This is a genomic window from Hominimerdicola alba (genome assembly GCF_900112155.1).
Lineage (GTDB): Bacteria > Bacillota > Clostridia > Oscillospirales > Ruminococcaceae > Hominimerdicola > Hominimerdicola alba_D.
Genome location: NZ_FOKQ01000002.1, coordinates 115,343 through 172,829 on the forward strand (window position 1 = coordinate 115,343; position 57,487 = coordinate 172,829).

The window sequence follows — 57,487 nt, forward strand, 5'->3', positions numbered from 1 at the left end:
ACAAAAACGTACAACTTTTCCGCTATTTTCGCTGTTAGTAGAAAGGCAATGGCTCATTGGGGCTTTGATATAAAGGACCCGGTGCGCACGATGGCAGGCTGCGCCCGTCTGTGACTACGGCACATAGGGCACGTGTCATACTGTACCGACCGCACAGCATCTTGACAACCGAATAACTGTCAGACTTTTTGGTATCTGCAAACCTTTCCATACAAAACACTGCTGAGGTTTTGCGTATACACTTGTAAGCAGTATTATATTATAGTATACGACATCATAAACCGAACCCCGGATCGGACCAAAATCGATTTTCGCGTTTTATTTTCCCTATCTCTTTACTTTTGGGGAGATATGTGCTATAATAATAAAGTATGTACGATGAGCTTGTATGTTTGGCTCATCAAAAGCTGAAACAGAAAGGAAAACATATGCTCAAGATAATCGGTGTGCGCTTCAAAAGCGTTGGCAAGATATATTATTTCGACCCGGGCGATACCGAACTTAAAAACGGTGATAAGGTCATTGTTGAAACTTCCCGCGGCGTTGAATGCGGCGAGGTCGTTATGACCGACAGAGAAATAGATGAAACAAGCTTCAAGAACCCAATAAAGCCAATAATCAAAAAGGCTGACGAACGCGATCTCAAAACGATAGAACGCAATAAGCAGAGAGAGCAGGAAGCCTTTGAGATATGCAAGCAGAAGATCGAAGCCCATAAGCTGAATATGGATCTCATCGATGTTGAATGTACTTTCAGCAACAATAAGATGCTCTTCTATTTTACCGCTGAAAACAGAGTTGACTTCAGAGAGTTGGTAAAAGATCTGGCAAGCGTTTTCAGAACAAGGATAGAGCTCAGACAGATAGGCGTGCGTGACGAAGCTAAAATGCTTGGCGGTCTGGGCATCTGCGGACAGCCATTCTGCTGTTCCAGATTCTTAGGTGATTTCCAGCCCGTTTCCATTAAAATGGCAAAGGAGCAGGGACTCAGCCTTAACCCCACCAAGATCAGCGGCTGCTGCGGCAGACTTATGTGCTGCCTTAAATACGAGCAGGACAGCTACGAAGATCTGCTGAAACACACCCCAAAGGTTGGCGCGATAGTCAAGACCACCGATGGCAAGGGCGTAGTCCAGGAAGTCAATCTGCTGACAGGCAAGCTGAGAGTAAAGATAGACCGTTCCGATAACGTCATCACCGTCAAAAAAGATGATGTTGAAGTCCTCAAGGACGGCAATATCAAGATCGATAAGAACGAGCTCAAGGCTCTTAAAGGACTGGAGGGTAAGTAAATGCCGTCATCACCCGTGCATCTGCTGCTGGCATACAGAATGGCAGACAGTCTGAATGTAAAAAACAAGGCAGAGTTCCTGCTGGGCGCCATCGCCCCCGACTGCGTGAACTACGGTCAGGAGCAGGCAAGCGAGGAAGTCAGGTATACGGCTCATATCCGCGACAAGGATTACGATGTATGGAAAGCCAAGCTGAAAGCTTTTGCGGCGGATAATGCCGAAAAGTTCGCTGATAATAAGGACTTCCTCAGAGGATACCTTTTCCACTGCTGGTCTGATATAGCCTGGGACGAAGCTGTTCAGCCCAAGATATTCGAGTTTCTCGGCACACTGGGCTACGGCTATGACGATATGACAAAGCAGAAATGGCAGGAACTTTACCGCTTCAACAGCCTCGCGGTAAAAAGCGGAGAATATGCTGAGTGTACAAAGCTTGTTAAGCAGGGCAGACCTGTGGATATAGCAGGCTGTTCCGCAGAACTTATCGCAAAGTACGCAGCGTATGTGGCCGATGACTACCGCGATAAGATACACGATGAAAAACCCCTTTTCCTCAGCGATTCCCATATAGCCGCAACAGTTCAGCAGATGAACGAAGCAGGCTACAGCGAAGAACTTGCTAAGATCTGAAAGAAAAACAAAAGTAACAAAAGATACTGAGTAAAACTCAGAAAAAATTTGAAAACGGAGATGTTTGAAATGTTAATGTCATTACAGGAGACCGCAACCACAACACAGAACGTGTTCACACCTTTCCCTTTGCCCATGCATCTGGGATTCTGCATCGCAGCTACCATAGTATATGGTATATACTTTGTTAAACAGAAGACTATACAGCATTTTCTTCTGCTGCTTGCCTGCGACCTTACTTTTATCACCCAGATAAATACTTCAAAGCCTGCCCTGACTTTTCTGTTTATTGCAGAAGTAGTACTGCTGCTGGGCGCTGCTGTTTTCTCAATAAAGTACAGCAGAGATCAGAAAGCTGCCGAAAAGGAGAAGAAAAAAGCTCCCAAGCAGAACGGTGACGCAGTTGATAACGCTTTTGAGGACTGATATATGAAAATAGTTATCCTTGACAGCGAAACAGTTTCCCGCGGCGGAGATGTTAGCCTTGAAGGCATAACAAGCCTTGGCGAAAGCGAAGTTTACGGCTTTACCCCCAACGATGAAGTAGCTGATAAAATAGGCGATGCCGATGCGGTGATATGCAATAAGTGCCTTATCACAGAGGAAGTCTTCAGCAAATGCCCCAACCTTAAATATGTGGGACTTTTTGCAACGGGCTATAATAATGTTGACCTCAAAGCCGCCGATAAGCATGGCGCTTCCGTGTGCAACGTGCCCGCATATTCTACCGACTCGGTGGCACAGCATACCTTTGCACTGATACTCAACCACTTCAATAAGATAAGGGCATATGCCGATACCGTGGATAACGGCGACTGGGTGAACTACAAGCTGTTCACCTACTTCTATATACCTACCTACGAGCTGAAAGGCATGAGGATAGGCATTATCGGCTACGGCAGCATAGGCAGGCGCGTGGCTGAGATAGCAAGAGTTTTCGGAATGGAAGTGGTGACCTATACACGCTCTCCCGAAAAAGTGGGCGATGGCGCAAAGGCTGTCAGCCTTGATGAGCTGCTGAGGACAAGCGATGTGGTTACTATGCACTGTCCGCTGAACGAGCAGACCAAGGAAATGATAAATAAAGAAGCTCTTGAAAAAATGAAGCCCACCGCGTATTTCGTGAATACAGCCAGAGGCGGAGTAGTCAACGAGTATGACCTTGCAGATGCGCTGAACAACGAAGTCATCGCAGGTGCAGGAATAGATGCCCTGACCTTTGAACCGATGCGTGAGGACTGCCCTTTGAGAAACGCGAAGAACGCAACAATAACTCCCCATATCGCATGGGCACCCAAACAGACAAGGATACGTCTGCTTGAAGTAGTATCCGCAAACCTGAAAGCGTGGATAAACGGCAAACCACAGAATGTGGTAAACGGTAAATAAAAATATTCCCCCGAAGCGATAGTGGTGCGCTTCGGGGTGTTTTGTTTAAGCAATCCAGAGTAAACTGCTAAGGAAACATAGCGCGAGTGCAGAGTCCTCGCATCAAGGTACAAAGCCAAAATGCACAGCTAACAATAAGATCATAGCAAACTTCTGGAAAGGCGCGACAAATGTATCCGACACCAACAAAACAAGATCTACACCAAACATCAATAAAAAAACCACAGCAGTTCCGTTTTCAGAACGGAATTGCTGCGGCGTGATTTTTATGCTGTTTGTTTTTTCTCTTCAGGTTTTTTCAGCTTTGATATAATTATCTTTGGCAGATTTTTTATGCGGTTCCATATGATCGCTATAGGAATGACCATTAAGCAAGTTACCAGCCATATCAAAATAAAATTTCTGCCCCCTGTCATTTCAAAAACAATGTCATTTGCAATGAAGAAAAACGGAAATGGGTCATAGTGTATCACCATGATATCCATAGAATCCTTGCCAAGTTCCCTGAGAGGTCTTATGCCTTGGGGCAAAGCTGAACATATCAGGATAAGTGATGCTGAACCTGTTACTCCTGTCAGCAGGAAAAGCGGCAGACTTTCAAATTTGAGAGTGTGCATATTTACATCAGGTGTGTACAAATTACAGCACGCTATAAGTGTTACTCCAAGTATCAAACCACATACAAGGTTGCGACTCTTGTTTTTGGGGTCAATAAATCTGAAAAACAGGAATCCGAAAGCGATAAAAAATACAGCAGGAATTACACGTATAAATGGTATCGTGAGAAATCTCACAGTTTTTTCTTCCATCAAGTCCTCTGTTTTGAGATCTGAGAATATCTTGACTGTCAGCAGTGAAGCATAAAGCGCTCCCAGTAATATCGCCCGCGTATCGAGTTTCAGCTTGTATTTCAGAAAATGGAACAGAAGCCTTGCGAAGAAAAGTGTGGAAAGAAACCACAGAGGTGCGCTTCCCATTGTTGTCCATACGGCAGTTATCATATCGCTGAGGTATTCATCGGTATATCCATAACGATAATTTCCGATCAGAATATATATGACCGAGTATATATAGTATGGTATCATCAGCCGCACGAACAATCTGCCTGCTTTTAAAGCGGGAGCAGTATCCTTTTTCAGAAAACTGTCCTTATAGCCCAGCAAAAAACCGGTTATTACAAAGAACAGCGGCATATGGAATGAGTAGATCAGCTGGACAAAGTAGTGCGCCAGGTGATTGCTTTTGGGGACCACAAGATTTACGTGACCAAGCATTACCAGTAATATGCCGAAGCCCTTTGCATAGTCCACATAATCAAGAGGTACTGACCTGATTATATTGCGGACTTTCTTTTTTTCAGCCATTGTTTATTTTACAGCCTCCTGAAGAGCCTGAACCTTGTCTGTACGCTCCCAAGCTACGCCTAGGTCTTCTCTGCCCATATGGCCGTATGCAGCCAGCTGCTTATACTGTGGCTTTCTGAGATCGAGCATATCGATGATAGCTGCAGGGCGGAGATCGAATATATCGTTGACTGCTGCGCTGAGTCTTTCATCGGAGACCTTGCCTGTGCCGAAGGTATCAACGAGTATTGAAACGGGATTTGCAACGCCGATAGCGTATGCAAGCTCAACTTCGCATCTGTTTGCGAGACCTGCAGCTACGATGTTCTTAGCCACATATCTTGCAGCGTAAGCTGCGGAACGGTCAACCTTCGTGGGGTCCTTGCCGGAGAAGCATCCGCCGCCGTGACGAGCGTATCCGCCGTATGTATCAACGATGATCTTTCTGCCTGTAAGACCGCTGTCGCCCTGAGGTCCGCCGATAACGAATCTGCCTGTGGGGTTAACGAAGTATGTGGTCTTGTCGTCCAGAAGTCCTGCGGGGATAACGTGCTTGATGACCTTCTCGATGATGTCAGCTCTTATCTGCTCCATAGATACCTTGGCATCGTGCTGAGAGGATACTACAACTGCATCTATCCTTGCAGGCTTGCCGTCAACGTACTCAACAGTTACCTGAGTTTTTCCATCGGGTCTGAGGTAAGGCAGAGCGCCGTTCTTGCGGACTTCTGTAAGCCTGAGAGCCAGCTTGTGAGCCAGTGATACAGGCAGGGGCATGAGTTCGGGAGTTTCATCGCAGGCATAGCCGAACATGATACCCTGATCGCCTGCACCTGTATCGAATGCATTTTCCTCTCTGCCCTCGAGTGCGTTGTCAACGCCCATAGCGATATCGGGGGACTGCTTGTCGATAGTTGTCATAACTGCGCAGGTATGACCGTCGAAGCCGTACTTTGCTCTGTCATAGCCGATGCCTACAACTGTATCGCGTACTATCTGGGGGATATCCACCTGTGCCTTGGTGGTGATCTCGCCCATGCACATTACCATACCTGTGGTGGTAACGGTCTCGCAGGCAACTCTGGAATAGGGATCCTGTTCCAGCATAGCATCGAGTATTGCATCTGAGATCTGGTCGCAGATCTTATCGGGGTGACCTTCAGTCACCGATTCGGAAGTGAAAAGAAATCTTGACATTATAGTTCCTGCCTTTCTTAAAAGAAACTTTGTCGGTATGCCGACATATACTGTTGTTAACCGTTAAATCAACAGCCAATAAAAAGCCTCTCAATTCCGAAGAAAAGAGAGGAGAGATCTTTTTTATAAAAAATTCCTCATCTTTCGGAAATAACCGCAGGATTTGGCACCTTGATGAGCTGCATAAATATACAGCATACAGGTTGCCGGGCTTCACAGGACCTGATTCCTCCACCACTCTTGATAAGGCTATTAAATTTAACGTCAATAATTATACTACATAATTTCGCGCTTGTCAACAGTTTTAACGTTTTTTTTACAAGATATTCCAAACTAACTTTTTATAGAGAGGTATAGTCTGGGTCTATTTGGTGTGAAAGACTATAAACGGAGTGGAATTTTAAATATTTTTAAACAAATGATAGAATGTTTGAGAAAGTGCTTGACAAATCAGGATTGTCGTGGTATAATAATTTTCGTTGACTGGTCAAGTCAATGACCCAAATGCGGGTGTAGTTCAATGGTAGAACTCCAGCCTTCCAAGCTGGCCACGTGGGTTCGATTCCCATCACCCGCTTTTACTGTTGAATGCAGTATATGCGTCATTAGCTCAGCTGGATAGAGCAACCGCCTTCTAAGCGGTAGGTCACTGGTTCGAATCCAGTATGGCGTGTTATGGTGGGTATAGCGTAGTTGGTTAACGCGTCAGATTGTGGTCCTGAAGATCGAGAGTTCGAATCTCTCTACCCACCCTACAGCTTCTCGAAATATCGAGGGGCTGTATTTTTTTATGTCGTTTACTATACTTTCGTGCTGTTGGTATTACAGATCGTGATCCGGAGGTGTATTATGGATAGTATTAGGTTTTCTGTTGTTATCCCTGCTCATAACGAGGAAAAGTATATTGGCAAATGTATTCGGGTGTTTTTTTGATGTTTACAGCTATCCCTTTAGCTCACCGCTTCATACGCCAACTATAGATATTGCCTGTCAAAAGGGCGTATAGTATGGCGTGTCAGCGGGTGTTTTTTTGATGTTTGATAAGCTTGCTGCATAAATTGCGGAGAACTTTGATATGTACATACCTTATATATAATAAACAGACAGGCTGTACGTACATCATCAGCGATATCTCATAGATATTGTATGTATATTGTCTGTTGATAAGAAGTACACATGAATAAAATAACGAACATTCTCCTAAAGAAAAGCGCATAAACTGCGCAATAAATGGTGATATAATGCCAACTTTTTGAATTGACACTAAGTTGTATTTGTGTTATAATGTGTGCAACGATGAAGATCGCAGTTTATATGCGCTCGGCTGTCGGCGGAAACGTCGGGGCACACACAGCGGCAGCGCACCAAAACGGAGGTAATTATCATGAGCAACAAGCTTGCAAACACACCTGAAGTAAAGATAGGTCTGGTAGCAGTTTCAAGAGACTGTTTCCCCATGAGCCTGTCAGAAAACAGAAGAGATGCCGTAGCTAAGGCTTATACCGACAAGTACGGCGCAGAAGGACTTTTTGTATGTCCTACAATCATCGAGAACGAATGCCACATGAGACAGGCTCTCAACGAAGTTAACGCTGCAGGCTGCAACGCTATCGTTGTATATCTCGGCAACTTCGGTCCCGAGACCCCCGAGACCCTGCTCGCTAAGTATTTCGACGGCCCTGCAATGTTCGTTGCAGCTGCCGAGGACGACTGCGGCGACGCTCTTGTCAACAACAGAGGCGATGCTTACTGCGGTATGCTGAATGCCAGCTACAACCTCAAGCTGAGAGGCGTTAAGGCTTACATACCTGAGTATCCCGTTGGCACCGCTCCCGAGGTCGCTGATATGATCAAGGAGTTCATTCCTATTGCAAAGACTGTCATCGGTCTGAGAAACCTGAAGATCATATCCTTCGGTCCTCGTCCTCAGGACTTCCTGGCTTGTAATGCACCTATTGCAAGACTGTACGACCTGGGCGTTGAGATCGAAGAGAACTCCGAGCTCGACCTGTTCGCAGCTTACAACGAGCACAAGGACGATCCCCGTATTCCCGAAGTTATCGCTGATATGGAGAAGGAACTGGGCGAAGGCAACAAGATGGCAGGCATCCTGCCCAGACTGGCTCAGTACGAGCTGACTCTCCTTGACTGGGCTGAGGCTCACAAGGGCGACAGAAAGTATGTTGCATTTGCTAACAAGTGCTGGCCTTCATTCCAAACACAGTTCAGATTTGTTCCCTGCTATGTAAACGGCAGACTGGGCGCAAGGGGCATCCCTGTATCCTGCGAAGTTGATATCTACGGTGTTCTGTCCGAGTACATCGGTCAGTGCGTTTCCGACGAAGTTGTTACTCTGCTCGATATCAACAACACAGTTCCCGGAAACATCTACAGAGAAGATATCGAAGGCAAGTTCGATTATACTCAGAGAGATACATTCATGGGCTTCCACTGCGGCAACGGTTCCTGCTGCATAGTTGAAAATCCGACAATGAAGTATCAGCTCATCATGAACCGCGGTCTTGAGGGCGGCGGAGAGCCTGATATCTCCAGAGGTACTCTTGAGGGTGACATCAAGCCCGGCGAGATCACATTCTTCAGACTTCAGTCTACTGCTGATGCTACTCTGCGTTCTTATGCAGCTGAGGGTGAGATCCTCCCTGTAGCTACTCGTTCCTTCGGTACAATCGGTATCTTCGGCATCAAGGAGATGGCAAGATTCTACAGATATGTACTGCTTGAGAAGGGCTATCCTCATCACGGCGCAGTTGTATTCGGCCACCACGGCAAGGCACTGTTCGATGTGCTGAAGTTCCTGGGTGTTGAAGACAGAGAGTACAACAGACCCGCTTGCACAAGATATTTTGGCGAGAACCCCTACAAATAATAAATTGCTTTAAAAGAAAAAGACTGCTGCTTATGCGGCAGTCTTTTTTGTTTGGTCTTACATTATCCCTTTAGCCAGCCACTTTATAAGCCGGTATAATAATGGATATTATTGGGGAAGAATACTGACAACTATTGGTTTGGTCTTGGGGCATAAAAAAATCCCCGAAGCACAAAACTTCGGGGAAAACGTCGCTGAGAGGATTCGAACCTCCGGCCTGCCGCTTAGGAGGCGGCCGCTCTATCCAGCTGAGCTACAGCGACTTATCAACTTAATTATTATATCATATCTCAGAGAAAAAAGCAAGACCTTTTTGAAATTTTTTTGAGGGGGGATTTTTAGTGATATTCCCTTGTTCTGTTTGCATTATTAATATGAGATGAGAGTCTTTGATCCTATAGGTATAGTTGACGCTTGTTTGCTCATTAAACGTTCTGATACTATTTTACCTAACCATCCCCAAATTACACACCTGTCCCAAAAACTGAACATCAGTCGCTGCAGATATGTGTCGAATAACTGAAAAAAGCCCGAGAATACTTGAATAATCAAAAAAAGTGTGCTATAATGATAACCTGATAGTTTGTAACTTGATAAATATATCAATGGAAATATAACAAAACCAAAAAGGATGTCATATATTGGATAATATTACAAAAAACCGCGAACAGTATAAGCGGCTTCTGAATTTTATCGCCGCACTGGTGATCATCCTGTTCTTCGTAATGGGATTCTCATTCGTGTGGTATAACTATTATAACAGTAAGATGCACGACCCCTTCTGGCATTACGGAAACTTCCTGATGATAGGCATTTACTGTGTGATGTACGCAACTTTCACAAGCCTGTTCAACGGCTTCAGGCTGGGTTATTCAAAGTTTCTGGGACTTTTCGGTTCTCAGGTGCTGGGCATAGTCAGTACCAACGCCATGGAGATAGTCCTCATAGCCCTCATAGGCCGTAACCGAATGGATCTTTCGACCATGTTCGTGCTGGCAGCAGTCGAACTTGTTTTCGCATATCCCTGGAGCTACGTCTTCACCATGATATATACGAAAATGTACCCCCCGCGGCGGCTGATAATAGTCTACGGCAACTCGAATGCCAAGTATCTTGTGAATAAAATGGCACAGCGAACGGATAAGTATAATATCTGCGCAGCCGTAAGCTGTGAAGAAAGTCTCGATGAGATAGAACGGCGCATACTCCGCTACGAGGGCGCTATCATCACCGATATCCCCGGCGACCTGAGAAATAAACTGGTAAAGTTCTGCTTTGAACATTCCATCAGAACTTACATCAACCCAAAACTTTCGGATATCATTATCCGCGGCGCGGACGATTTCCACCTCTTCGATACCCCGCTGCTCCTCTCCCGCAACGACGGTCTGAAATTCGAGCAGCGTATGCTGAAGAGATTCTTCGATATCTCACTGGCAGGCGTGATGTTCCTGATACTTCTGCCTTTCATGCTGATAACCGCACTGGTGATAAAACTCTACGACGGCGGCCCCGTCCTGTATTCACAGGTCAGACTTACCACTAACGGACGTAAGTTCAAAGTGCTGAAATTCCGCAGCATGATAACCAATGCCGAAAAAGGCGGAGCACAGCTCGCATCCGAAAACGATGACCGCATAACCCCCGTGGGCAAGGTCATCAGAAAAATACGTTTCGACGAACTTCCTCAGCTTATAAATATCCTCAAAGGCGATATGTCCTTTGTAGGTCCCCGCCCTGAGCGACCCGAGCTTGCAGAGCGCTATGAGCTGACAATGCCCGAGTTCAAATACAGGCTGAAAGTCAAGGCAGGTCTCACAGGATATGCCCAGATAATGGGCAAGTACAACACCACCCCCTACGATAAGCTGAAGCTCGACCTCATGTATATCGAGCACCAGTCCATCAGGGAAGACCTGAGGATAATCCTCAGCACCGTGCGAACAGTTTTCGTCCCTGATGCTACCGAGGGCGTTGACGATGATAAGCCTATCGAGACAAAGCGTGACCTCATCGAGCACGATTTCAGTAAAGACCTCGGCATGACCGAAGAAGAGGTAGTCGAATACGAAGAGGAGAACGGGCTGCCCAAAAGATAAAACTATCAACGGCGGAACGCTTATGCGCTCTGCCGTTTTTGGAGGTAAAATATGAAAGAACAGTATGCACGAAGCGAACTGCTTCTTGGCAGTGAAGCTATGGAAATACTCAGTAACAGCCGCGTGGCAGTTTTCGGAGTGGGCGGAGTAGGCGGATTCGCTGTGGAAGCATTGGCCAGAAGCGGTGTTGGCACCATCGACCTCATCGACAGCGATACAGTCAACACCACCAACCTCAACCGCCAGATAATCGCGCTGCACAGTACCGTTGGCAGATTCAAGACCGAGATAGCCGCCGAAAGGATACACGATATCGACCCAGATATCACCGTGAACGTCCATAACTGCTTTTTCATGCCTGAGACCGCCGATGATTTCGACTTCACACAGTACACCTACGTCATAGATGCCATAGATACCGTCACAGGCAAGATCGAGATAATAATGAAAGCCAAAGCCGCTGGTGTCCCCGTGATATCCGCCATGGGCGCAGGCAATAAGCTTGACCCCACTGCATTCCGTGTAACTGATATCTATAAGACCAAAGGCTGTCCGCTGGCAAGGGTGATGCGCCGCGAACTCAAAAAGCGTAACGTGGCACACCTGAAAGTTGTCTACTCCGAGGAAGAACCAATAACTCCCCGCGCTTCAACAGAAGAACCACAGGCAAGCAGACGTTCCGTACCGGGCTCGGTAGCTTTTGTGCCATCTGTGGCAGGGCTTATCCTGGCAGGGGAAGTTATAAAGGATATTATTTCGGATAAATGAAATTATACTGAGACTTGACGCAGCAGCCCAAAATTTGTAGGATGACGGGCACGTCTATATTTTACTGACGCAGAAAGAGCGTGGACATTTGAATGTCCACGCTCGTGTTTTTTTGTTAGCCGTGACTGCATCGAACGCGTGTCTCACTTTGATGCCAAGGTTCTGCCTTAACGATCAGTTTTGTTGACGGTGTCTATCACAGGTTTGCATTTTCAGTGTCAGCTTATCTCTTCATAAAGCCGTATATACTCCTTTGCAGAGCGCTCCCAGCTGAAATCCTGCTTGAATGCGGTGGATACCAGTCGCTCCCAGCGCATTTTGTCGTCGTAGTATGCTCTTGCACGTACTGTTGCATCAAGCATATCCTGAGCGTTATAGGTCTTGAAGGTGAAACCGTTGCCGTTTTCGCCGCCTGCATCGCGGATGGTATCGCGGAGACCGCCTGTTTCGCGTACTATTGGTATTGTGCCGTATCTGAGGGCTATCATCTGGGCAAGTCCGCAGGGCTCGCTCTGGGAGGGCATCAGGAACATATCCGCGCCTGCATATACTTTTCTTGAAAGCTCGGGTACAAATCCAAGACGCAGACCTACTCTGTCGGGATAGCGGTAGTGCATCTCGGTGAAGAAGTCCTCGTATATCTTTTCGCCCGAACCAAGTATTGCGAACTTATAGCCGAGGCGTATCATATCCTCAAATACGTATTTTATGAGGTCGAGACCCTTATGGGATACGAACCTTGTTACGATGCCGATGATAGGCTCTTTGCCAGATGCTATGCCTAGCTCGTCACACAGGGCTTTTTTGCAGACCAGTTTGCCCAGTCTGTCATTAAGGCTGTAATTGCGGGCGAGGTTCTTATCGGTGGCGGGGTCATAGATGGTCTGGGATATGCCGTTTAAGATACCGCTGAGTTTATACTGATGGTGTACAAGTTCTCTGTCGAGGGAGTGGGAATACCAGGGGTCGAGTATCTCCCATGCGTAGCTGGGGGAAACTGTGGTCACGCGGTCGCTGACTTCGATGGCGGCTTTCATGAAGTTCACGTCGCCGTCATAGCTGAGCATATCGGTATGATAGAGAGGTATGCCCATGAGGTCGTTTATAAGTTCAAGACCGTACTGACCCTGATACTGGATATTGTGTATGGTGAAAACTGTCTTGATATCCTCATAGCCCTGCTGGTAGCGGTAGAAGACATCGTAGTAAACGGGTACAAGTGCGGTCTGCCAGTCATTGGCATTGATGACTTCGGGTTTGAAGTCGATGAATTTCAGAAGTTCGAGGACGGCGCGGGAGAAGAAAATATATCTTTCAGCGTCGTCGTAGAAGCCGTAGAGACCGTTTCTGGCGAAGTAGTACTCATTATCCAGAAGATAATAGGTAACGCCGTTTTCAACACCTGTGAAAACTCCGCAGTACTGGTTGCGCCATGCCACGGGTACGGTAAAGTTGGTAACGTAGTTCAGTCTGTCTTTGAGTTCCTGACGGATACTGCCGTAAAGGGGCAGCACCACGCGGCAGTCATTTCCGAGAGCGTTTAGGGCTGCGGGCAGGGAACCTGCTACATCTGCGAGACCGCCCGATGCGGAATAGGGAAGTCCCTCGCTGGCTGTATAGAGTATCTTCATAGTATCACCCTCCTTTTGTGTAAGTGATAGGTAAGTCATAGTTTTGGGGTCTGCTTGGGGAGATCATGTTTTGTGCTATATGTGTTTAAAACTTATTTGAGAAAGCATCGAACATTTCTGAAAACTCGGCTTTCTTTTCCTGCGGCATATCATTATAAGAATCAACGATAAGCTTTTTGAAAGCAGGGGGAAATGAGTTTGTCGGATAGCTGTCCATACTTAAAAGTATGGCTTCTGTCAGGCTGTATCCCATTGGTGTTTTCCTTTGGGTCATCAGCGTGACAGTTTTGGTATCATTGAAGTCATAACAAGCCGACCATACACACGCCTGAAGAAAATGGTCGCCTTTATTATTTATAAGGATATCCATGCCCATATCAAAAGCTTTTGCGGGTGAACGCTTCATAAGTTCATCCAGCGCATAAGGCACGCCTTCAATATATGCCATGTCTTCTATGAATTCAACTAGCTCATCATCGGATGAACGTTTCATAAGTTCTTCAAATGCTTCGCCTGTTTTATCGAGATCTTCTGTTTCTTCGATGATACCATATAGCTGAGCATTTGTATGATTTTTTAGTTCCATATCTTCACACATTTTAAATATAGTATGCCGCGAAACAACGCAGGCACTCCCGCAAACTTATATTTATTAGCGAAAACGCACGGCACCGACCGACGGCGCCGTGCGGCACTTTCTTTTTTATGGTTACTGTTTTCTGATGCGCTATTTAAAATAGCTGGTCAGCTGATATCAATTATACTTTTGCGCCCTTGGATACGTACATCTGGTATTCGGCGGAGCTGGTGAGAACGTGCTTGGGGGCTACGGTAACGTCCTTATCGGTGATGACGTAGTTCATCTGTGCGCCGTCGCCTACTACTGTGCCCTGTCCCAGTATGCAGTTCTTGATCTTTGCGCCCTTGCCGACTTTTACACCTCTGAACAGCACGCAGTTTTCAACTTCGCCCTCGATTATACAGCCATCGGCAACGAGAGAATTCTTCACGATGCAGTTGAGGTCGTACTTAGCGGGAGCGTTATCGCTGACCTTGGTATAGATGGATCTCTTGGGAACGAAGAGCTTTCTTGCGTTCTCGGGATCGAGGATATCCATATTTGCCTTGAAGTATGTATCGGTGGAATTCAGCTTGCTGAAATAGTACTTATACTCATAAGCCATGATTTTCAGCTCATTGCATCTTTCCTGGAGTATATCTTTCTCGAAGGAGACCTTGCCCCTTGCGATGGAATCTCTTATCATATCAACTATGAATTCCATGTTCATTACGAACATATTCAGGCTGCAGGTGCAGGTGCCGCTGAGTTCGGGCTGTATCAGCACGCTGGTGACCCTGCCTTCCTCATTTGTGTTCAGCACGGTGCCTGTCTTCAGGTCTTCGGAGGTATACTGACCTGTGTGGGATACTACGGTGATATCAGCGCCTGTTTCGATATGCTTTGCCACTATGGGCTTATAGTCGATATTGGTGATAACGTCGCAGTCGGTCAGTACCACATACTTAGCGGCAGAATGTGTGATGAAGTTCATCGCGCCGTAGATGGCTTCTATCCTGCCTCTGTAGAGTGTGCTTTCAACATTGCCGAAAGGAGGGAGTATATAAAGTCCGCCTTTCTTTCTTGCCAGATCCCATTCTCTTGCACTTCCCAGGTGATCCAGAAGAGACTGATAATTGCTCTTTGTGATAACGCCTACCTCGCAAATGCCGCTGTTTACCATATTCGAGAGTGGGAAATCTATCAGGCGGTATCTTCCGCCGAACATTACAGAACCCATAGTTCTGTTCTTTGTCATATCGCCGAGAGTCGTGTCGTGCATATTTGCGAATACAAGACCCAGTACATTACCCATATTAACTTCCATTTTACTCGGTCTCCCTTCTTACATATTTTCGTAGATTATCGCCTTTGGCACAACGTTGCTTCCGTCGGAGATGGTCAGGTTATGACCTACAACGGCTACGCCCCAGCTGTCCTTATCCTCGATGGTCTCGGGTCTGGCGCCTATCTGGCAGTTTTCACCGATAACGGAGTTTTCGCCTACGATGGCATACTCGACCTTAGCGCCTTTCTTTACAACAGCGCCGGGCATGAGTATGGAGTCATATATAACAGCGCCTTCTTCAACTATAACGCCGTCGGAGATCATGGAGAATTCTACCGAACCGTCTATAACACAGCCCTCTGTTACCATGCAGTTCTGTATCTGGGCGTTCTTGCCGATACTCTGGGGAGGGAACACGGGGTTTCTGGAATAGATCTTCCAGTTGGGGTCATAGAGGTCGATGGGGATATTTGGATTGATAAGATCCATATTTGCTTCCCAGAGGGACTCGATGGTTCCGACGTCCTTCCAGTAGCCGTCGAAGCGGTAAGCTACCAGCTTTTCGCCTGCTTCTCTCATATCGGGTATGATATTCTTGCCGAAGTCCTTGGAAGCTGTTTCGTCCTCTTCGTTGGCGATGAGGTAAGCTCTCAGCTTCTCCCATGTGAAGATGTATATACCCATGGAAGCCAGTGTGGATCTGGGCACCTTGGGCTTTTCTTCAAAGTCGATGATATTATCGTCATCATCGGTTATCATGATGCCGAATCTTGAAGCCTCATGCTTGGGTACATCAAGCACAGCTATGGTAGCTGCGGCATTCTTGGACTTGTGGAACTGGAGCATCTTGTTATAGTCCATCTTATAGATGTGGTCGCCTGAGAGTACTACTACGTACTCGGGGTCGTATCTGTCGATGAAGCCGATATTCTGGTAGATAGCGTTTGCTGTACCCGAATACCAGTCAGCGCCTGTTGCCTTCTGGTAAGGAGGCAGTACGTGTACGCCGCCGTGAACGCGGTCAAGGTCCCATGGCTGACCATTGCCTATGTACTCGTTAAGTACCAGAGGCTGGTACTGTGTGAGGACACCAACTGTGTCTATACCTGAATTTATGCAGTTAGACAGAGGAAAGTCGATGATACGGTATTTTGCGCCGAAAGGCACTGCGGGCTTTGCAACGTCCTGGGTCAGGGCGTAGAGTCTGCTGCCCTGGCCGCCTGCCAGAAGCATAGCCACACATTCTTTTTTGTTGAACATAAATTTTCACCCACCATATATATTTTTTTCTATTGATATCTGCCCGCTGTGATGATGGCGGGACAGCTGTATGCTTATTTATTCTTTTTATGTTTCTTTGTCCGATTTTTTCTTATCGGAGCGGTGCTCTGCCTTTTTGGCAGAAGAGTTTTTCTTTTCGCCGTCTTTCTTTACTTCAAAGTACAGGCAGGCGAAAGGCGGTATATCTATACATACCGACTGTTCAAAACCGTGCATGGGAACGTCCTCGGACTTTACCGTGCCATTGGTCATAGGTGCGCCGTCGGGGGAAGCGGAGTTGAATACCTCGGTATACTTGCCCTTGTAAGGCACGCCGAAGCAGTAGCTCTTTCTCTCAACGGGGACGAAGTTGCAGAGCACGATGACTTCGTTTGCGTCCGCGTCGAAGCGGCGGAAGATTATGATGCTCTGGCGGAAATCGTCATTGGCTATCCAGCTGAATCCCGACCAGTCGAAGTCCTTCTGCCAGAACTGGGGATGGTCAAGGTAGAAGCGGTTCAGGCGCTTGGAGAATGCATGGTAATTGCGGTGATTCTCGTATTCGTCAACTAAGAACCATTCAAGACCGTTCTCGTAGTCCCACTCACGGAACTGGGCGAACTCTGTGCCCATGAACATCAGCTTCTTGCCGGGGTGAGCCATCATATATGCGTTGAACAGCTTGCACTGCTCGAACTTTTTATCAACATCGCCGCCGTACATCTTATTTACCAGCGACGCTTTGCCGTGTACTACTTCGTCATGGGATATGGGCAGCACGAAATTCTCCGAGAAAGCATAGAAGAAGGAGAATGTCAGCATATCGTGATGGAATGCTCTGTCTATGGGGTCATAGCTCATATATTTGAGCATATCGTTCATCCAGCCCATGTTCCACTTGAAGTTGAAGCCAAGACCGCCGTCGGTGACGGGTTTTGTTACCATTGGCCATGCGGTGGATTCCTCAGCTATCATCAGTGCTGTGGGGCATCTGGAGAATACGGCTGTGTTCAGGTCGCGGAGGAACTGCACAGCTTCGAGATTCTCATGGCCGCCGTAGATATTGGGTGTCCATTCGCCGTCACGTCTGTCATAATCGAGGTAGAGCATGGAAGCTACTGCGTCAACGCGGAGACCATCGATATGGTACTGTTCTATCCAGTAGAGGGCATTGGAGATGAGGAAACTTTTTACCTCGCCCCTGCCGTAATCGAATACCCTTGTGCCCCATGCGAGATGGTCGCGCTTTCTGGGGTCGGCATACTCATAGCTTGCGTCGCCGTCGAATTCAAACAGACCTGCTTCGTCCCTTGGGAAATGTGCGGGCACCCAGTCGAGGATGACGGAGATGCCTGCCTGATGGAAGAGGTCGATCATCGCCATGAATTCATGGGGTGTGCCGAAACGGGAGGTGGGAGCGTAGTAGCCTATGCCCTGATAACCCCAGGAACCGTCAAAGGGGAATTCAGCCAGTGGCATGAATTCGATATGAGTATAGCCCATATCCTTGAGGTAGGGGATTATGGTATTTGCGAATTTGGTGTAGGAATAGTATACGCCGTCATCGCAGGATTTCCAGGAGTTCAGGTGAACTTCGTAGATATTCATGGGACAGTTGTAAACGTCCTTTGTCTGACGTTCTTTCTGCCACTTTTCATCTTTCCACTTATAGCCGTCGATATCGAATATCTTAGAGCCTGTCTGGGGCTTAAGCTCCATATGAGTGCCGTAGGGGTCAGCCTTACAGCGGCGTTTGCCGTCACAGCCGACTATTGAGAATTTATATGTATCAAAGGTCTTCAGACCGGGAACAAAAGCTTCCCAGACTTCGGACTTTTCAAGCTGCTTCATGGGTGTTGCATCGTCATTCCAGTCATTGAAATCGCCGACCAGAGAAACGGAGCGTGCCTTTGCAGCCCATACTCTGAAATAATAACCGTCATTTCCGTCTTTTGTGCCTTTATGGCAACCGAGGAAGCGGTAGGTCTCGTAGTTGGTGCCGTTATGGAAAAGGTATAGAGGTATATCATATTCCTGAGGTATTTTATCCATGAAAACTCTTTCCTCCTTTTTAACAAGGCATAGCTATGCCTTTTTATATATCTATTTTAACTCTTATTTAACAGTTTTGCAAGGGGTTTTGTGGATTTTTTCAAGTTCCTACATATTTTAAGTAGATGGTTTGTGCATATAGCATATCGCGTTAATAAAAAATGTCGGATTTATACACTAAAAGATACAAATGTATACATAATTAATCTTTACGAATACCTATCCTCACCGCGATTATTGTCAGGTCATCGGCTTTTGTGCCATGTCGGCGGCCGAGGACGATACTGCCCAGACGGTTGACAAGTTCGGTGATATCACAGTCGGTTACTTCTGCGGCTGTCTGTGCTATCAGCTGTGCGGAGTCTTCGTCCGCGCCGTCTGAATTCATTATGATGATATCGCCGTCGAAAAGTTTTATCTCACTTTTATCCGGGGGACAATCAGACAATATGCCTGCGGGGAATGAAGTATCTCCCAGGGGCACAACTGCGCCGTCACGACAGAGCCTGCTGTTTACTGCGCCTGCTTTAAGCAGGGAAGCCCGCCCTCCGCAGAGGTCGAGATGCAGGATATCCATGGTGGCGAAGCTTTCCTCCCAGCCCTTTACACGGAGCATCGAGGATACGAGCCTGTGTACGGTGGTAAGGGAAAGTCCCGATGTGAGAAGCTTGCGGCTCAGGCTGACGGTGAATGAAGAATCAAGTCTTGCGCGTTTGCCTGTGCCCATGCCGTCGGACAGGAGTATATATTTCTCACTGCCGCCCACATCGAATATATCGCAGGTATCTCCCGAATACTCGCCGCTGGCAGATGCCGAGAAAACTGCGGCTTCTGCTGTGAAGAGGGGGAGTTCGGAGAAAGATATCCTTGTTATGCCGTTTTCACCCGTGATATCGGGGAGAGCCATATCGCAGTCGAGGATAGATGATACCGCGGCTGTGAGCCTTGCAACATCTCCCGAAAAACCGCCTTTGATAAAGGCATCGGCTCTTCGGCAGAGGTCTTCGTCGATATAGACGCACACCTTTGCGCCCTTATATCCCATGACTGCCAGCTGTTCCCGCACGCTTTCGGAGAGCCCTGTATCTATGGACTGCACCCGTGACGAGCGGTAGGACAGGTCGGAGAGGATATCCTCCATTGAAAGGAGCTGGTCCGTAAGCATGGTACGGAGCTCTCGGATGCGGATATTCTCGGCTTTGTCCCGCAGGATATGTCTTTCAAGGTCGTTGAAAGCTTCGGCAAGAAGCCTGGGTCTGTCACAGCAGCAGACTTTCTGCCTTACCTGTTCATCGGTGACGGTATCTCCGCAGTCCAGTATACTTTGCAGAGAATCGAAGGCACTTTCGGTGTGTTCGTTTTTCTCAAAGCAAAGTCGGTAAGATGGGCAGTCGGCACACACGCAGCGCTTGACCTCTGACGAGGCGGTGCGGGAAGCGGTGTTTCTGTCCATAGTCACTGTGACCATATCAAGGCGGCGCCTTATCTCACCAAGAGTTCTGCCTGCCATTGAAAGTCTGGCGGCGGTGGTATGGCCGATTAGCTCGGGAGTGCTCCGGAAGCCCGATATGCGTTTGCCGAAACGTTTTATTTTATCTGCGGGTATGATAAGGAACAGGATAGATCCTGTTACGATATCTGCGAACATATGGTATGTATCGCCATTGACCCCTACTGCCACAAGGCTTATCAGGGAAGTCACGAGAAAGCTCATGACGGCTGCAAGCCTGCCGAAGCGGACAAAAACTCCGCATATCAGACCAGCTGTCGCCAGAAGCAGAGTGTTCCGTGCTAAACTAGGGTCGCTGACAAGAACTCCGCAGGCTGTAAGTGCGCCTATAACTGCGCCGCCAAAACTGCGGTATCTTCTTGATGCCTGAAGGAGTATGAATGCGCCAAGTGTTCTGCCTGGGTTGAGAGTGAATATATTCACCGAGGCGAATATGCTGACCACAATTATGAAGAACATTCCCGCGAACATACCGTTCATGCCTGTCAGGTCGAATACTCCGCTGTGTTTAGCGTGATCCCGCACCGACATTGTGATGAATACGGTACAGCCTGCCAGCAGGGAATTTATCATGCGCATGGACGCAAGGTAGAAATCGCTCGGCATGGCGGCGGTAACTACGCAGGAGAACAGCATGAGAACTCCAGACACCACAAGGGAGCGGTAAACGGGTTCTTCCCGCCTTTCTCCAAAGGGGTCGATAAAGTGTATGGCTGTTATCACAAGCACGGAGCATATCTGCACTATGCCTGCTTCAATACCGCGGTTCAACAGGAAAGCCAGCAGCGTCCCGAGGAAAACGGAGGGTGAATAATCACCTGCCAGAGATGCTGCCGCGCCGCACATGAAGGATGGGAAGCCCAGCGTGACAGAAAGACCTGTCAGCAGACCGCCCGCAAAGGCAACTATGCGGCTTGTCCATTTGCGTGCTTTCGCCGTCCTTTTTGACAACTGCTTTTTATCAGCAGGAACAACGGTGGTGGTTTTTAGATTAATAAGCATATTTCTCACGTCCCAAAAATAGAATATCTGAAAATATTCTATCATCGGTTACGCGGGAAAAATGTCGCATTTACGTGAGTTTTTTCAGTTCCTCGTTGAAACGCACCAGCTCTTCCATGGATAGCTGTTCGGGACGGACATTTGCCCCGAGACCGCTGTTTTCCACGGCGGCGGTGACTGTCTGCTTATCTGTGCCCAGACCTGCGGAAACGGAGTTCACCAAGGTCTTTCTGCGCTGGGAGAATGCCGCTCTCACCATTTTGAAGAAAAAGGCTTCGTCGGTAACTCCCTCGGGGGTGGTATCGTTGATATCGAATCTTACAACGCAGCTGTCAACGTTGGGAGCGGGCATGAAGCTGCCGCGGGAGACGTTGAAGAGTATCTTCGGCTTTGAGAAGTAGTTGATGGCTACGGTTACTGCTCCCATATCCCTTGTGCCCACAGGTGCGCAGAGGCGGGTGCCTGCTTCTTTCTGCACCATTACGGTGACGGAACGTATACGCAGACGCTGTTCGAGGAGCATCATGAGTATGGGTGAGGTTATATAGTATGGAAGATTCGCACATACAGCGACTTCCAGCCCGTCGAATTCTTCTTCGATGAGTTTGTGCAGATCGACTTTCATGACATCTGCATTGATTACCTTGACGTTGTCGTGTTCCGCAAGGGTCTCTTCAAGCACGGGGATAAGGCGCTCATCTATCTCGATGGCGACTACCTTATCGGCACGCTTTGCAAGTTCGTTGGTAAGCACGCCTACGCCTGTGCCTATCTCTATCACCCCGAAGCCAGGCTTGGCATTGCCCATCTCGGCTATGCGGGGGCACACCGAGGGGTTTACCAGAAAGTTCTGTCCGAGGGCTTTTGAAAATGTAAAGCCGTGGCGCTGCATGACGTCTTTTATAACGCCTATATTCGATAGATTATCCATTATTTTCTCCCCGTTTATCTTACAGTCCGCTTTCCGTTTTTCGGCGGCGGCTGATAATGTATTTCTTGCGTTTTATTTTCAGAATCCGACAGTAAACAAAGTAATTTGTTATTTAAGTTAATTTTCAGCTATAAAACGATAATATAATTTTAACATATAAGCGTCATTAAGTCAATAGGTATTAGCATTATTTATCGAATATGGGGCATACTTATGAACAGATGAATTAGGTCGGTTTTAAAGGGGATATTAAAACGACCGAAGGAGGATGGGTATGTATAATTTCGGACTTTATGCAGATGAGGAGATATCGGCGAGGATATGTGAAAGTGCGGGACAGTGCGGATTTTCGGGGGCTGACGGCGATGGGGTACGTGCGGCGCAGAGGTTCTGCAAGGGACGGACAGGGGCTGATGCGGCGCGGGAAATGTCCGCGGGAAGCCTTGCAAACAGGGCTGCTGAGGTCTTTTATTAAAGGTGTGTTTTGTTATTTTACACAAGAAATCTTTTTATAACCTTAACAAATTCTATATGGAAAACTGTTGAAATTATCCCGAGAATATTGTACAATATTTATATGATATCGGGGGGACGACCCTCCCTAAAAGCCGCATGGCGCAGGACAGGAGTATCGTATGATGTATTCGGGGATATGTAAAGATTCAAAAGCTTTATATTCCATGGGCGGAGCGACCGATGGCTGCCGCTTTATATCATCACACTCTAAGTACACCCATGCGCACTGTAAATGTAACAAGTATGACCAAATTTGAAACTGCAACGCAATAGCTGCAGTTTTTTTTGTTGAAGAAGGAGTTTGATGCTGATATGAAGAAAGTAGCAGTTATCATGGGTTCGGACAGCGATTTTCCTGTGGTATCAAAGGCTTGTGCCGAGCTGAAGGCTTACGGTGTGCCTTATGAATGTCATGTGATGAGCGCCCACAGAACACCTGCCCTTGCTGCTGATTTTGCGGACAAGGCTAAGGGTAACGGATTCGGTGTTATCATCTGTGCTGCGGGAATGGCTGCACATCTGGCGGGAGTTATCGCAGGACACACTACACTGCCTGTTATCGGTATCCCCTGCAAATCCAGCAATCTTGACGGTCTGGATGCTCTGCTGGCTACGGTACAGATGCCCAGCGGCATACCTGTTGCGACCGTTGCTATCGACGGTGCAAAGAATGCGGCTCTGCTGGCTATACAGATGCTGGCTCTCTCAGATGAAGGCCTGGCTGCAAAGCTGGAAGCTGCAAAGGCTGAGATGATCGAGGGCGTTAAGGCTAAGGACGCTGCTCTGCAGGAAAAGCTGGCTTCACTGTGAGCAGATACAAGTTCCTGCTGTTCGATCTGGACGGCACGTTGATGGATACTGCGCCGGGCATATACAGCTCGGTGAGATACACCATGGAAAAGATGGGGCTGGAAGAACCTCCGAATATGAGGAGATTTTTAGGCCCTCCGCTGTTTAGGTCCATGAAGGAATTCTGCGGGCTGGACGATGAGCGTGCATGGGAAGCGGTGAGGATATACCGCGAGAAGTATCCTGTGGACGGGCTTTTCGATTCGGAAAAGTTTGACGGCGTTGAGGATATACTTATAGACCTTGGGGACGCAGGATACGTCCTGGGAGTTGCTACCAGCAAGCCCGAGCCTTTTGCGAAGAGTCTTCTGGAGCATTTCGATATGGCGAAGTATTTCACATTTATCGGAGGTTCGGGGGTGGACGGCGCAAGGGACACCAAGCGCGAGGTCATCGAGTACACGCTGGAGAATCTTGGTGTTACGGAGAGGGACAGCGTGCTTATGATAGGCGACAGGCTCCATGATATCCTTGGGGCTAAGGAATGCGGGCTTGACAGTATGTATGTGCTGTGGGGCTACGGCAGCAGGGAAGAAGCGGAAGAATGCGGTGCTCCAACGATAGTGGACACACCTGCGGACTGCCGCGATCATATAATTTCACAAAAATGATGAATAACGGATATTGCGGAAAAAAAGCGGATATCCGATAAAAATTAAGGTATCGGGAGATTTGATTTATGGGCGGATTTTTTGGCGCAGTGTCAGCTAACGACTGTATACAGGACGTTTTCTTTGGCACTGACTATCATTCACATCTGGGCACAAGAAGAGGCGGTATGACCGCTTATGCGCCTGAGATAGGTTTTCAGAGAAACATTCACAGCATCGAGAACTCACCTTTCAGAACAAAGTTCGAGAAAGACGTTGAGGCTATGCGCGGCAAGGTATGTATAGGCTGCATAAGCGACACAGACCCTCAGCCGATCATGGTAAGATCGACCATGGGTCATTATGCAATATGCTCCATAGGTGTTATACATAACGCAGAGGAGCTTTCAAACGAGCTGCTGATAAACGGCTGTGCAAACTTCGAGACCATGAGCAGCGGTGCTATCAATTCGGCAGGACTTATCGGTGCTCTGATAGCTCAGAAAGACAGCTTCGTTGACGGTATACGCTACGCTCAGGAGAAGATACAGGGCACAATGTCTCTGGTCATCATGACTGAGGATTCCATAATATGCGCAAGGGACAAGGCAGGCAAGCTGCCTATCATCATCGGTGAGAGGTCTGACGGATACTGCTTCTCCTTTGAAGATTTCGCTTATCAGAAACTGGGCTACAAGACCTGCCACGAGCTGAAAGCAGGCGAGATACTGAAGCTGACAAAGGACGGCTACGAGATACTCTCCGAGGGTACTGACGAAATGAGCATCTGTACTTTCCTGTGGACATACTACGGTTATCCAAATGCCAACTACGAGGGCGTAAACGTTGAGGGCATGAGGATTCGCAACGGTATGATAATGGCGGAGAACGACATCAAGAACGGCAGACTGCCTGATGTTGACTACGTTTGCGGCGTGCCTGATTCGGGTACTCCCCACGCTATCGGTTATGCCAACAGGAGCGGTATCCCCTTTGCAAGACCCTTCATCAAGTACACTCCCACATGGCCCAGAAGCTTTATGCCTACAAATCAGTCCATGAGAAACAAGGTAGCTAAGATGAAACTGATACCTGTTCACGAGTTCATCGAGGGCAAGAAGCTGCTGTTCGTTGATGACAGTATCGTAAGAGGCACACAGATGAGGGAGACAGTTGAGTTCCTTTATGAGAACGGCGCTAAGGAAGTACACATGAGATCAGCCTGTCCCCCTATAATGTACGGCTGCAAGTACCTGAACTTCTCAAGAAGCACCTCTGAACTGGAGCTCATCGCAAGGCAGATAATCGACGAGAACGAGGGTATCGAGGGTGTTAAGTACATCAGCGAATACAGCGATACCAATACCGAGAGAGGCAAGTATCTCAGAGATGAGATATGCCGCAGACTGAAGCTCACTTCGCTGGAATTCCAGTCGGTAGAGGGCACAGTAAGGGCTGTGGGCAGACCCGAGTGCGGTCTTTGCACATATTGCTGGAACGGCAAGGAATAACATTGGAAACAAGTTAAGTATAGACGTATATGACCGAAAGGAAGCATTTATGAACAAGAACAGTTATTCAAACAGCTACAAGGATGCAGGCGTTGACGTTACTGCAGGTTACAAGGCAGTAGAACTTATGAAGCAGTACGTTGGCAGAACAGTTACCAAGGGCGTTCTCGATGGTATCGGCGGTTTCGGCGGACTTTTCGAGCTGGATATCACAGGCATTAAGAAGCCTGTTCTGGTATCGGGTACTGACGGCGTTGGCACCAAGATCAAGATAGCTTTCCTGCTGGACAAGCATGACACCGTGGGCATCGACTGCGTTGCAATGTGTGTTAACGACATCATCTGCTGCGGCGCTAAGCCCCAGTTTTTTCTGGATTATATCGCCTGCGGAAGAAATATCCCCGAGAAGATAGCAAGCATAGTATCCGGTGTTGCTGAGGGCTGCGTTCAGGCAGGCTGCGCACTGGTAGGCGGCGAGACTGCGGAGCACCCCGGTCTTATGCCTGAGGAAGAGTACGATCTGGCAGGATTCTCTGTTGGTGTTGTTGACAAGGACAAGATACTTGACCCCACCACACAGAAGCCCGGCGATGTTATGATCGCTATAAAGTCCAGCGGTGTACACTCCAACGGTTTCTCGCTGGTCAGAAAGGTATTCGATGTAAATGAAGAGAATCTGGCTAAGCACTATGATGAGCTGGGTACTACTCTGGGTGAAGCACTGCTGACACCTACACGCATCTATGTTAAGGCTATCATGAGCCTGCTGGACGCTGTAAAGGTAAAGAGCATCTCTCACATCACAGGCGGCGGATTCTACGAGAATATCCCGAGAGCACTGCCTAAGGGCATTTCCGCTCAGATAAAGAGAAGCGATGTTCAGGTGCTGCCTATATTCGACCTTATCGCAAAGACAGGCAATATCCCCGAGAGAGATATGTTCAACACCTTCAACATGGGCGTTGGCATGACTGTTGTTGTTGACAAGGCTGACGCTGATGCGGCTATCGCTGCAATAAAGGCTGCTGGCGAGGACGCTTATGTTCTCGGCGAACTGGTCGAGAGCGACATGGGCGTTATCATCTGCTGATATAGCAAACGACATTGAGATTACTTGTCGGACTTTTACTATAATAGTCTTTCGGCCACTCGGTACAGTTGTGCCGGGTGGCTTTTTTAAACAGGACAGAAACTCGGAGGTGTAATGACATGATAGAACTGAAAAGACAGGACAGCGAGGATTGGCCTTTTGTATTTGATTCTGAACTTTGGGGCGAAAAACTTCATGTAGAAGTGAACATGGAGGACATCGAGGTGACTGATGACACCGCATCGGAGATACTTCCCGAGGTGGAAAAAGCAGTCGCATTTGTCAACAGCCACAAAGCTGAGATAATCGCTGCACTGATAGATGACGGTGCGCTGGATCTTGCTGATGACTGGGCGGCTTCGGCGGAAGAAGACCCCGATGAGGAAAACTGCTACATAATGGAAGATGGCCGGAAAGTCAGGACACCCATAACCGAGGAAGTTTTCACGGATATGCTGCATATCAACGAGGCTGCGCTGGAGTTCTATGATGATACCGAAGAGATAGGCAATATACAGCTTTATCTGACCTGCGACCCCGATATTTTTGCAGGTCATGCCTTTGATGTTCAGATAGATCGCGAGGGCAACATAGAGGTGTGCGGTCTTTGCGGCTAGTAGTAAAAACACTATGAAAACGGTTATTTTCGGGAAGAAGAACAGCGACACTGGCATGCTTCTCCACGGCGGCGGACTCTCATGGTGGGGGTATCGCCGGGCTGCGGAGATACTTGCGGAGCGTTATCAGGTGGTTTTGCCCATACTGGACGGTCACACAGGGAGCGACAGGAATTTTACGTCCATCGAAGACAATGCGGCTGAGATAATACGTTTCATAGACAATGAACTCGGTGGCAGAGTGAAGCTTCTGGGCGGGCTTTCGCTGGGCGGACAGGTCGCTCTGGAAATGCTGGCACAGAGGGGCGATATCTGCGAAAATGCAGTCATCGAGAGTGCGCTTGTGATACCATCGCAGGTGACAGCGGCGCTTTTGCCCTCATCACTGAAAATGAGTTACGGTCTTATCAAGAAAGAGTGGTTCGCACGTAAACAGTTCGCTTCGCTGAGGATACCCGATGAGCTTTTTGAAGATTATTTCCGCGACACCAAGGAGATAAGCCTTGAAAACATGACGGCTTTTCTGGTGGCTAATCAGAAGTATCAGCTGAAAAGTTCGGTGAAAGACACTTCTGCACGGGTGTATGTATTCGCGGGCGGCAAGGAGATAGGCTCGGTGAAGCGCTCGGCAGAATTGATACACAGCTCTGTGAAAGACAGTGCTATCAAGATACTTGACGGGCTGTATCACGGAGAATTCTCCATGAGATACGCGGAGAGGTATGCCGATAAAATAATGGATATCTGCGGAGGAAAATGACGGTGGAAAATCTTGACAGTCAGGTTACTGAATTTTTGATAAGGGCGAAAAAAGCCACATATGCTGGCAAGGGTGCGGAAAGCACAAGCAGCCGCCCGAAGTCCCATGACTTGCAGTACAGCGAGGGCGGACTTACCTATATAGATACTTATCTCGGCGGCGAAAGATTCGCAGGCGAGGAAGCTTTGTGGCATGACGGTGAGCCTTTCTGGACGATGAATTACGTCGGCAGGGTAACAGGCGAAAATTTCAGCGGAGATTTTCTGAAAGAAGCACTGTTGAAAGTCCCTGCTGATAACCCATTCAGAGGACCCGAGCATTATGAAGACGGCGGATATGTATACGAATGTGAGGTCAGCGGTGACACAAACTGGTTTAGCGGACGGGAGATCATCTCCCTGAATGGTGAGCAGATATATGAATGTCTGTTCCACGGCGGAAGTATAAAATAAGGAGGATATTATGCCGTTTACAAAGATAAAGAAAAGGCTGGAGAGCGAGTTCCTTGCGCCCTCTTTGCAGGGGCGTGTGACTTACTTTGCCACATCTTACAGCAAATGCCCCGACCATGAGGGCAGGGCGGCTATACGTGTTGACGGTGTTGAGGTCTTCAAGAGCAATTATTTTGAGCGAATGATGATACATTCGCAGAAATACCATGAACTTGAAGAAAGCGGTAAAGGGCTCCACGAAAGCTGGATGCAAGCTTTTGACGAAGCCGAAAAGGCTGGTGGATTTGACCATCATGTGTTTTACCGCGCCTTTGATATGTTCGCTTCACAGCCTATCGAGGAGAGTCTGAAAAGCGAGTATCCTCTGGTGAGGATATTTGCGATACTTGACAGGCGTACAGGCAAGCGCAGGCTTTCTGCCATGGTTGAGGAAATGGAGTCTGCACCGCCGTATATAAAAGTATTCTACAAGCTGAGATGTGAAGCGGAGGGCATATCGTGAGTGGATTCGACAACAGGAAGTCGTTCAAGACATTCTGGCACAGGCACGGGCATCAGGTCATAGGTCTGGTGGTGCTTGCGGTTGTGATAATTATCGGGGTCATCGGTTACAGGGAGACCCACCCGAAAGCGCCGTCATATAACGAGATACTCGGCATAGATGATATGCATCTCAGCTACAAGGTCGATACCAAGGGCTTTGACGGCGAGATGTTCATATACAGCGTGTATTTCAAAAAGGACGTGACCCAATCTGACACAGACGAGCTTGACCGCCGTATCAGCAAACTTACCGAAGACTACACCGAAGATAATTACTATGGATATATCACGCTTCTCGAACCGGATGGCAAAAAAGCCGAGATAATGCTGGATCTTGGCAACGCTGATGATGATCGAATGATAAAAGAAATACTCGAAGCGCTGGACGGCATGAAAGGCATAAAGAAAGTCATTATCAACGAGGAAGCAGAATACTGATCGTGAAAGGAAGTATCATTATGAAAAATATAGTTGTACTGGTCTCGGGCGGCGGGACAAATTTGCAGGCGCTGATTGACGCTCAGGAAAGAGGAGAGATAAAGGGCGGCAGGATAAGCTGTGTAATATCCTCCAAGGAGGGCGCTTACGCTCTTGAAAGAGCGGCTAAGGCGGGTATACCCTCTGTAGTGCTGCCCAGGAAAGAGTATGCTGACAAGAAAGCATACAGCCAGGCTATACTTGAAGAACTCAACAGACAGAAAGCCGACCTCGTGGTGCTGGCAGGATTCATGATAATACTGGACGAGGTAGTCACAAAGGCATATCCTTACAGGATAATCAATGTTCACCCTGCGCTGATACCCTCATTCTGCGGTGAGGGATTCTACGGGCTGAAAGTTCATGAAAAGGCTCTGGAATATGGTGTCAAGGTCAGCGGTGCGACAATACATTTCGTAAATGAAGAAGCCGATGCGGGCGCTATCATATTGCAGGGTGCTGTGGATATCGCCAACGATGAGACCCCCGAAAGCTTGCAGAAGAAGATAATGGAAAACGTGGAGTGGAAGCTTCTGCCCAAGGCAGTTTCGCTGTTCTGCGAGGACAGGATAACTATCCGCGACGGCAAGGCTTACGTGGACTAAGTGAACTATCTGAAAAAAATAGTGATAATTCTTTGCTATGACTTGCAATTGTCGGGAATTTCTGCTATAATATATAGTTGAGGTGGTGGGCGCACATCACCTTAGATTAAAATTGGGAAAAACTGAAAAAAGAATATGAAGAAAAACCATTGAATCAAAGATCAATGGTCAACCATAAACCTTATCAAGGAGGTCAAAAAATATGAAAACACTTGACATTTATGAGGAACTGAAAGGCAACGCTTACCCCGGAAGAGGTATAGTTATCGGTAAGAGCGCTGACGGCAAGCACGCTGTTACTGCTTACTTCATCATGGGCAGAAGCGTGAACTCCAGAAACAGAGTTTTCACTGAGACCGAGGACGGCATCAAGACCGAGGCTGCTGATCCTTCAAAGCTTTCAGATCCCCATCTGATAATATATTCCCCTGTTAGGGTACTGGGCAACAAGACCATCGTTACCAACGGCGACCAGACCGATACTATATACGAGCTGATGGACAAGCAGCAGACTTTCGAGCAGAGCCTGCGCACCCGTGAGTATGAGGACGATGCTCCCAACTACACACCCAGGATCTCGGGTATCATGCACGTTGGCGACGGTCAGTACAACTATGCTATGAGCATACTGAAATCCGCTGACGGCAACCCCGACAGCGTTGAGAGATTCACTTTCACATACTCAACTCCCATAGCAGGTTTCGGTCATTTCATCCACACCTACATGGGTGACGGCAATCCTCTGCCCAGCTTTGAGGGTGAGCCCAAGAAGGTTACTATACCCAACGATATCGACGAGTTCACAAACGGTCTCTGGAACGCGCTGAACGAGGACAACAAGGTATCGCTGTTTGTAAGGTTTATCGATATTGAGACAGGCAAGGCTGTTTCAAAGATCGTAAACAAGTATTCAAAGTAATGGCACGCCGGCTGATAAGATATTTCTCTATAGCCCCCGGAAGCGAGTACACACTTGGTATGACTGAGGACGGCCGTTATGTTTTTGCAGGCAATATCGGCGGTACTCAGATGACCGAGCTTTATGACATAGGACGGGAGCGTTATGAGAAATTTACCGACCCCGCCAATAAAGGCAAGATACATGACATGATACAGGAAGTGCACACTGAATGTCAACGTATAGCTTTTCAGGGTTCCCGTGCAGAGCCTATGCCTGTGATGATACCCGAGCACAGAACTCTTGAAGAGCATATGGAGTATTTCCGTTTTATCAGTGAAAACCACATAACAGGCGGAAGAGTTGAGGACGAGAGACTCATACTTGTCACCGATGACTGCGAGCGCTGTTTCGATCTGGACTGATCCGTACTATGGAACTCAGAGCAATGAAATGCCCGAACTGTTCGGGCGATATAAAATATACTCCCGGCAAAGCCAAGGCGGTCTGCCCCTACTGCGATTCGCAGATACAGATAAGCATGACCGCCGAGGAGCGGGAGTTTGAGAGGGATACTTCTAGGCTTGCCCACAACAGAGACAAGTACTTCAAGGATCTGAAAATATGGCGGGTGATATTTTATATCTCACTGCCGCTGGCTGTTTTATCGGGGGTGCTGCTGAGTTTATCCGACAGCGCTTTTTTAGGGCTGCCTGCGATATTCTTTATATTTGCGGCATCGCCTGTGCTTCGTCTTGCGGCGCCCGATATCCCGAAAGATCTGGAAGGGGAGCTTTCCAAGAAAGAGAGACCCCTTAAAAAAGGTGCGCTTTACGGTATATTCATCGGACTTGTACTGCTGGGCGGTGTTGTGACGGGCTTGATAAAAGATGACAGCAAGCCAGAGGAAGGTACAGCTTCAAGTTCGGCGGTATCTCAGGCTGACAGCTAGAAGAAACGATTTTCCACCAAAGGAGAACACTATGGAAATAACGGTTATGAAATGTCCGAACTGTTCGGGCGATATAAACTATGATCCACATCAAAGGGTGGTAAAATGTCCTTACTGTGATTCGACCCTGAATATGGACACAGAAGGCCGTATAGCTGAGGAAGAGCTTCGCAGGGAACGTATGCATAATGCTGATATGCAGGCTGAAAGAGAGAAGTATCTCAAAGATGTCAAAAAGTGGCATCTCAAGAAAAAGATATACTACGGTGTCATCGCTGTGGCAACGTGCGCGGCATATCTTGCGGATAAGTTCATAAAGGACGGTGTCGGCACGGCTATCGTCGCTATTCTGCTTATTGTAATGATAGGTTTCCCGATATGGCTTAACAGCGTCGTCCCGAATGCACCCGCTGCAGTTGAAAGCGGCTTCAAGCTCAAAAGGGGCGTTGGCAACACGGTGAAACTCTATATCATGTCGATCCTTTCTTCAATGGGCGGACTTCTTATCGCAGTTATCGTCGAGGATATAATAAATTAAGAAACTCACCCGCAGGGGATGCAGTATATCAGGCTGAGGAAACAGAAAGCGCAGATGAGTAATCTACTATGCAGATAACAGTTATAAAATGTCCGAACTGTTCGGGCGATATAACCTATGCCCCGGGTCAGCAGGTGACAAGATGTCCCTACTGTGATTCGATGCTGAACATAAAGCCAGGACCTGATGCGGTCGCTCTTGAAAGAACCAAAAATGAATTCAAGAATATCGCGCATATCAGGGATGACTACGGCAAACGCGTTCGACGCTGGAAAATCAGCACTTATATCTACTATGGGCTGGAGTTACTGCTGTCATTCATATCTTTAATGTTGGCAGACCGCTGCAAAAATCACTCAGACGGGTATAATCTTGGCAAGATGATCTTGCTGATGATATTTATATCCTTTTTTGCAGTACCGCCGATCTTATCAAAAATGGTACCGACTCCCCCAAAAGAAGTCGCAGAGACGCTGAGGCTAAGATCAGGTCTGCTTGTTGCTGTCAAAATAGCAATTACCGCATTTCTGTTTGCTTTGGCAGGTGGTTTAATAGTTGCTTTCATCTACGGATAGATGGGAGCATATCGTGCAGGAATGGGATAAAAAACCGTGATAACAGTATCTTTCGATAAGGCTGAAGGAACAGAAAGTGAAGATGAGTAATATACCATGCAGATAACAGCTGTAAAATGTCCGAACTGTTCGGGCGATATAAAATATACCCCGGGTCAGGAGCTGACAAGATGCCCCTACTGTGATTCGGTGCTTGATATAAAGGCAGAGTCTGATGCGGATGCCCTTGAAAAAACCAAAAATGAATTCAAGAACAGCGAACATATCAGGTATGACTACGGCAAACGTCTCCAGCACTGGAAAAATACTACTTATCTCTACTACGGGATGGTGTTCCTGCTGACAATATTTGCTTTTCTGGTTACATACATCTTCGAGAGCTCAGACGGGTATAAATTTGGCGAGATGATATTGTTTGTGGTATTAATATCCTTTATTGCAGTACCGGCGGTCTTATCAAAAAAGTTACCGACTCCTCCAAAAGAAGTCGAAAAGACGCTGAGTGTCAAAGCAGGATTACCTGTTGCTGTCAAAATGGCAATTACCGCACTTCTGTTTGCTTTGGCAGGTGCCTTCATATCAGTTTTACTCGACCATATTAATATTTTGTGATAGGCTGCAATAGTGTCCGAAAGTGAGGTATGATATGGAAAGAGAGTTCCCGAAGTTCAGATATCACCCAGACCCCATAGGTACGGAAGCTTTCAAAAAAGCTGACGAGCCACGGGTATGCGAATGCTGTGGCAAAGAGACTGAGTATTATTATCACAGTCCCTTTTACAGCATAGATACAGTTGAATGTCTGTGTCCATGGTGCATAGCCGACGGCAGTGCCGCAAAGAAATTTGACAGCGAGTTCCAGGACGCCTACAGCTGTGAGGAGATAGATGATGGATCAAAGCTGGACGAACTGATACACCGCACTCCCGGATACCGGGGGTGGCAGCAGGAAGTCTGGCTGGCTCATTGTAATGACTACTGTGCCTTCGTGGGATACGTTGGCATGGAAGAACTTGAAAAAATGGGTCTGGCAGAAAGCCTTGAAGATATCTACCGCAAGGACGCGGCTATGTTCGATATAGATGTGATAAGAGAGAACATGGAAAACGAGAGCGGTTTGCAGGGATACCTTTTCAGGTGCCTGCACTGCGGAAAGTATCAGCTTTATGCTGACTGTGACTGAACTTATAGTTGAATATGAAAAACAATAAATATGCACGCAACCGCAGGAAAATACTGGGTGCAGATATAGGTATAACATTTTGTACACTTATACTGTGCATAGCGCCCGAAACCGACTTTGAGGTGGGCTTGGCGGTCTGCGCAATCCTGTTCTGTTTGATTTTCTGGTTCATCTATTTTTGGGTGATCACAAAATTCAAAAAGCAGATGAAACGTTCAAACACGATGTATAACGGTAATCTTGAAGCAGTCCTTGAAAACTGCCCTGACCGCGGCGAGGAGTACGCTCTTCTGGATATTGGCTTATTCAGCTATTCTTCAGGCAGGATATCTCTTTTCAGCGATATTATCTGTCTGACAAAGAGGGACCTTGCCATGGTATATCAGCTTTGGATATATGAGAACAACGGGACTCGTTCGTTTATGGATTTTGAGATCGGAGAAGAACGTGATTGTTTACTGGAAAAGGTAAGGGATACGCATCCCGAGATCACCATATGGGATAAAGAGGGACTGCCTTCCAAAGAAGATCTGGACAGGATCGTCCGTAAGTAATATGGCGGAAAAGAGTCTGATGACCCCGCAGGTCCGCCTGCGGATAAAGATAAATCAATATTTTAATCGGAGGTAATAACAATGGCAAACGAGATGCTTTTGAAGTACGGCTGCAACCCCAATCAGAAGCCGTCGAGAGTTTATATGGAGGACGGTAAGGATCTTCCTATAGAAGTTCTCAACGGCAAGCCCGGCTACATCAACCTGCTGGATGCTTTCAACGGCTGGCAGCTGGTAAAGGAGCTGAAAGCTGCTACGGGTATGTGTGCTGCAACTTCTTTCAAGCACGTATCTCCCGCAGGTGCTGCTATCGGCAGACCCCTGACAGAGACTGAGGCTAAGATATACTTCGTTGACGATCTGGGCGAGCTTTCTCCCCTGGCTTGCGCTTATGCAAGGGCAAGAGGTGCAGACAGAATGTCCAGCTACGGCGATTTCATCGCACTGTCCGATGTATGTGATGTTCCTACTGCCAAGATGATACAGAGAGAGGTATCCGACGGCGTTATCGCTCCCGGCTATACCGATGAAGCTCTGGAGATACTCAAGTCCAAGAGAAAGGGTACATATAATATCATCAAGATCGACGAGAACTATGTTCCCGCTGAGATCGAGCGCAAGCAGGTATTCGGTGTGACTTTCGAGCAGGGCAGAAACGAGCTGAAGATCGACAAGGAGCTGCTCTCCAACGTTGTTACCGAGAACAAGGATATCCCCGATGACAAGCTGGAAGATCTGATGATCTCCCTTATCACACTGAAGTATACACAGTCCAACTCTGTATGCTATGTAAAGAACGGACAGGCTATCGGTATCGGTGCAGGTCAGCAGTCAAGAGTACACTGCACAAGACTTGCAGGCAGCAAGGCTGACAACTGGTGGCTGAGACAGAACCCCAAGGTAATGGCTCTGCCTTTCAAGGATGATATCCGCAGACCTGACCGCGACAACGCTATCGATGTTTATATCGGTGATGAGTACGAGGACGTTCTGGCTGAGGGCGAGTGGCAGAGAATATTCAAGACCAAGCCTGAGCCTCTGACCCGCGAGGAGAAGAAGGAATGGCTGGCTAAGAATACTGACGTATGTCTCGGTTCAGATGCGTTCTTCCCCTTCGGCGACAATATCGAGAGAGCTAAGAAGTCTGGTGTGGCTTACATCGCTGAGCCCGGCGGATCTATCCGTGATGACAATGTTATAGACACCTGCAACAAGTACGGCATGGCTATGGCATTTACAGGCATCAGACTGTTCCATCACTAATGGATAAAAAGATACTTATTGCGGCGCTGTCGGCGGCGGTGATCCTCAACGCCTGCGGCAAAGCCACCGATGAAAAGTCGGGAGAAAGTGCCGCAGCAAAGGACAGCAGCAAGGCTGTTACCGCTGAGGAAAGCAGCAGTATAGCTGAGGACAGCATTGAAGCAGAGGCAGAAAGCAGCGAAGCTGAGGAAAGCTCGGCAGCTGAAACGGAAGCCCCTGCCGAAAGCGCACCCGAGGTATCGAGTGCGGCTGATACTGATTCTTCCAAAGCCGAAGAACCTGCACCCGCTGAACCTCAGATAGTCCACATGAACGGCACAGGCTACAGTTTTGATGTTGACCTTGCAAAGTGGGTGGACGCATCTTCCACCGCACAGATAAATGCAGCTGACGGTTCCACCGATGGTATAGAGTATATCTTCGGCTGGCTTGGGGACAACAGCTCTACCTGTGTGCTGGCTTCAAACCAGACATCAAATGACATTTCACAGTACGATATCGACGAGGTAGCTCAGCAGTATATTGAAAAGGATGACCCGCCCGCAGGGCAGACCCTTATCGACTGGAGTACTCTTGAGATCAACGGCAGAAACTGGATGCGCAGAGAGTACACTCTCGATGCGTCTGCTTTCGGCGTTGAATCCAGGATATTGCAGTACACGGGCTTCAACGGATATACGGAACTGAATGTCTGCTTTACGATAACCGAAACAAGTGTTGCGGATATCGACAATGACCTGCGCGACCTTATGTGGTCGGTGCAGTTTGAATAGCGGCAAGACCGCACAGTAAGGAATTTATGCGCATGACGCATAGTAAGGAAAGTAAGTAACCGACATAAAGTATTCCATACCGCTCTCATTATAGTAAATGACATAGATATTCATACCTGTCCCAAACGCAGATACTGCTGAGGGTATATGTGAAGATATGCCATTTACTGTAATGATGGGAGATATGGGAGATCGTTATGCCGTTACAAATAAAATTTCAGCCGGAAAGTCCGGCGGCATGAATGGAGTAATGTAAAATGAAGAAGTTTAGTAAGGTAATGATCATCGTGGCTGCTGTTGCAGCAATGGCACTGTCTGCTTGCGGCAAGAAGGAAGAGGAAAAGGCAAACGATTCCAAGCCCGCAGCTCAGGCTGTTGTTTCTGACGACGTTGTTGTGACCGATGAAGAGACCACTGATGACGAGACTACTACCGAGGAAGAAACAGTTACCGAGGAAGAGACTCTCGTGATCGCTGAATAATCTCACAGAAAGTGGGATATGCCGGCATAATGCCGGTTCGTTGGACGGCGGCAAGGGGTCGCTGGGTAAGTTGAATAATGCGCATGGCGCATATATTCGGAAAGTAAAATTTTAGCCGAAATATCGGCGCATGAATGGAGTAATTTAAAATGAATAAGGTATTTGCTAAAGTAATGATCATCGCTGCAGCTGTTGCTGCTATGTCTCTGACCGCTTGCGGTAAGAAGGAAGAGGAGAAGGCTAACGATTCCAAGCCTGCTGCTCAGGCTGTTGTTTCTGACGACGTTATCGTTACCGATGAGGAGACCACCGATGACGAGACTACTACCGAGGAAGAAACTGTGACCGCAGAGGAGACTCTCGAGATCGCAGAGGTCGTTGAGGCTGAATAATCTCATAAAATTTTGACAGAAGTGTGGTTTGAAATGAAAAAGATCGCTATCGCTGCTCTGGCAGCAGTCATGGCTGTCAGTCTTGCTGCCTGCGGCGGCAAGGAAAGCAAGGACGGCTCGGGCAAAAAGGACAGTAACTCGGAGGGCGCAGCCCCTTCGGGGGATACTCCCGGTATAGTAGTTATTGACCCGAACGAGGGCAGTCCTGCGGCTGACGGAACTGTGGCTGCGGACAGCTCGGAGGCGGGAGCTGACGATAAAACGGTAATTGAGATCAAAGACCCCGATAATGCGGATACAACATCTTCGGCGGCGGAAAAGAAAAAGGAGACCAAGCCTGTCTTTACAGTAAAGGCGGACGACAAAAAGTGGGAGACCACTCAGGAATCCTCTTCTGCAATGTCGATAGTATACAAGGCAGATGATATCGCCGATGCAAAAGACAACTGCTCGATAATGATAAATTCCCGCGTGGTGGAAACCATGGCGGAAATGACTCTGAGCGAAGTCGCTGACGCGGTGATAGATTCCAAGGGTCTTAAAGATGATATCGAGATCACCGACCGCGGCGATACGAAGGTCGGGGGACACGCAGCTTATACTGTCAGCGGAGTATACTCCGTTGACGGCATATCCTTCGATCTGGATATAAGCATACTTGCAGAGGACACCAGTGTACTCGAAGTGTGGGTGATATCTTACGATCAGTGTACCGCAGCAATGCGGGACAACTTCAATGAAGTTCTGAAGACCATACGTTTCTCAAAGACCTGATAAATTCAAAAGGAGTGTTTTAAATGAAAATACTTGTAGTCGGCGGCGGCGGACGCGAGCACGCTATAATCGCTAAGCTTGCGCAGTCCCCTAAAGCTGAAAAGATCTACTGCACCCCCGGCAACGGTGGCATATCGGCTATGGCTGAATGTTTTGACGTTGGTGCCACCGACATCGACGGTGTTGTTGCGCTGGCTAAAAAGCTGGCTGTCGATCTTGTAGTTGTAGCGCCCGATGATCCGCTGGTACTGGGCATGGTGGATGCTTTGCAGGCTGAGGGCTTCAGGACCTTCGGACCTAATAAGGCAGCTGCTATAATCGAGGGTTCAAAGGTATTCTCCAAGGAGCTGATGAAGAAGTACTCTATCCCCACTGCGGGCTACGAGGTATTCAATGACAGCGAATCTGCCATAGCTTACGTAAAGCAGCAGAACACTTATCCTGCTGTTATCAAGGCTGACGGTCTTGCACTGGGCAAGGGCGTTATACTTGCACAGAACGAGCAGGAAGCTGTTGAAGCTATCAAGGAAATGATCGACGGCAAGAAGTTCGGCGACAGCAGTACAACAATTGTTGTTGAGGAATATCTCACAGGTCCCGAGGTATCTGTACTCAGCTTTACCGATGGTAAGACTGTTGTTCCCATGATATCCTCCATGGATCACAAGAGAGCACTTGACAACGACGAGGGTCTGAACACAGGCGGAATGGGTACTGTTTCGCCCAATCCTTACTACACCGAAGCCATCGCTAAGGAGTGCATGGAGAAGATCTTCCTGCCTACTATCAATGCCATGAATTCCGAGGGCAGAACCTTTGAGGGCTGTCTCTATTTCGGACTTATGCTCACTCCCAAGGGACCCAAGGTCATCGAATACAACTGCCGTTTCGGCGATCCCGAGACACAGGTAGTACTGCCTATGCTGAAGACCGATCTGGTTGACATCATGGAAGCTATTTACGATCACAAGCTGGGCGAACTGAACGTTGAGTGGTCTGAAGGCAGCTGCGCCTGCGTTATCATGGCAAGCGGCGGATATCCTCTCTCCTATCCCAAGGGCATCGAGATCAAGGGTCTTGACGCTAAGGGACAGGTTGAAGGTGCACAGGTATTCCATGCAGGCACAAAGCTTGCTGACGGAAAGTTCCTTACCAGCGGCGGACGAGTTCTCGGCGTTACCGCAAAGGGTCTGACCCTGAATTCAGCTCTTGAAAAGGCTTATGAGGGCGTTGAGAAGATCAGCTTCGAGGGTGCGCACTTCCGTAAGGATATCGGACAGCGTGCTCTGAAAGCTCTCGATAACGATCCCCTCCATCTCGGCTACAAGGACGACATGGAAGACTACATCGAAGAAAACGGCGTTTATCTGCGCCAGTAATGTATTCTTATAAAGCAAAAGGACTGCTGTGAGGCAGTCCTTTTTTTCATGACATTCAGTTCATTCGGTCGAGGATATACTCTTTGCGCAGTTTGAGCGCATCTTCGTCCATGCCTTTGTCGTTGAGTTCTGCGGCTTTGTCGAAATACTCGCAGACTTTCTGCTTATCGCCGCGCTTTGCGGCACACCGCGCCATAAAAATGTAAGCATAAGCTACACGGGAATTATCATCGCTTTCAAACATCGGTGCTATAAGAGTTTCTGCTTCATCAATATCACCGTTTGCGATCGCACGGTTAATCTTTGAACTGTTTATGATGATATTCATTGAATCATTTTTCTCGGTATTGCCTTCAAAAAACTTCATAGCATCGTTATAGTAGCTTTCAAGCTTATCTGTTTCGTTCAGATAACTGCAAGCAATTATACGGTATCCATAGTATTCCATGATATCCGTATCGGTGCTGTTCGGTTTTTCAAGCGTGGTCTTGCTGAATTTATCAAGGATATCCATTTCCTTGTTATACTCTGCAATATTTTGATAATAAGCGGCAATCCTTATCACAGACTTATTCAAAAAAGGTATCTTGATACTGCCAGGCTTCATATTATTCAGATGCTCTTCCAGTTCTTTTACTGTTTGGGCAGATATCCCGCCATTTTGTGTTTCTGCATTTATCCTGACTGCAAAGTCATACTCTTTCTTGGTGATCATAACTGCAAACAATACCATAATGAAGTGTATAATAAAAGGTATGAGCAGTGCCAAAACCACAGCAAGCACAGAGCATTTTGTGCCTAGGATCAAATAGTAAAACGATACAACGCACAGGATCAGTATTATGGATAGCAGCATTGACAACGGAAAAGAACGTCGAATTGTCGATCTGTACATCTTAATAAAATATCTCATTTTATCTCCTCATCAAAAAGCGCGGAAAACCAAAGTCTTCCGCGCACGAATAATCAGTATCAGCGATCAGATAGCCGCAAATGCCTGCTTGAGGTCATCGAGGATATCCTCAACATTTTCAAGACCAACGGAGAATCTGATCATGCCGCCGTCGATGCCTGCTGCTACCAGCTGTTCCTCGGTCAGCTGACGGTGAGTTGCGGAAGCGGGGTGCAGTACGCAGGTACGGATATCTGCAACGTGAACCTCGTTGGAAGCCAGCTTCAGGCTGTCCATGAACTTAACAGCAACAGGTCTGCCGCCCTTGATGGAGAAGCTGATAACGCCCGATGCGCCCAGAGGCAGGTACTTCTGAACCAGAGGATAGTACTTGTTGCCCTCAAGACCGGGATAGAACACGCTCTCTACCTTGTCGTTGTTGTTGAGATACTCAGCAACTATCTTAGCGTTCTCAACATACTGCTTCATGCGGACATGGAGAGTCTCCAGACCCAGATTCAGCAGGAAAGAGGAGTTAGCTGCGGGGTAGCAGCCGAAGTCTCTCATCAGCTGCATACGAGCCTTTACGATGAAGGGAGCGAAGGGGTACTTCTCGGTATAGACAGTGCCGTGATAGCTCTCGTCAGGCTCGGTCATGCAGGGGAACTTGCCGCTTGCAACCCAGTCGAACTTGCCGCTGTCAACGATAACGCCGCCTACCTGAACAGCATGGCCGTCCATGTACTTGGATGTAGAGTGCATAACGATATCAGCGCCCCACTCGATAGGTCTGCAAAGGATAGGAGTAGCAAAGGTGTTATCAACGATCAGCGGAACGCCGTTAGCGTGTGCAGCCTTTGCGAACTTCTCGATATCCAGTACGGTCAGCGAGGGGTTAGCGATGGTCTCACCGAATACCAGCTTGGTGTTGGGCTTGAATGCAGCCATCAGCTCTTCCTCGGTGCAGTCGGGGTCTACCCAGATGCACTCGATGCCCAGCTTCTTCATGGTGATGCTGAACAGGTTGATAGTACCGCCGTAGATAGCAGTAGAGGATATGAAGCTGTCGCCTGCCTGGCAGATGTTCAGTACCGAGCAGAGGGTAGCAGCCTGACCCGAAGAGGTACACATAGCAGCCACACCGCCCTCCAGAGCCGCGATCTTCTTTTCAACTGCGTCAGTGGTGGGGTTCTCGAATCTGCCGTAGATAAGGCTCAGGGTAGGGTCATCAAATACCGCTGCCACCGCATCGGTGGAGTCGTAAACGTATGTAGTGCTCTGTACTATAGGCACTACTCTGGGCTCTCCGTTCTTGGGCGTATAGCCCTCGTGTAAACATTTTGTTTCGATCTTCATTATTATCTGTCCTTTCGTTTAAAAATAGTATCTCAATCTGAAACCATTCAGCTGTGTATCAAATTTGCTGTCCGCGCTTTGAAGCGTTTCAATGCAGTCCTGAACTTTCTCGGAAGGGAAGTCTTCAAGCTCAAAGCTTGCCTCGATTCGGTCAGCCTCGGGCTTGTCTATCAGCCCCGTCTGTCCGAAAGCTTTTTCGATATAGTCAGCCGCTTCACCGCTCTGACTTGATGGTTCGGTAAGCGGTATGGAAAGGGATATGCTTCCGCTGTCATAGTTCTCGGGCGGAGTATCGTATGCCACATTCGGCACACTTACTTCGGCGACCGATAAGAATTCCACGCCCTCCTCAGATATCTTTGTAGTAAAGCAGTTCCTGATATCCTGTTCGATACTCTCACTGTCAGTGTTCTTTGTCACAAAATATATCTGCATCATATTATTGCTGCCCATGTAGTCGAACATTGCATCAAAAGCCTCGTATTTTTCAAGCAGACCCACATATTCCGCAGTGTCAAAGCTTTCAGGCTCAATGTTAACAGCAACCGTCATGGCTGCCGATTCCGAGAGATCGGCTTCCGAGGGTCTTGTCCACCCCTCGGTATCCGCAGGCAGATCATCTTTTGATACTATCGCATAAAACCAACGCTGTACATAGTCGTCCGTCGTCCCATCGGTGACCTTTTCAACGTTCATCGTAACGCTCTTGCCGCTGACAAGCACGCAGGTCACGGAATATTCATCGCCGCTGCTGCCGCCGCCCGTTCTTGCGAGCAGTGCAAACTTGTCAAAGTCTATGTCATTGAATTCAGGTGCTTCTCCGCCTATGCCTTTGAATATCTCATATTCCTCAGCCGAATCCACAATGAAATCAAAGTTCATTACCTTCTTGTCATACACCGCATGGCTGACGACCCCTGTGTTGACCTTGTCAACATCCGATACAGCCGCATCATCGGATATATCCTGCGCCGTCCCCGAAGATGCCTGTTTCGCAGCCTTGCTGTCATCGCCCTTAGCACTTCCGCAAGCAGCCATCGATATGCATACCGCAAGTGCCGCTAACATAATTATCTTCCTTTTCATTGAAAAGTCCCCCTTTCATTCAATATCTGCATTTCAGCTATTTACAATAAGTATTAAAATCCACCTTGCTCATGCTGACAGCGCTTTCCATAGCTATACGCGCCGCTTCGGTTATATCCATTGTCTTGCCCGCCGCGAATACCGCCTTTTGCAGGGCGATGCCGTATATGATGTGCAGTTCGCCGTCTGCGGCATACTTGCTTGCTATGCCGTTAAGGGGGAGCCACAGCTGTTTCAGGTATACACCCATATCATCGCCGACCTCGCAGGCACGGGGCTTCCCGAAATTCTCGCCGCCCACGGTATAGGATATGTAGCGGAATATATCATTTACATCGGGCAGTTTGCCACCTTTCTGTTTGACAGCACCGCCTATCATGGACCATACCGAGTACTTCTCGTTCACGAGAGGTTCGTTTATCAGGTCGCCGAAATAGAATTTTCTGCCCTGCTTGTCGGTCATTATCGTGAATACCTTGTCCTCGGAAAGACCGTTCTTTTTCATGAACATCACGCGCACATCTTTCTGGCATGAATAACCTGCCAGCGCACCCACTGCGCATATCAGCGACTGCGGATGTATCTCCGCCTGACCGCCCCGCATGGCATTTATAAGGCGTTCGAGTATCTCGTCTGCCGCTTTCTGATATTTAGTTATATCCATTTGATCACTCTCTGTAAGAAATTTTCACCTTTTTACAAAGGTGCTATAAGATAAAACAGGATTTTATTTTTTCTTTATACGTAATAATTATCATCAAAAAAGCGGCAATAAAATCAATAATACCGGCAATAAGAGGAACATATTTTGGAATTTCAATATTCATTAGCGATATAATAAACATACATGATCCGATGATCATAATAATAATTCCAAGTATGATTCTTGCTTTTTTCATAATAATCTCCTGTAAATTGATCTGCCTTAATCCCGATCTATCTTATCAACAACACCAAGTTATAAAGCACCGATCTTTTTGCGCACCCTCGATATCACCGACCGTATGGCTGAAAAGTACAGCACCGCCGTCCCGAAACCGCCCGCAATACCTGTGACAAGCCGCCGCGGGTTCGTTGATTCTTTCAGACCCAATGCCTGTAATACCCAGTCCGCCAGCATTACTTCACAGCAGCACAATGCCGCCCATGGCGAGATACGCTTCTTTGCCGCCAAAAGTGCCAGGGTCTGTCCGATGTACACGCCTGTGCATCTTGCGCAGACGGGAAACTGCCAGCGTCCCAGAAAAAAGCTTCTGTCCGCCCGCTGGTGACAGCCGCACCTCGCGCCGTATTCCATGGTTTTCAGCCAGAGCCGTTCCTTTTTATCCTCGGTCATATCTTGAATTTCTTTCCGCAGCTGGGGCATACCCAGTATGCGCGGGTCTTTGTTTTGGTATCCATTCCGCAGAGACCGCAGAGCAGTCCCAGCGGATTATGCGTTAGTATAATGCCGCAGATACCGCCGCAAACATTGTAACCTCCGCCTGTTGTGGTGGATTCGTTGATTATCTGACAGTTGGGGAAGCCGCATTTCGGGCAGACCTTTCCGCCGTAGTAACCGCTGTTATCATATCTGTTTCTCATTTTTGTTCTCCTGTTTTATATTCTCTTTATTCAACTTTTTCTGCCCCGCTTTGCTCTGTTTACACTGCCGAGTATCAGCCATATCAGGTCGATGACTATACTTATGGCAGTGAATATGAGAAAGCAGTCAAACATATTCGCTGATATATACCGTGAGTCGATCAGAGTGAGCAGAAATGCGACCAATGCGGAAATATTCAGCACCACGGTGATGAAAGCAAACATCTTTTTAGGACTTCCTGCGGGGCGGTGCTTTTTGTAAAGGCTCTTTATCCCGTGTATCATCCATACCAGGTCAAGCACTCCGCACATTGCAGATTCGAAAACAATTACAGCAATACCGAGATCTCCTGTAGGGAAAATTATCATGCTCGCAAGGAATATCAGATGGAGCAATACCGTAAAGAGAATCCGCTTCTTTATTGAAAAGTTTTTGCGTACCGCCAGGCGTACCAGCCATAACGTGTCTGTTACAGCGCTTAAGCCGCCGAAGAAAAGGAAAAATATATATTCTCCCAGATCTCCGAGAAATCCGCCGTCGCTGTCTATTTTTGTCCCATAATATACGGCGGTGATATTCGCCGCTAAAGTGATGACCACAGCAAGTAATTTTCTCTTGCTAAGTAAGCCGGAGCTAATTTGTGTATCGGCGTTTGTATTTGATGCTTCGCCGCCGCAGTCATATCTGCTCATTTTGTTATCCTCTGTTTTATGCCGATGTTCCCGCGATGAAATTTCCACCGCGGGGCCATTGGCAGTTCAGCGTCTTTTAATTATTATACGTTGATCTCCGCAACATCATCGGAAACGCCGTTAGCATCGATGATGGGCTTTACAACGTTAGCTATGAACTCATCAACCTGCTGAGGGCATCTGCCGATGTAGTTTTCAGGCTTCATTATCTCAGCCAGCTCTTCTCTTGTTACCTTGAAGATGGGGTCAGCTGCAATGAGGTCAGCCAGGTCATTGTCAAGACCGTCCTGCTTAACGTGTGCACCTGCGATCATGGAGAGCTTTCTGATATGCTCGTGAAGCTCCTGTCTGTCGCCGCCCTTTTCGCAAGCGTCCATAATGACATTCTCGGTAGCCATGAAAGGCAGTTCAGCCATAACTCTCTTGGTGATGATCTTGTCGTATACAACCAGACCGTTCTCAGGGTCGGTAACGTTCAGCATGATGTTGAGTATAGCGTCAACACCGAGGAAAGCCTCAGCTACGGAGATACGCTTGTTTGCAGAATCGTCCAGAGTTCTCTCGAACCACTGTGTACCTGCTGTGAAAGCGGGGTTCAGTACATCGCACATAACGTATCTTGCCAGTGAGCAGATACGCTCGTCTCTCATGGGGTTGCGCTTGTAAGCCATTGCGGAAGAACCTATCTGGGTCTTCTCGAAAGGCTCTTCGATCTCCTTGAAGGACTGGAGAAGTCTGATATCGTTGCCGAACTTCATAGCACTCTGAGAGATAGCAGCCAGTACCTGACATACTGCAAAGTCAACCTTTCTGGAATATGTCTGACCTGATACGGGAACTACTGCATCAAAGCCCATTTCCTCAGCTATCAGCTTTTCAAGCTCCTTTACCTTGTCAGTATCACCGTGGAAAAGCTCCATGAAAGAAGCCTGTGTACCTGTTGTACCCTTGGAGCCCAGCAGTTTCAGTCTGCCAAGCTGGAAATCAAGATCTTCAAGATCCATTACCAGCTCGTTGCACCAGAGTGTTGCTCTCTTGCCCACAGTGGTCAGCTGTGCAGGCTGGAGGTGTGTGTAAGCCAGACAAGGCAGGCTCTTGTACTTGTCAGCGAACTTAGCCAGCTGGTCGATGACCTTAACGAGCTTTCTCTTTACGATGGTCAGTGCATCACGCATGATGATAACATCAGTGTTGTCGCCTACATAGCAGGAAGTAGCACCCATGTGGATGATAGCCTTAGCTTTGGGGCAAACCTCACCGTAGGTATGTACGTGAGCCATAACATCGTGGCGGAACTTCTTTTCGTACTCAGCAGCCTTGTCGTAATCAACATCGTTGATGTGAGCAGCAAGCTCATCTACCTGAGCCTGAGTAACGTTAAGACCAAGCTTCATCTCAGCCCTTGCAAGTGCGACCCAGAGCTTTCTCCAGGTGGTGAACTTCTTGTCAGCAGAGAAGATGTACTGCATCTCCTTGCTGGCATACCTTGTGCAGAAGGGGGATTCATAGCTGTTAGTTGACATAGTCATTACCTCTTTCATATAATTTCGGGTGAAAAACAAACTTTTCCGCGATAACACCCATGCGCCGCAGGAAAAAAACAAGTCAGCGGGTGCATGAGGGCATCAGATAAATTTATTATAGCATACTATTTAATAAATGTAAAGATATAGATGGATAAAATATCGGAAATTGGGCGGACACGTTCGACGCAGTCAACGTTGGCGGATTTCGCGGAAACAAAACTGCGCACCAGACAAACTATGCCGCGAATCAAAGCGCGCGGTCAAGCCTCGCGCTAGCAGGCTTGCGGGAGTTTGAGGGCAGAGCCCTCAACTCAAGGCGCAAAAGCGACGTGGCAACAAAGCAATAAATAGCACAGCAATCTCCTGACCCAATAGGCGCGGCAATATCTCAAATCCAGAGCGTGAGCAAAACTTTGACATACACACAAACTATCCGCGTAAAATATTGCCGCGCCCGCTGTCAAACAGCGAAGCGTCTTTGACAGCTCGACCCGAGGAACGAGGGGCGACAACTCGCAAACTCCCGCCAATAGCCAAATCCCCGACTATCCCGGCAAATCCATATCGATGATAGTTGCGACCATAGCCCAAATACTAGCGAAAACATCCGATCCTATGCGACCGCATACACTCGCATACGAAATTATGCGACCGCATACCACCGCATACGAACCTATGCCAAAAATGCCGATAAAGATATAGACAAAGAAAAAGATAAGTATGAAGATGAAGACGAGGAAGAGGACGAGGAATAGGATAAAGACCACCCCCGCCCCAAAAACACAAAAATATCTGATGACAGTAAATAAAAATACCCGCAAAGACCACTGTCTCTGCGGGTAATAATATTTATCAGAAGCCGAGTATCTTCTTGAAGTCTGCCTTCAGAGCAGCTTCGGTCTTCTCAGCAGCGGCTCTTGTATCACCGATAGCGGTGTAGTAAGCCTTGATCTTGGGCTCTGTGCCCGAAGGTCTGATGATAACGCTTGCTCCCTGCTCAAGCTCGAATACCAGTACATCGGACTTGGGCAGTGTAAGAACTGTCTTTGCGCCTGTTGCGATATCTGTCTGCTCGGAAACCTTGTAGTCTGCAAAAACGGTGACTTTCAGTCCGCCGATCTCCTTGGGACCGTTTGTCCTCAGACCTGCCATGATCTCCTTCATCTTCTCCATGCCGCTTGCGCCCTCGCACTGGAAGGATTCCTGGCTGTGGAGATAGTTGCCGTACTCGTTGTAGAGATTCTCCCTTGCCTGAAGCAGTGTGATGCCTTTGGTGCGGTAGAATGCTGCCATCTCGCATATCAGCATGGAAGCTACAACTGCGTCCTTGTCGCGTACATAAGAACCTGCAAGATAACCGTAGCTCTCCTCATAACCGAAGATGTATCTGTCAGCCTCGTTGTCCTTCTCCAGGAAGCCTATCTGCTCACCGATGAACTTGAAGCCTGTGAGTACGTTTCTCAGCTCAACACCGTATTCCTCAGCTATCTTTCTGCAGATATCTGTGGTAACGATGGTCTTTACTGCAACAGGGTTCTTGGGCATGGTGCCGAGTGCTGTTCTCTCCTGGCAGATGTACTTCAGCAGCATAGCGCCGACTTCATTACCCGAGAACAGTACATAGCTGCCGTCGGGAGCGGGAACTGCAATGCCTACACGATCACAGTCAGGATCGGTAGCCAGCAGCAGATCGGGCTTTACAGTCTCGCAGAGTTCAAGACCCTTTGCCAGAGCTTCCTTGATCTCAGGGTTCGGGAAAGGACAGGTGGGGAAATTGCCGTCAGGGTTCTCCTGCTCGGGAACTACAGTAACTTCCTTGATGCCGATCTTATTGAGTATTGCTCTTACGGGCTTGTTGCCTGTGCCGTTGAGAGGTGTATATACTACCTTCAGACCGCTGTCAGCAACCAGATCGGTATGTATGCCCTGCTCAGCTACCTTATCAAGGTACTTGTCGATAACGTCCTGACCGATGTACTCGATCATGCCGCTCTTCAGACCCTCTTCAAAGTCGATGAACTTAGCACCGCCGAACATATCAACGGATTCGATCTTTTCGGTAACTACATTGGCAGCGTCGATGGTCAGCTGACAGCCGTCCTCGCCGTATACCTTATAGCCGTTGTACTTAGCGGGGTTATGGGAAGCTGTTACCATAACACCAGCCTGACAGCCCAGTTCTCTTACTGCCCAAGAAAGGCAGGGAGTGGGCATGAGCTCGGAGTAGATATATGCCTTGATGCCGTTTGCCGCCATAACAGCCGCAGTAGCCTTGGCAAATACGTCCGACTTTATTCTTGAATCGTAGGAGATAGCAACGCTTGCATTCTTGAATGTCTGGTTGACATAGTCAGCAAGACCCTGTGTTGCACGTCTGATAGTATAGATATTCAGTCTGTAGGAGCCTGCGCCTATTACCCCGCGCAGTCCGCCTGTACCGAATTCAAGGTCTCTGTAAAAACGGTCGAGGATAGCTTCGTCATCGCCCTCAACAGACTTAAGTTCAGCTACGAGGTCGGGATCTTCCACAGCCTTTTCACACCAGAGCTTGTAGAGTTCAGTTTCTTTGCTCATTATTATCACCTCATCAGTTATTTCTTTCCACACCACGGAAAATCGATCATCTTTATCCTTATGTTATGCGGATACCACTCCGCACGTACATATCTATTATACCATAATAAAATATTTTTTCAAGGGGGATAGATTTTTTTTAACATTCATAAGCAATCAAACCAACGATTTTTGGATATTCAACAAAAATCTTTAGCTAAACAGCTTGATTATTGGAAACTTTTGTGGTATAATTACAGTAAACTTATTACGATATCAAGACCGAGGAGAGAACGAAATGTTTATAAGACAAATGAAGGCTTCAAACAGCGGTAGATTCTTTCTTGCGGCAGAATTTGAGAAAAAGGTTGCGGCTTTCGATGCATCTACTGGCGAAAAGCTTGGGGAGTACGATACAAAGCTGGATTTCGGCGGTGACAGGCTGTGCATGACCGACAGCGGAAAGCTTTTCGCGGCGGCGGCTTACGGCAGGTTCGGCATAACTCTCTACGAGGTGGAAAGCGGCAAAGCCCTTTGGAACACCAAAGAGGTCAAGCAGATACAGCGCTTGTATTTCAGTGCTGATGACAAGGTGCTTTATGCCATAACCGCTTCGTCGGTGCTGTATACCATATCCCTTGAAGACGGCAGTATAATATCCACCGAAAAGGGTGTTGAAAAGATATTCCCCCACAGCGAGCATGAGATAAGGATGGATCACAAAGGACGGCTCACATGGGCGGGTGCAGTTGTCGCATCCCAAAAAAGCCTGATGAGTTTCTGCTTTGGCGGCGAAATGGTGTACAGCTCGGTGTTTCAGGGCGGACTGCGGTGCCATTCACTGGTGGGGGAAGAGCTCTGGACAGCTGAAAACGAGCCCGGCTCCCATTATACCGATATCTGCTATGTGGAAAAGCATGACAGCATAGCCTGCTTAGGCTACAGGTTCGCTGAAAGGAGCGAGCGCTCTGCATTTTTCCTTGATGTATACTCCGCGGAGACAGGGGAAAAGAGATACAGCCTTGATCTTGACGAGGGCTGTGAGTTCGTGTTCACCGAAGGCGGCGAAAAGCTGATCGGCAGTACGGGAAATGTGGTGACTATCGGAAAAGACAGCTGTACTATCGAAGAAAATGTCTATGAGGATTTTGATAAAAAGCGGGAAGAGGAATGACACGGCAAACAGATAGCATGGCAGCGCTCGCCTGATCATCAAAACCTTTAGGGAGGAATAAAAATGTCGGAACAGTACGTGCGGCAGTACACTAGGATAGACGAAGTCCGTGAGATCGTCGATACGCTTTTAAAACAGATAAAGGACGAGGAGCAGAAGCGCTGTGCGTATATCCACCTTTACGGTGTAGGACTGATGGCGGCGACTATCGCTATTAAACAAGGCTATTCCCGTGAAATGGCAGAACTTGCGGAGACAGCGGGGATACTCCACGATCTTTACTGCTATATCTATCCAGATGAGGATACCGCAGACCATGCCCACAAATGTGCGGAGTATGCGATGAACGAGATACTTTCGGGTATCCGAGGTTTCAGCGATGAAGATAAACGGCTGATATACGGCGGTATATACAATCACAGTGACAAGGATGTGACAGGAGATTCCTTTGATGAGATCATCAAAGATGCGGACGCATTGCAGCATTCTCTGCGCAACCCCTGTGAAGATCACTTCTTTCAAAAAGAAAGGACACAGCAGGCTCTCAGGAGACTGTTAAATAAATAATAAACTGTGAGGAGGTACAAACTATGTCAAACAGCGAATACATCACCGAGAAAAAATATTTCCCGTCCAGCGATACGGGAAAGAAGATATACTATGAGATATACACCAAAAAGGGCTTGCAGCCAAAGGCTGTGATACAGCTTGTACATGGTATGTGCGAGTACGTGCGCCGCTACCGCGGTTTTGCAAGATGGCTGAACGATAACGGCTATCTGGTGGTGGGAAATGACCATCTGGGACACGGCATGACTGCCGCTAAGCTGGCTGAGGAAAAGGACGGTGTCATCGACCCAAATGAGAATCAGGAGAGGGGCTTCATCAGCGAGCGCAAGGGCTGGCAGCACTGTCTGGCGGATATGCACCGTCTCACCAGAATAATGAAAAAGCAGTACCCCGACCTGCCTTACTTCATGTTCGCCCACAGCATGGGAAGTCTGCTGGGCAGGGCTTATGTTACTTCATATCCCGATGAACTGGACGGTGTTATATTCAGCGGCACAGGTGCGCTGCTGGGTGTTGAACCTCAGCTGATGCTTTACTTGCAGGGTATCAGAAAAGTAAAGGGCAGCAGATTCAGACCGCCCCTTACGGATAAAGCCATGTTCGGAAAATACGGCATATACAATTCAAAGTCGGGCAGGGACGGCGGCGGCTGGCTCAACCGCGACGAGGAAGAGCTGAAAAAATATGTTGCCGACCCCTACTGCAATTTCAGCTTTACGGTGAACGGCTTTGAAAATCTGGTGGGTGTGAACTACTACGTCAACAGGAACAAGTGGTTCGAGGAATACCCCAAAGAGCTCCCCACCTATATAATTTCGGGCAGCAAAGACCCTGTGGGCGACTGCGGCAGGGGTGTGCTGAAAGTATACAACAAGCTCCGCCTTTACGATTGCGACGCTGAGATGAAGATATACAACGGCGCAAGGCACGAGCTCATCAATGAACTAAACAAAGAGGAGGTATACAGGGACGTACTGGATTTCTATGACGGTATAATGCCCGAAAAAGCAGAGGGCGAAAGCTGATGTGTGCGCGGATAAACAGCCTTGGTCTGCTGGGCTGAATGCTTTTCCCGTGACGGTGGAGATAGAGAGCTCCGAGGGGCTTGAATCCTTTGATATCGTGGGAATGGCTGATATCTCGGTAAAGGAGAGCCGCGAGAGGATACGCTCGGCTTTCCGCAGCAGCGGCATAAATTTCCCCGAAGCCAGGGTGCTGGTGAACCTCGCTCCCGCCGATGTTAAAAAGACAGGGGCGGTGCACGACCTTGCCATAGCGGTATCTGTGCTGAGGATAATGGGGATATCCGACAACGAGTATATGCAGAAGTCGGTGTTCATAGGCGAAGTTGCGCTGAATGGCGAGATACGTGCTGTTCAGGGTGTTCTTCCCATGACCATAATGGCGAGAGAAAACGGCATGGACAGGATATTCGTGCCGCTGGACAACCTGCGTGAAGCATCGGTTGTTGAGGGTATTGACTGCATGGGCGTTGGGTCCCTGGGTGAACTGGTATATCATCTGGCGGGCAAGGCGGAGATAGTTCCCGCACAGCCCTATAAGCCCGAAAAAGTCAGCTGTTACGGCAATCTGGACTTTGCCGATGTCCGCGGACAGAGCTTTGCAAAGCGTGCACTGGAAGTTGCGGCGGCGGGCGGTCACAACGTGCTTATGGTGGGTTCTCCGGGCTCGGGCAAATCCATGCTTTCAAAGCGTATGCCATCGATACTGCCTGCCATGACCTTTGAAGAATCCATCGAGACCACCAAGATACATTCCGTGGCGGGGCATATCGACAAAAATGCACCGCTTATAACGGTGAGACCTTTCCGTGCGCCCCACCATACGGTTTCAACAGCTGGTCTTGCAGGGGGCGGAAGCATACCCAAACCCGGGGAGATATCCCTTGCCCACAACGGACTGCTGTTCCTTGATGAAATGGCTGAATTTTCAAGAGCTTCGCTGGAGATACTGCGCCAGCCCATCGAAGACCAGCAGGTGACAATATCCCGCGCTTTCGGCACCATAACCTACCCATGCTCATTTATGCTGATAGGTGCCATGAATCCCTGTCCCTGCGGATATTTCGGGCACCCTACCAGAAAATGCATATGCTCACACAAGCAGGTGGTGAACTATCTCAACAAGATAAGCGGACCTCTGCTTGACAGATTCGATGTGCATATCGAAGTCGAGCCTGTTGAGTACGGCGACCTGTCATCGCCCCAGAAAGAAGAATCCTCGGCGGCCATAAGGGAGAGGGTGCAGAAAGCCAGAAATATCCAGACAGCGAGATTTGAGGGGACTTCCATAACCTGCAACGCGCGGATAACTCCCGACAGACTGCATGAGTACTGTCAGATGACCGATGAAGCGCGGAACACTCTGGGAAAGGTGTTTGATAATCTGGGTCTTTCGGGACGTGCCTATGACAAGATGATGAAAGTGGCGCGGACGGTGGCTGATATGGATAACAGCGAAATGATAACCGAAGCCCACGTCATGCAGACGGTGATGTACAGAAGTCTTGACAGAAAATACTGGAATGAGTGATAAGAATAAGTGCGTTCGCATAAGGGCGGCGCTGATATAGAAGCATTAAGCCATGGTATTTCTGATGCAAAGTCAGAAGTACTATGGCGTTTCTATCGACAGTGCATAGATGACGTGCTATAATGGTAACTAACATAAACCTGTACCAAATCGAAATTTAGAGGTGAAAAACATGATTAAGGAAATTGATCGAAGTGATATACCGAATTGTGTCTCTGTTATTAAAGACAGCTTTATGACTGTTGCTGATGAGTTCGGATTCACTTCAGAAAATGCACCCCGATTTACAGCATTCGCTATATCGAACGATAGACTGTACTACCAATTGGATAATGAACATAGAATAATGGTTGCATACTATTTGGATAATAAGGTAATAGTTGGATATTATTCCTTACTTTTGCAGGAAGATAATCAATGTGAGCTGAATAACCTAAGTGTCCTTCCCGATTATAGACATAATAATATCGGTACCGCATTGTTAGATGATGCTATAATTCGAGCAAAAAAAATGGGGTGCGTTAAAATCAATATCGGAATCGTTGAAGAGAATAAGATATTACGAAAATGGTACGAGGATAAAGGCTTTACTCATATTGGCACAATGAAATTCGATTTTTTTCCATTTACTTGCGGCTATATGGTAAAGACATTATAATCTAAATTATGATTTGTCTTAGCAGTTGTATAAAATACAATGCCCCGAAGCACTTTGAAGTGCTTCGGGGCAAAACTTCTATATGCGTACCCGTCTTAACCTGCGGACGCATTTTTTGTTGTGGATATCCCATAAATCCACACCGCAGATCTTGTACAAACAAATGTTTTTATATTTTACCCGGACATATTTCTGCAAGAGTTGTACAAAAACGTACAACTTTTCCGCCCTAAAAGGGTGATGGTAAGAATACCTTTTTTATCGGTCACTGACCGTTTATATAAAGTCTTCCATGCGCACGACGCAGGCGGTCGCTTGCTGTAACTACGGTACAAAAAGCGGCATGTGTACTGTATGGGGACACATCTTTAATACAGCATCTTGACAACAGAATAATATCAAAAGCTATCTACTTACAGAAAATGGATATGTTAACAAAAAATTTACCGTATTTTGTATGAATTGTCATTGTAAAACTTTGAGGCTAGTAGTGTTAAGGTTTTTGTTAAAAGCGGCGAAAATGGGTCGGGAGGGGGTGGGGTCAATGAAAAAGACTTGACAAGGAGAAAAGTCTGTGATATAATTTTATACTGTATCATAATGGAACATTACGCCTGAAAAAGTGCTAAAACAGGGCAAAGTTCCAGTTTGTGAAGTGCTTCTTCATCCCGTGTCAAGAGGGTGAAAAACACGGTTTTACAAAACGTTCACAAAGTTATCGAAATAAATTAAGGAGTGATCGAGCCTATGGTTAATGTCAAGGACGTAAGACTTGGTAAGAATACCAGAAAAAGCTTTGCCAAGATCAACGAAGTCCTGGAAATGCCTAACCTCATCGAGGTGCAGAAGAACTCGTATCAGTGGTTTCTGGACGAGGGACTCAAGGAGGTTTTCAGAGATGTTTCGTCGATCACAGATTACAACGGTAATCTGGAGCTGACTTTCGTTGGATACCGCTTTGATGAAAATTCAAAGTATACCATCGCAGAGTGCAAGGCAAGAGATGCAACGTACGCTGTTCCCCTGAGAGTTACCGCAAGACTGAACAATCTCGAAACAGGAGAGATCAAGGAGTCAGAGGTCTTTATGGGCGAGTTCCCTAAGATGACCGACAGCGGTACCTTCGTTATCAACGGTGCAGAGCGTGTTATCGTATCTCAGCTGGTACGTTCTCCCGGTGTTTATTATGCCTTTGATAAGGACAAGACCGGTAAGGATCTGTTCAAGACCACCGTTATACCTAACAGAGGTGCATGGCTCGAGTATGAAATGGACTCGAACGATGTCGTTTATGTCCGTATAGATAAGAACAGAAAGATCCCGATAACCACATTTATCCGTGCTCTCGGCTTTGGTACAAATGAGGAGATCGAGGCTACTTTCGGTGTTGACGAGAGACTGACCCAGACCATCATGCAGAAGGATCAGACCGCTAACCGCGAAGAAGCTCTGCTGCAGGTATACCAGAAGCTCCGTCCCGGCGAGCCTCCCACGGTAGAGTCCTCTGAGACACATCTGAACAATCTGTTCTTCGATGCAAAGAGATATGACCTGTCGAGATTCGGCAGATACAAGTACAACAAGAAGCTGGGCGTAGGCTCCAGACTTGTTGGCCATAAGATAACAAGACCCGTTATAGCTCCCATGACAGGCGAAGTTCTGGCAGAAGAGGGCGACCTCATCAGCTACGAGAAGGCTATGGAGATCGAGACTGCGGGTGTTAAGGAAGCTTATGTTACCGTCGAGGTAAAGGAGTACGAGACTGCTCCCACAGGCGAGACCATCACCAGAATGGTGGACAAGGAAGTAAAGATCATAGGCAGCGGCATGGTTGATATGCAGGCTTATGTTGACTTTGATCCTGCTGAGTGCGGCATCAACGAGAAGGTAAGCTTCGCAGTGCTGAGAGAAATCCTCGAAAGCACCGATGATCCCGAGGAGATCAAGGAAGAGATCAGGAACAGAGGCGATGACCTGGTTCCCAAGCACATCGTTATCGATGATATCGTAGCTACTATCTCCTACTTCCTCAATCTGTGCGACGGCGTTGGCGATGTTGATGATATCGACCACCTGGGCAACAGACGTATCCGTTCCGTAGGCGAGCTGCTGCAGAACCAGTTCCGCATCGGCTTCACCAGAATGGAAAGAGTTATCCGTGAGAGAATGAATATCCAGTCGCAGGACAGCGAGGTAATCACTCCTACTGCACTGATAAATATAAGACCCATCACTGCGGCTATCAGAGAGTTCTTCGGTTCTTCTCCTCTGTCACAGTTCATGGATCAGAACAACCCTCTTGCTGAGCTGACTCACAAGAGAAGACTTTCCGCCCTGGGTCCCGGAGGTCTGTCGAGAGACAGAGCCGGATTCGAGGTTCGTGACGTTCACTATACACACTACGGCAGAATGTGCCCTATCGAGACTCCTGAAGGACCTAACATCGGTCTGATCTCCTATCTGGCATCATTCGCAAGAATAAACAAGTACGGCTTCATCGAGGCTCCTTACAGAAGAGTTGACAAGGAGACAGGCGTTGTTACCGACGAGGTAGTATATATGACTGCCGATGTCGAGGACAACTTCATGGTAGCTCAGGCAAACGAGCCCCTGACCGAAGACCACAAGTTCGCAAGACCTAAGGTAAACGGCAGATACAGAGACCAGATCCTTGAGATCGAGAACAGCAAGATCGACTTCATGGACGTATCTCCTAAGATGGTCGTTTCCGTCGCTACAGCTTGTATCCCCTTCCTGGAGAACGATGACGCGAACCGTGCGCTGATGGGATCGAACATGCAGAGGCAGGCTGTGCCGCTGCTGAAGACCGAGTCTCCTATCGTTGGTACAGGTATGGAGTACAAGGCTTGTATCGACTCCGGTGTTGCAGTGGTTTCCACCAAGGCAGGTGTTGTTGAAAGCGTTGACGCTGACAAGATCGTTATCCGCGAGGACGACGGCAATATGCACACCTACGAGCTGACCAAGTTCAAGAGATCCAACGCAGGTACCTGCACAAACCAGAGACCTATCGTTGACAAGGGCGAGCGCATCGAGGCTCACCAGATAATCGGTGACGGCCCCGCTACTTCCAACGGCGAGCTTTCACTTGGTAAGAACGCACTCATCGGCTTCATGACCTGGGAAGGTTACAACTACGAGGACGCCGTTCTGCTGAACGAGAACCTTGTAAAGCAGGATAAGTACACATCTATCCACATCGAAGACCTT

At 47.9% G+C, this 57,487-nt stretch carries 57 protein-coding genes, 4 tRNA genes, 1 pseudogene and 1 riboswitch (1 of these 63 only partly in view); of the genes and pseudogenes, 42 read left to right on the forward strand and 20 right to left on the reverse strand.

From position 1 onward, the window contains the following. Positions 1 to 428: 428 nt before the first annotated feature. The 4 genes from BM265_RS01680 (at position 429) to BM265_RS01695 (ending at position 3,311) form a co-directional block, all read left to right on the forward strand. A complete protein-coding gene (locus tag BM265_RS01680; RefSeq protein WP_074959820.1) occupies positions 429 to 1,292 on the forward strand; it encodes a PSP1 domain-containing protein in 864 nt (287 codons plus the stop codon). Further along, entirely contained in the window at positions 1,293 to 1,922 is a 630-nt protein-coding gene (locus BM265_RS01685) for a hypothetical protein (protein ID WP_074959747.1), read from the forward strand. Between the two features lie 69 nt (positions 1,923 to 1,991). Next, the gene (locus tag BM265_RS01690) at positions 1,992 to 2,348 is read left to right on the forward strand and encodes a hypothetical protein (RefSeq protein ID WP_074959748.1); all 357 of its coding nucleotides are present in this window, start codon (positions 1,992 to 1,994) and stop codon (positions 2,346 to 2,348) included. A gap of 3 nt (positions 2,349 to 2,351) precedes the next feature. Then, entirely contained in the window at positions 2,352 to 3,311 is a 960-nt protein-coding gene (locus BM265_RS01695) for a D-2-hydroxyacid dehydrogenase (protein ID WP_074959749.1), read from the forward strand. 266 nt (positions 3,312 to 3,577) lie between these two features. Here the strand turns inward: BM265_RS01695 and BM265_RS01700 are convergent, their stop codons facing one another. Together BM265_RS01700 and metK are read right to left on the reverse strand one after the other, a co-directional pair. Beyond that, positions 3,578 to 4,675 carry an acyltransferase family protein gene (locus BM265_RS01700; protein WP_074959750.1) on the reverse strand — a complete coding sequence of 366 codons (1,098 nt, stop codon included), beginning with the start codon at positions 4,673 to 4,675 and terminating at the stop codon, positions 3,578 to 3,580. 3 nt (positions 4,676 to 4,678) lie between these two features. After that, on the reverse strand, positions 4,679 to 5,851 hold the full coding sequence (gene metK, locus BM265_RS01705) for a methionine adenosyltransferase (RefSeq protein WP_074959751.1): 1,173 nt from the start codon (positions 5,849 to 5,851) through the stop codon (positions 4,679 to 4,681). A 134-nt stretch (positions 5,852 to 5,985) separates the two neighbouring features. Further along, a riboswitch (SAM riboswitch) is annotated at positions 5,986 to 6,101 on the reverse strand. A gap of 256 nt (positions 6,102 to 6,357) precedes the next feature. On the opposite strand from metK, the gene BM265_RS01710 reads away from it, so the two are divergent. From BM265_RS01710 to BM265_RS01725, 4 genes are all read left to right on the forward strand, one after another. Continuing rightward, positions 6,358 to 6,428, forward strand: a tRNA-Gly gene (locus BM265_RS01710). A gap of 22 nt (positions 6,429 to 6,450) precedes the next feature. Then, positions 6,451 to 6,524 (forward strand) — tRNA-Arg (locus BM265_RS01715). 5 nt (positions 6,525 to 6,529) lie between these two features. Next, positions 6,530 to 6,603 (forward strand) — tRNA-His (locus BM265_RS01720). A gap of 632 nt (positions 6,604 to 7,235) precedes the next feature. After that, entirely contained in the window at positions 7,236 to 8,738 is a 1,503-nt protein-coding gene (locus BM265_RS01725) for an L-fucose/L-arabinose isomerase family protein (RefSeq protein ID WP_074959752.1), read from the forward strand. A 189-nt stretch (positions 8,739 to 8,927) separates the two neighbouring features. Here the strand turns inward: BM265_RS01725 and BM265_RS01730 are convergent. Continuing rightward, a tRNA-Arg gene (locus BM265_RS01730) sits at positions 8,928 to 9,001 on the reverse strand. A gap of 378 nt (positions 9,002 to 9,379) precedes the next feature. On the opposite strand from BM265_RS01730, the gene BM265_RS01735 reads away from it, so the two are divergent. After that, a complete protein-coding gene (locus BM265_RS01735) occupies positions 9,380 to 10,837 on the forward strand; it encodes a sugar transferase (protein WP_074959753.1) in 1,458 nt (485 codons plus the stop codon). Positions 10,838 to 10,888: 51 nt separating this feature from the next. Continuing rightward, positions 10,889 to 11,605: a tRNA threonylcarbamoyladenosine dehydratase gene (locus BM265_RS01740; protein WP_074959754.1), complete on the forward strand. Its 717-nt coding sequence runs from the start codon at positions 10,889 to 10,891 to the stop codon at positions 11,603 to 11,605. Positions 11,606 to 11,823: 218 nt separating this feature from the next. Here the strand turns inward: BM265_RS01740 and BM265_RS01745 are convergent, their stop codons facing one another. From BM265_RS01745 to rsmA, 7 genes are all read right to left on the reverse strand, one after another. Then, entirely contained in the window at positions 11,824 to 13,236 is a 1,413-nt protein-coding gene (locus tag BM265_RS01745) for a glycogen synthase (RefSeq protein WP_074959755.1), read from the reverse strand. Between the two features lie 85 nt (positions 13,237 to 13,321). After that, entirely contained in the window at positions 13,322 to 13,822 is a 501-nt protein-coding gene (locus BM265_RS01750) for a hypothetical protein (protein ID WP_143098647.1), read from the reverse strand. Positions 13,823 to 13,994: 172 nt separating this feature from the next. Continuing rightward, entirely contained in the window at positions 13,995 to 15,122 is a 1,128-nt protein-coding gene (glgD, locus tag BM265_RS01755; protein WP_074959757.1) for a glucose-1-phosphate adenylyltransferase subunit GlgD, read from the reverse strand. An 18-nt stretch (positions 15,123 to 15,140) separates the two neighbouring features. Further along, the gene (locus tag BM265_RS01760; protein WP_074959758.1) at positions 15,141 to 16,343 is read right to left on the reverse strand and encodes a glucose-1-phosphate adenylyltransferase; all 1,203 of its coding nucleotides are present in this window, start codon (positions 16,341 to 16,343) and stop codon (positions 15,141 to 15,143) included. 87 nt (positions 16,344 to 16,430) lie between these two features. Beyond that, complete coding sequence (glgB, locus tag BM265_RS01765; RefSeq protein ID WP_074959759.1) at positions 16,431 to 18,395, reverse strand: 1,4-alpha-glucan branching protein GlgB; 1,965 nt, start codon at positions 18,393 to 18,395, stop codon at positions 16,431 to 16,433. Positions 18,396 to 18,597: 202 nt separating this feature from the next. Next, positions 18,598 to 20,907, reverse strand: coding sequence for a SpoIIE family protein phosphatase (locus BM265_RS01770; RefSeq protein ID WP_074959760.1), 2,310 nt, complete (start codon positions 20,905 to 20,907; stop codon positions 18,598 to 18,600). Between the two features lie 70 nt (positions 20,908 to 20,977). Further along, a complete protein-coding gene (rsmA, locus tag BM265_RS01775) occupies positions 20,978 to 21,838 on the reverse strand; it encodes a 16S rRNA (adenine(1518)-N(6)/adenine(1519)-N(6))-dimethyltransferase RsmA (RefSeq protein ID WP_074959761.1) in 861 nt (286 codons plus the stop codon). Between the two features lie 274 nt (positions 21,839 to 22,112). On the opposite strand from rsmA, the gene BM265_RS01780 reads away from it, so the two are divergent. The 25 genes from BM265_RS01780 (at position 22,113) to purD (ending at position 39,611) form a co-directional block, all read left to right on the forward strand. Continuing rightward, entirely contained in the window at positions 22,113 to 22,313 is a 201-nt protein-coding gene (locus BM265_RS01780) for a hypothetical protein (protein ID WP_074959762.1), read from the forward strand. A gap of 353 nt (positions 22,314 to 22,666) precedes the next feature. Further along, positions 22,667 to 23,164 (forward strand): 5-(carboxyamino)imidazole ribonucleotide mutase, encoded by a 498-nt coding sequence (gene purE, locus BM265_RS01785; RefSeq protein ID WP_074959821.1) that lies wholly within the window; start codon positions 22,667 to 22,669, stop codon positions 23,162 to 23,164. Next, positions 23,161 to 23,814, forward strand: a complete 654-nt coding sequence (locus BM265_RS01790; protein ID WP_074959763.1) for an HAD-IA family hydrolase — start codon at positions 23,161 to 23,163, stop codon at positions 23,812 to 23,814. Before purE ends, BM265_RS01790 begins: the two co-directional genes overlap by 4 nt. Positions 23,815 to 23,882: 68 nt before the next feature. Further along, positions 23,883 to 25,304 carry an amidophosphoribosyltransferase gene (locus BM265_RS01795; protein WP_074959764.1) on the forward strand — a complete coding sequence of 474 codons (1,422 nt, stop codon included), beginning with the start codon at positions 23,883 to 23,885 and terminating at the stop codon, positions 25,302 to 25,304. Positions 25,305 to 25,353: 49 nt separating this feature from the next. Then, the gene (gene purM / locus BM265_RS01800) at positions 25,354 to 26,394 is read left to right on the forward strand and encodes a phosphoribosylformylglycinamidine cyclo-ligase (RefSeq protein WP_074830451.1); all 1,041 of its coding nucleotides are present in this window, start codon (positions 25,354 to 25,356) and stop codon (positions 26,392 to 26,394) included. Positions 26,395 to 26,513: 119 nt separating this feature from the next. After that, positions 26,514 to 27,011, forward strand: a complete 498-nt coding sequence (locus tag BM265_RS01805) for a DUF2262 domain-containing protein (protein ID WP_074959765.1) — start codon at positions 26,514 to 26,516, stop codon at positions 27,009 to 27,011. Positions 27,012 to 27,024: 13 nt separating this feature from the next. Beyond that, positions 27,025 to 27,771: an alpha/beta hydrolase gene (locus BM265_RS01810; protein ID WP_074959766.1), complete on the forward strand. Its 747-nt coding sequence runs from the start codon at positions 27,025 to 27,027 to the stop codon at positions 27,769 to 27,771. After that, complete coding sequence (locus BM265_RS01815) at positions 27,768 to 28,223, forward strand: DUF5680 domain-containing protein (protein ID WP_074959767.1); 456 nt, start codon at positions 27,768 to 27,770, stop codon at positions 28,221 to 28,223. The genes BM265_RS01810 and BM265_RS01815 overlap by 4 nt, the downstream gene beginning before the upstream one ends. 10 nt (positions 28,224 to 28,233) lie before the next feature. After that, the gene (locus BM265_RS01820; RefSeq protein ID WP_074959768.1) at positions 28,234 to 28,725 is read left to right on the forward strand and encodes an SF0329 family protein; all 492 of its coding nucleotides are present in this window, start codon (positions 28,234 to 28,236) and stop codon (positions 28,723 to 28,725) included. Continuing rightward, on the forward strand, positions 28,722 to 29,204 hold the full coding sequence (locus BM265_RS01825; RefSeq protein ID WP_074959769.1) for a hypothetical protein: 483 nt from the start codon (positions 28,722 to 28,724) through the stop codon (positions 29,202 to 29,204). Before BM265_RS01820 ends, BM265_RS01825 begins: the two co-directional genes overlap by 4 nt. 20 nt (positions 29,205 to 29,224) lie before the next feature. After that, positions 29,225 to 29,848, forward strand: a complete 624-nt coding sequence (gene purN, locus BM265_RS01830) for a phosphoribosylglycinamide formyltransferase (RefSeq protein ID WP_074959770.1) — start codon at positions 29,225 to 29,227, stop codon at positions 29,846 to 29,848. 202 nt (positions 29,849 to 30,050) lie between these two features. After that, a complete protein-coding gene (locus BM265_RS01835) occupies positions 30,051 to 30,767 on the forward strand; it encodes an IMP cyclohydrolase (protein ID WP_074830430.1) in 717 nt (238 codons plus the stop codon). Beyond that, complete coding sequence (locus BM265_RS01840; protein WP_074959771.1) at positions 30,767 to 31,171, forward strand: hypothetical protein; 405 nt, start codon at positions 30,767 to 30,769, stop codon at positions 31,169 to 31,171. Before BM265_RS01835 ends, BM265_RS01840 begins: the two co-directional genes overlap by 1 nt. An 8-nt stretch (positions 31,172 to 31,179) precedes the next feature. Then, the gene (locus tag BM265_RS01845; protein ID WP_143098648.1) at positions 31,180 to 31,698 is read left to right on the forward strand and encodes a TFIIB-type zinc ribbon-containing protein; all 519 of its coding nucleotides are present in this window, start codon (positions 31,180 to 31,182) and stop codon (positions 31,696 to 31,698) included. 31 nt (positions 31,699 to 31,729) lie between these two features. Then, positions 31,730 to 32,236, forward strand: coding sequence for a TFIIB-type zinc ribbon-containing protein (locus BM265_RS01850; RefSeq protein ID WP_074959773.1), 507 nt, complete (start codon positions 31,730 to 31,732; stop codon positions 32,234 to 32,236). A 68-nt stretch (positions 32,237 to 32,304) separates the two neighbouring features. Then, the gene (locus tag BM265_RS01855) at positions 32,305 to 32,811 is read left to right on the forward strand and encodes a TFIIB-type zinc ribbon-containing protein (RefSeq protein ID WP_074959774.1); all 507 of its coding nucleotides are present in this window, start codon (positions 32,305 to 32,307) and stop codon (positions 32,809 to 32,811) included. Between the two features lie 189 nt (positions 32,812 to 33,000). After that, entirely contained in the window at positions 33,001 to 33,423 is a 423-nt protein-coding gene (locus BM265_RS01860) for a sodium-dependent bicarbonate transport family permease (protein ID WP_207646941.1), read from the forward strand. A gap of 34 nt (positions 33,424 to 33,457) precedes the next feature. Continuing rightward, the gene (locus tag BM265_RS01865) at positions 33,458 to 33,994 is read left to right on the forward strand and encodes a CbrC family protein (protein ID WP_074959776.1); all 537 of its coding nucleotides are present in this window, start codon (positions 33,458 to 33,460) and stop codon (positions 33,992 to 33,994) included. A 14-nt stretch (positions 33,995 to 34,008) separates the two neighbouring features. Then, on the forward strand, positions 34,009 to 34,548 hold the full coding sequence (locus BM265_RS01870; protein WP_143098649.1) for a hypothetical protein: 540 nt from the start codon (positions 34,009 to 34,011) through the stop codon (positions 34,546 to 34,548). Positions 34,549 to 34,629: 81 nt separating this feature from the next. Next, entirely contained in the window at positions 34,630 to 35,811 is a 1,182-nt protein-coding gene (locus BM265_RS01875) for a phosphoribosylaminoimidazolecarboxamide formyltransferase (protein WP_074959778.1), read from the forward strand. Beyond that, positions 35,811 to 36,584 carry a hypothetical protein gene (locus BM265_RS01880; RefSeq protein WP_074959779.1) on the forward strand — a complete coding sequence of 258 codons (774 nt, stop codon included), beginning with the start codon at positions 35,811 to 35,813 and terminating at the stop codon, positions 36,582 to 36,584. Before BM265_RS01875 ends, BM265_RS01880 begins: the two co-directional genes overlap by 1 nt. A 257-nt stretch (positions 36,585 to 36,841) precedes the next feature. Further along, complete coding sequence (locus tag BM265_RS01885) at positions 36,842 to 37,066, forward strand: hypothetical protein (RefSeq protein WP_074959780.1); 225 nt, start codon at positions 36,842 to 36,844, stop codon at positions 37,064 to 37,066. Positions 37,067 to 37,215: 149 nt separating this feature from the next. Continuing rightward, positions 37,216 to 37,458 carry a hypothetical protein gene (locus BM265_RS01890; protein WP_074959781.1) on the forward strand — a complete coding sequence of 81 codons (243 nt, stop codon included), beginning with the start codon at positions 37,216 to 37,218 and terminating at the stop codon, positions 37,456 to 37,458. Between the two features lie 33 nt (positions 37,459 to 37,491). Beyond that, on the forward strand, positions 37,492 to 38,232 hold the full coding sequence (locus tag BM265_RS01895) for a hypothetical protein (protein WP_074959782.1): 741 nt from the start codon (positions 37,492 to 37,494) through the stop codon (positions 38,230 to 38,232). A gap of 23 nt (positions 38,233 to 38,255) precedes the next feature. Beyond that, positions 38,256 to 39,611, forward strand: a complete 1,356-nt coding sequence (purD, locus tag BM265_RS01900; RefSeq protein WP_074959783.1) for a phosphoribosylamine--glycine ligase — start codon at positions 38,256 to 38,258, stop codon at positions 39,609 to 39,611. Positions 39,612 to 39,666: 55 nt separating this feature from the next. Here purD and BM265_RS01905 read toward each other — a convergent pair whose 3' ends face one another. From BM265_RS01905 to purB, 9 genes are all read right to left on the reverse strand, one after another. Further along, on the reverse strand, positions 39,667 to 40,344 hold the full coding sequence (locus BM265_RS01905; RefSeq protein WP_207646942.1) for a hypothetical protein: 678 nt from the start codon (positions 40,342 to 40,344) through the stop codon (positions 39,667 to 39,669). Between the two features lie 246 nt (positions 40,345 to 40,590). Further along, positions 40,591 to 41,859 carry an O-acetylhomoserine aminocarboxypropyltransferase/cysteine synthase family protein gene (locus BM265_RS01910; RefSeq protein WP_074959785.1) on the reverse strand — a complete coding sequence of 423 codons (1,269 nt, stop codon included), beginning with the start codon at positions 41,857 to 41,859 and terminating at the stop codon, positions 40,591 to 40,593. Positions 41,860 to 41,877: 18 nt separating this feature from the next. Continuing rightward, complete coding sequence (locus BM265_RS01915) at positions 41,878 to 42,945, reverse strand: LptM family lipoprotein (RefSeq protein ID WP_074959786.1); 1,068 nt, start codon at positions 42,943 to 42,945, stop codon at positions 41,878 to 41,880. A gap of 37 nt (positions 42,946 to 42,982) precedes the next feature. Next, positions 42,983 to 43,609: a hypothetical protein gene (locus BM265_RS01920; RefSeq protein WP_074959787.1), complete on the reverse strand. Its 627-nt coding sequence runs from the start codon at positions 43,607 to 43,609 to the stop codon at positions 42,983 to 42,985. A 43-nt stretch (positions 43,610 to 43,652) separates the two neighbouring features. Continuing rightward, the gene (locus BM265_RS01925; RefSeq protein ID WP_074959788.1) at positions 43,653 to 43,844 is read right to left on the reverse strand and encodes a hypothetical protein; all 192 of its coding nucleotides are present in this window, start codon (positions 43,842 to 43,844) and stop codon (positions 43,653 to 43,655) included. Positions 43,845 to 43,903: 59 nt separating this feature from the next. Further along, complete coding sequence (locus tag BM265_RS01930; RefSeq protein WP_074959789.1) at positions 43,904 to 44,281, reverse strand: DUF2085 domain-containing protein; 378 nt, start codon at positions 44,279 to 44,281, stop codon at positions 43,904 to 43,906. Beyond that, positions 44,278 to 44,529 (reverse strand): hypothetical protein, encoded by a 252-nt coding sequence (locus BM265_RS01935; RefSeq protein ID WP_074959790.1) that lies wholly within the window; start codon positions 44,527 to 44,529, stop codon positions 44,278 to 44,280. Before BM265_RS01935 ends, BM265_RS01930 begins: the two co-directional genes overlap by 4 nt. Before the next feature lie 30 nt (positions 44,530 to 44,559). Further along, on the reverse strand, positions 44,560 to 45,222 hold the full coding sequence (locus tag BM265_RS01940) for a hypothetical protein (RefSeq protein ID WP_074959791.1): 663 nt from the start codon (positions 45,220 to 45,222) through the stop codon (positions 44,560 to 44,562). A gap of 83 nt (positions 45,223 to 45,305) precedes the next feature. Further along, positions 45,306 to 46,745 (reverse strand): adenylosuccinate lyase, encoded by a 1,440-nt coding sequence (gene purB, locus BM265_RS01945; RefSeq protein WP_074959792.1) that lies wholly within the window; start codon positions 46,743 to 46,745, stop codon positions 45,306 to 45,308. A gap of 723 nt (positions 46,746 to 47,468) precedes the next feature. On the opposite strand from purB, the gene BM265_RS20855 reads away from it, so the two are divergent. Further along, on the forward strand, positions 47,469 to 47,591 hold the full coding sequence (locus tag BM265_RS20855) for a hypothetical protein (protein ID WP_278287596.1): 123 nt from the start codon (positions 47,469 to 47,471) through the stop codon (positions 47,589 to 47,591). A 9-nt stretch (positions 47,592 to 47,600) separates the two neighbouring features. Here BM265_RS20855 and BM265_RS01955 read toward each other — a convergent pair whose 3' ends face one another. After that, positions 47,601 to 49,322 carry a phospho-sugar mutase gene (locus BM265_RS01955; protein WP_074959794.1) on the reverse strand — a complete coding sequence of 574 codons (1,722 nt, stop codon included), beginning with the start codon at positions 49,320 to 49,322 and terminating at the stop codon, positions 47,601 to 47,603. Between the two features lie 277 nt (positions 49,323 to 49,599). Here BM265_RS01955 and BM265_RS01960 point away from each other — a divergent pair, with 277 nt between their 5' ends. The 6 genes and pseudogenes from BM265_RS01960 to rpoB all read left to right on the forward strand — a co-directional run. Then, entirely contained in the window at positions 49,600 to 50,475 is an 876-nt protein-coding gene (locus BM265_RS01960; RefSeq protein WP_074959795.1) for an outer membrane protein assembly factor BamB family protein, read from the forward strand. Between the two features lie 63 nt (positions 50,476 to 50,538). Further along, positions 50,539 to 51,042 (forward strand): HD domain-containing protein, encoded by a 504-nt coding sequence (locus tag BM265_RS01965; RefSeq protein ID WP_074830347.1) that lies wholly within the window; start codon positions 50,539 to 50,541, stop codon positions 51,040 to 51,042. Between the two features lie 23 nt (positions 51,043 to 51,065). After that, positions 51,066 to 52,070: an alpha/beta fold hydrolase gene (locus BM265_RS01970; protein ID WP_074959796.1), complete on the forward strand. Its 1,005-nt coding sequence runs from the start codon at positions 51,066 to 51,068 to the stop codon at positions 52,068 to 52,070. Continuing rightward, positions 52,070 to 53,598 (forward strand): annotated as a pseudogene (locus tag BM265_RS01975) (YifB family Mg chelatase-like AAA ATPase). The gene BM265_RS01970 and the pseudogene BM265_RS01975 overlap by 1 nt, the downstream one beginning before the upstream one ends. 172 nt (positions 53,599 to 53,770) lie before the next feature. Beyond that, a complete protein-coding gene (locus tag BM265_RS01980) occupies positions 53,771 to 54,256 on the forward strand; it encodes a GNAT family N-acetyltransferase (protein ID WP_074959797.1) in 486 nt (161 codons plus the stop codon). A gap of 747 nt (positions 54,257 to 55,003) precedes the next feature. Continuing rightward, positions 55,004 to 57,487, forward strand: the 5' portion of a protein-coding gene (gene rpoB / locus BM265_RS01985; RefSeq protein WP_074959798.1) for a DNA-directed RNA polymerase subunit beta. It continues 1,422 nt past the right edge of the window; the window shows 2,484 of its 3,906 coding nt (coding positions 1–2,484); the start codon lies at positions 55,004 to 55,006; its stop codon lies off the right edge, out of view.

Excerpts from the sequence above, each read along its gene's own strand:
- BM265_RS01820 (WP_074959768.1), top strand. The coding sequence starts at position 28,234 with ATGCCGTTTACAAAGATAAAGAAAAGGCTGGAGAGCGAGTTCCTTGCG.
- purE (WP_074959821.1), top strand. The coding sequence starts at position 22,667 with ATGAAGAAAGTAGCAGTTATCATGGGTTCGGACAGCGATTTTCCTGTG.
- BM265_RS01780 (WP_074959762.1), top strand. The coding sequence starts at position 22,113 with ATGTATAATTTCGGACTTTATGCAGATGAGGAGATATCGGCGAGGATA.
- BM265_RS01805 (WP_074959765.1), top strand. The coding sequence starts at position 26,514 with ATGATAGAACTGAAAAGACAGGACAGCGAGGATTGGCCTTTTGTATTT.
- BM265_RS01845 (WP_143098648.1), top strand. The coding sequence starts at position 31,180 with ATGGAACTCAGAGCAATGAAATGCCCGAACTGTTCGGGCGATATAAAA.
- BM265_RS01810 (WP_074959766.1), top strand. The coding sequence starts at position 27,025 with ATGAAAACGGTTATTTTCGGGAAGAAGAACAGCGACACTGGCATGCTT.
- BM265_RS01930 (WP_074959789.1), bottom strand. The coding sequence starts at position 44,281 with ATGACCGAGGATAAAAAGGAACGGCTCTGGCTGAAAACCATGGAATAC.
- BM265_RS01770 (WP_074959760.1), bottom strand. The coding sequence starts at position 20,907 with ATGCTTATTAATCTAAAAACCACCACCGTTGTTCCTGCTGATAAAAAG.
- BM265_RS01700 (WP_074959750.1), bottom strand. The coding sequence starts at position 4,675 with ATGGCTGAAAAAAAGAAAGTCCGCAATATAATCAGGTCAGTACCTCTT.
- BM265_RS01910 (WP_074959785.1), bottom strand. The coding sequence starts at position 41,859 with ATGAAGATCGAAACAAAATGTTTACACGAGGGCTATACGCCCAAGAAC.
- BM265_RS01680 (WP_074959820.1), top strand. The coding sequence starts at position 429 with ATGCTCAAGATAATCGGTGTGCGCTTCAAAAGCGTTGGCAAGATATAT.
- BM265_RS01835 (WP_074830430.1), top strand. The coding sequence starts at position 30,051 with ATGAAAACACTTGACATTTATGAGGAACTGAAAGGCAACGCTTACCCC.
- BM265_RS01970 (WP_074959796.1), top strand. The coding sequence starts at position 51,066 with ATGTCAAACAGCGAATACATCACCGAGAAAAAATATTTCCCGTCCAGC.
- BM265_RS01940 (WP_074959791.1), bottom strand. The coding sequence starts at position 45,222 with ATGAGCAGATATGACTGCGGCGGCGAAGCATCAAATACAAACGCCGAT.
- BM265_RS01980 (WP_074959797.1), top strand. The coding sequence starts at position 53,771 with ATGATTAAGGAAATTGATCGAAGTGATATACCGAATTGTGTCTCTGTT.
- BM265_RS01725 (WP_074959752.1), top strand. The coding sequence starts at position 7,236 with ATGAGCAACAAGCTTGCAAACACACCTGAAGTAAAGATAGGTCTGGTA.
- BM265_RS01965 (WP_074830347.1), top strand. The coding sequence starts at position 50,539 with ATGTCGGAACAGTACGTGCGGCAGTACACTAGGATAGACGAAGTCCGT.
- BM265_RS01905 (WP_207646942.1), bottom strand. The coding sequence starts at position 40,344 with ATGGTATTGTTTGCAGTTATGATCACCAAGAAAGAGTATGACTTTGCA.
- BM265_RS01740 (WP_074959754.1), top strand. The coding sequence starts at position 10,889 with ATGAAAGAACAGTATGCACGAAGCGAACTGCTTCTTGGCAGTGAAGCT.
- BM265_RS20855 (WP_278287596.1), top strand. The coding sequence starts at position 47,469 with ATGAAGATGAAGACGAGGAAGAGGACGAGGAATAGGATAAAGACCACC.
- BM265_RS01745 (WP_074959755.1), bottom strand. The coding sequence starts at position 13,236 with ATGAAGATACTCTATACAGCCAGCGAGGGACTTCCCTATTCCGCATCG.
- rsmA (WP_074959761.1), bottom strand. The coding sequence starts at position 21,838 with ATGGATAATCTATCGAATATAGGCGTTATAAAAGACGTCATGCAGCGC.
- BM265_RS01935 (WP_074959790.1), bottom strand. The coding sequence starts at position 44,529 with ATGAGAAACAGATATGATAACAGCGGTTACTACGGCGGAAAGGTCTGC.
- metK (WP_074959751.1), bottom strand. The coding sequence starts at position 5,851 with ATGTCAAGATTTCTTTTCACTTCCGAATCGGTGACTGAAGGTCACCCC.
- purB (WP_074959792.1), bottom strand. The coding sequence starts at position 46,745 with ATGTCAACTAACAGCTATGAATCCCCCTTCTGCACAAGGTATGCCAGC.
- BM265_RS01855 (WP_074959774.1), top strand. The coding sequence starts at position 32,305 with ATGCAGATAACAGTTATAAAATGTCCGAACTGTTCGGGCGATATAACC.
- BM265_RS01815 (WP_074959767.1), top strand. The coding sequence starts at position 27,768 with ATGACGGTGGAAAATCTTGACAGTCAGGTTACTGAATTTTTGATAAGG.
- BM265_RS01915 (WP_074959786.1), bottom strand. The coding sequence starts at position 42,945 with ATGAAAAGGAAGATAATTATGTTAGCGGCACTTGCGGTATGCATATCG.
- BM265_RS01695 (WP_074959749.1), top strand. The coding sequence starts at position 2,352 with ATGAAAATAGTTATCCTTGACAGCGAAACAGTTTCCCGCGGCGGAGAT.
- BM265_RS01760 (WP_074959758.1), bottom strand. The coding sequence starts at position 16,343 with ATGTTCAACAAAAAAGAATGTGTGGCTATGCTTCTGGCAGGCGGCCAG.
- BM265_RS01925 (WP_074959788.1), bottom strand. The coding sequence starts at position 43,844 with ATGAAAAAAGCAAGAATCATACTTGGAATTATTATTATGATCATCGGA.
- BM265_RS01690 (WP_074959748.1), top strand. The coding sequence starts at position 1,992 with ATGTTAATGTCATTACAGGAGACCGCAACCACAACACAGAACGTGTTC.
- purM (WP_074830451.1), top strand. The coding sequence starts at position 25,354 with ATGAACAAGAACAGTTATTCAAACAGCTACAAGGATGCAGGCGTTGAC.
- BM265_RS01795 (WP_074959764.1), top strand. The coding sequence starts at position 23,883 with ATGGGCGGATTTTTTGGCGCAGTGTCAGCTAACGACTGTATACAGGAC.
- purN (WP_074959770.1), top strand. The coding sequence starts at position 29,225 with ATGAAAAATATAGTTGTACTGGTCTCGGGCGGCGGGACAAATTTGCAG.
- purD (WP_074959783.1), top strand. The coding sequence starts at position 38,256 with ATGAAAATACTTGTAGTCGGCGGCGGCGGACGCGAGCACGCTATAATC.
- BM265_RS01955 (WP_074959794.1), bottom strand. The coding sequence starts at position 49,322 with ATGAGCAAAGAAACTGAACTCTACAAGCTCTGGTGTGAAAAGGCTGTG.
- glgB (WP_074959759.1), bottom strand. The coding sequence starts at position 18,395 with ATGGATAAAATACCTCAGGAATATGATATACCTCTATACCTTTTCCAT.
- BM265_RS01880 (WP_074959779.1), top strand. The coding sequence starts at position 35,811 with ATGGATAAAAAGATACTTATTGCGGCGCTGTCGGCGGCGGTGATCCTC.
- BM265_RS01865 (WP_074959776.1), top strand. The coding sequence starts at position 33,458 with ATGGAAAGAGAGTTCCCGAAGTTCAGATATCACCCAGACCCCATAGGT.
- BM265_RS01960 (WP_074959795.1), top strand. The coding sequence starts at position 49,600 with ATGTTTATAAGACAAATGAAGGCTTCAAACAGCGGTAGATTCTTTCTT.
- BM265_RS01890 (WP_074959781.1), top strand. The coding sequence starts at position 37,216 with ATGAATAAGGTATTTGCTAAAGTAATGATCATCGCTGCAGCTGTTGCT.
- BM265_RS01875 (WP_074959778.1), top strand. The coding sequence starts at position 34,630 with ATGGCAAACGAGATGCTTTTGAAGTACGGCTGCAACCCCAATCAGAAG.
- BM265_RS01685 (WP_074959747.1), top strand. The coding sequence starts at position 1,293 with ATGCCGTCATCACCCGTGCATCTGCTGCTGGCATACAGAATGGCAGAC.
- BM265_RS01840 (WP_074959771.1), top strand. The coding sequence starts at position 30,767 with ATGGCACGCCGGCTGATAAGATATTTCTCTATAGCCCCCGGAAGCGAG.
- BM265_RS01750 (WP_143098647.1), bottom strand. The coding sequence starts at position 13,822 with ATGGAACTAAAAAATCATACAAATGCTCAGCTATATGGTATCATCGAA.
- BM265_RS01850 (WP_074959773.1), top strand. The coding sequence starts at position 31,730 with ATGGAAATAACGGTTATGAAATGTCCGAACTGTTCGGGCGATATAAAC.
- BM265_RS01895 (WP_074959782.1), top strand. The coding sequence starts at position 37,492 with ATGAAAAAGATCGCTATCGCTGCTCTGGCAGCAGTCATGGCTGTCAGT.
- BM265_RS01885 (WP_074959780.1), top strand. The coding sequence starts at position 36,842 with ATGAAGAAGTTTAGTAAGGTAATGATCATCGTGGCTGCTGTTGCAGCA.
- BM265_RS01870 (WP_143098649.1), top strand. The coding sequence starts at position 34,009 with ATGAAAAACAATAAATATGCACGCAACCGCAGGAAAATACTGGGTGCA.
- glgD (WP_074959757.1), bottom strand. The coding sequence starts at position 15,122 with ATGGAAGTTAATATGGGTAATGTACTGGGTCTTGTATTCGCAAATATG.
- BM265_RS01920 (WP_074959787.1), bottom strand. The coding sequence starts at position 43,609 with ATGGATATAACTAAATATCAGAAAGCGGCAGACGAGATACTCGAACGC.